The sequence below is a fragment of the Nitrospina gracilis 3/211 genome, assembly GCF_000341545.2.
GTDB classification, from domain to species: domain Bacteria; phylum Nitrospinota; class Nitrospinia; order Nitrospinales; family Nitrospinaceae; genus Nitrospina; species Nitrospina gracilis.
Window position 1 is genome coordinate 1,186,253 of record NZ_HG422173.1, and the last position, 51,642, is coordinate 1,237,894.

Here is a 51,642-nt window from a genome sequence, read left to right on the forward strand (position 1 = left end):
GGAGCAGTAGGCGGGGGGCCGCTTGATCTGGATGGGCAGGTCCAGTTCCGCAAATCGGCGGCGTTCGTTCAATACGGTTTCCAGCTTTCTATCCCGAAAAACCGATTTTTCAGCAAGGCGCGGACCCAAAATTTGGGCGATTTTATCGGAATCAAGGTTTCCATTCGCCGGAAACAGCGTCACGCCGTTTTCGTCCTGCTTGCCGACAATGACAGGCCGTCCCCTGTCGTTGTACAGAGCATTTTTGATGTGCGATTCATAGAACGACCGTTTTTCTTCGATGACAATCAGTTCCTTTTTGCCACGGGCGAATTCACGAAGTGATGTCATGTCGGCGGGCCAGGTGATGAGCGGTTTGAAAATCTCGACTTCGTTGTCGGAGATATTCAATTCCTTGAGTGCACCTAACAGATCGTAATAACTTTTTCCGGTGGCGATGATGCCGAAATCCGATTTCAACTCGCGGTTGTACCATTGGTCTAAACCGAAGAGGCGCGAAATTTCCGAGACCATCGGCAGTTTGGAGTACAGCAGTTCGGATTCATTGACCAGCACGCTGGGTGGCAATAACACGGGACTGAAATGCCGCGTGTAATCTTTATTCTTTTCCAGGAAGTCCAGGAACTTTTCGGCCAGTTCGAGGTCTTCGTCCGGGTTCAGCAAAAATTCCTGCGATCCGTCGCAGACGTAGGTTTCCAGTTTCAGGTTGATGGCGAGTCCCGAAAGCATGGATACGAGCATGATTCGCTTGCCGGCCTCCAGAATTTCACGGACGTTTCCGGGGTAGGCGGTCGGAATGTGGTTGGCGTAATGGATGAGGTCGGTCTGGTGCGGCGTGGTGCTGCTTTTGCTCGAGTGGTCATCGCCGCTGATGAAATACGCGGAACAGAACTTGTCGATCCCTGCCATCTGCATGTGATCCTGCACATCGGCGATTCGGCGAACGCCCGGTCCCTTGCCGTACCACGCGCCGATGACACCGTCTACCTTGGACGGTCCGAAAAGGCGGTGGATTTGGCTGCCCCACATCATGTTGGCCCCGGCTTCTTCGTTGCCCCCGGGTACGTGAAGAATGTGCCAGTCTTTAAGGAGCGAATAAACCTTCCGCAGATTGATGTCGAGCCCACCCAGGGGGCTGCCTTCGTAGCCGGAGATGAAGTAGGCGAACCGTTTTTCCGGATAAATTGTCTGGAGCAGGCGCAGGTTGTCGAAGTTCAACCGCACCAGGGCCTGAATTCCTGTCAGGTGAATTGGGCCTTCCGTTGTCAGGTAACGCTCTTCTTCAAGGGACAACTGTTTTCGCCGGGTTCGCCGGGTTCGATCCGTTTCGCCCAAGGGTTGGAAAGAATTCTCCTTGTTCCCGGATCTGGAACGAATCTTCATAACCTTCTCCTTTGAGGTCGACAAGTCGAACTTACCGCCACCCCATTCCCAAGGGGTGCCGGTCGCCACTGATGATAAGGCGGTGTCAGGCTACCTCCGAATCGGTGAACTCCTCATTCCCCTCAAAGAACTCGAACAGCGATAACTGCACTCATAATTAAAATTAGGCCTGGGAACAGCGATTCGCCAACCTTTTTAACCCGTCCCTTTAACTGAATTACCGCGAGTTAAATAGTTAAGGGAAAGGAAATTTTCAAAAATAGGGCCGAAACGCAATGTTTCCCAGGCACCCGGAAAGGTTTTATCAAACCCCCAACGCTTTATTCAAATTGAGATTCGGAAATTGGGTCTCCAGCCGTTTGGTTGCCCGGAGATTCAACAGCCATTTAAAGTGTGCGCAGTTTCGTTGAAAACTTTCTGGGTGGGCACCATATTAATTCAAGAATGTATGGAGGTACGACCATGGCCGGATCTTTACAGCGCAATGTGGTGCTCGTTTCCGGAGGCAAGGTGGATCATTTCGCCAAAGCCAACCCGGACCTGATGTTTTATGAAATGACCATGCAGGCGGTCCGGGAAGCCGTGACCGACCTCGGTCTCAAACCGAAAGAGTTCCGCTCCCTGCTCAAAGAACGCGGCGGGGTGGTGATCACTCACTTCGCCGATCACTTTGCCGGACAGTTGCTGGGCGAGGCCTTGACGCGCGACTACCTGGGTCTCAACCCGGTGGAGGCCTACCGCGTGGTGGGGGGCGGTGCGACGGGCGGGCTTGGCGTGCAGGCGGCGATCGAAAAGGTGGCTTCCGGACGCGCCGACATCGTGCTCGCCGTCGGGTACGAAAAGATGTCGGAGGTGGACACCTTTCAGGGGAACGAGTTCATCGCGCTGGCGTCGGACACGGTGACGGATTTCCCCAACGGTGGATTCTATCCGCTTTATTACGCGGCGATGGCACAGGCCTACCTCGACACCTTCGTCGGCAAAACCGTTTCGGCGAAAGACCTGCGTGCGGCGTTTTCCAAAATCGCGGTGCTGATGCGCAACAACGCACAGTACAACCGCCGGGCCCAGACTTCGCACGAAAACCCGTACGCGACGGCATCGACGAGCGGATTCATCACCGTCGATCAGGTGGAGCAGTCGGGCATCGTGGCCACCCCCTCTTACCGGCTGGATTGCTGTCTGATGACCGACGGGGCGTCGGCCATCATCGTTGCCACCGAGGAGTTGGCGAAAGAGTTCACCAGCAAACCGGTGCGCGTGACCGGATTGGGAAACGGCACCGACTGCATGCGTACCGGCGAGCGACCCCGTCTGCAGGGCGGGTTGGTGAAGGAAAACCTGCTTCTGCCGCACGAGTTGAACGACCCGGAACGCCGTGCCTATTACGAATCCCTGGTGTATCCCGGACTGCATTCGTTCCGGGCCGGGCGCTGGGCGGCGAAGAAGGCGTACGAGATGGCGGGCATCCACACCGATCCCCTGGAATACTTCGACCTCATCGAAATCCACGACGCGTTCGTCATCTCCGTGGTGCAGACGATGGAAGACCTGGGCATGGTGCCGTACGGCCACGCCTGCCACCTGTTCAACGAACTTCCGGTCAAAGACGGCAAGGTGCCGATCAACCCGAAGGTCGGCGGCGAACGCGGCCTTTATGTGAATCCGTCGGGTGGATTGATCGGGCAGTTGCACGGCGTCGGCGCAACCGGCAACACGCAGGCGGTGGATGTGCTCTGGCAGATGCAGGGCCGCATCGAAGAGAAGTACGGCCATGCGGAGACGCAGGTACCGAACGTGGAGCGGGCATTGTTTCACAGCCATGCCGGAACGGGAAGCGACATCACGGTGACGACCGTGGAGAAAGGATGGTAGCTCATGCCGGTCAACGACACGTATCTGGATCCGAAAGACAGGGCGTACAATCCTGCCAAAACCGAGGTGGTGATGGTGCGGCGGCAGGTGTTCATCGATTACAAGAAATCCTACGGCGGCATCTCGCCCTACATCAACGGCATCATGGGCGGCACACGGGCGCGCCTGCTGTTCACCTTTTGCGAGAACGCGGAAGGGCACGATTACGGAAAGGTCCTGCGCTTCCAGGTGCCTCGCGTCGATTGCCCGGAGTGTTACGGACGCACGGAGTGGGCGGCGCTTCCAGGTGAGACGCGTTTTTTCATCGACACCCTGTCCACGGCGGTGGAGCTGGCGGGCATCTCGTTCAAGGACCGCCTGCCGGTGACGGTGTCGTGGGTCCGCGCGCACCTGCCGGATCCGGAGTTCACGGAACTGGACACGCTGGTGGCGGGCATGGTGGACAGCGACGATTACAAAAAACTGAAGCGCGGTGACGAGCTGCGGCCGGTGTTCCGTGATGATCCCATCGCCAATTTCAGCGACGTCATGTGGGTGCGTGCGGGCACTCCTAAAAAAGCGTTTCCTGAAGGCTACGTCGCCAGCAAGCATTATCCGGTTTGAAACTATGAGATCGAAGCGATGATTCCGAAAATCGTGGGCGTGGTGGGAGCAGGGCAGATGGGAAGCGGCATCGCCCAGGTGCTGGCGGAGGCCGGCCTGGGCGTCCTGCTCTACGACTCGGTTCCGCGTCAGGTTGAAAAGGGGCTCGATGCCATCCGCTTGCGCCTGGAAAAAAAAGTGACGAAGGGCGACCTGACGGAGGCGCGCATGCAGGACGCCGTCCACCGGGTGGTCGGGGTGAAGACGTTGAAGGAATTACATGACGCGGAGTTCGTTATCGAAGCGGTGGTGGAGGATGCGCTGGAAAAGAAAAAGCTGTTCGAGTGGCTGGCGGAGGTGGTGGACCCGTCGGCCATCCTGGCATCGAACACGTCGTCCATCCCTATCACCGAGCTTGCGGCGGTGACGCGTCACCCGGAAAACGTGATCGGGTTCCATTTCATGAACCCGCCGTTTCTGATGCCGGGCATCGAGATCGTGCGCGGCCTGTTGACTTCCGATGCCACGTTCGACGCGGCGAGAGAACTGGCTGAGCACCTAGGCAAGCAGGCGGTGGTGTCGAAGGACCGCGCCGGGTTTGTGGTCAACCGCATAGTGATGCCGATGATCAACGAAGCCGTATTGCTCGTGGGCGAAGGCACGGCATCGATCGAGGATATAGACCGCGGAGGGGTGGCCTGTCTCAACCATCCGATGGGGCCGTTGGCCCTGTCGGATACCATCGGCAACGACACCACGCATCACATCCTTTCGGTGATGCAGAGGGAGCACGGCGACCGTTTTCGGCCGGCGCCGCTCCTCACGCGGATGGTGGAGGCGGGGATGTTCGGCAGAAAAACGTCTGCCGGATTTTACGAATGGCAGGGCAACACGATCCAGCGCGTCAATCCCGGAGTGCTGGAATTCCGGAATGCGGGGTGACCTATGAGCTACGCCGTCAGTGCGCAAAAAGATATCCTGACCATGATGTACGGGGACGAGACGCATCTCGAGATGCTCGACGCGTTCGCCAGGCTGGTCGAGGACCGGGTGCTTCCGGCGGAGATGGCGACGGAAGTGGCGCGCGCATCCAATCCCCTGCAGGAGTTCCGCTCGCAGTTGCTGGCCGAGGACACGCTCGATAAAAAAGCGGTGGAGGCGGTGTACGAGAAGGCGCGGTCCAAACGCAAGGTGCCGGACAACGTGTTCCAGCAGATCATGGAGTCCGGCCTCACGACCATGCCGTTTGCAGAAGAGCTCGGTGGACTCGACCTGCCGTTTCCGTTATTCATCGCGTTTCTGGAAACGCTGGGCAAGGCGTCCCCCAGCATCGGCGTGCGTTACGCCATTTCCAACACGGTAGCGGAAGGGCTGAAGTTTAACTACCATGCGGGACGCCTGTCCGATTACGGACGGAGCATCCTGGAAGCGCTGGTCACCGGCGAACACCTGGCGGCGTTCTGTCTGACCGAGGCGTCGGCGTCGGGCTCCAACATCATGCAGGAGATGGCGACGCGTGCGGTGATGAACGGTGACGGCAGTGAGTACACGCTGACAGGCAACAAGTTCTGGATCACCAACGCCGAGTCGGCGACGGTGTTCGGCGTGTTCGCGCGCACGTCGAAAGATCCGCGCCACGGCGTCAGCCTGTTCCTGGTCGAGCGTGCGCAGGAGGGGTGCCGCACGGGGCAGGTGTTCGAGAAGTACATAGTGGAAAATTCTTCGTTCGGCGAGATCGTGTTCAACGACGTCAAACTGCCGCTCGGTCACATGGTCGGGCAGGAAGGATTCGGCATGGATTACGCCATGCGCATGTTGAACTCCGGGCGCATCACCATCGCCGCGCTGGCGACGGGGCTGGCGCAACGCGCGTTCGAGGAATACCTGGAAGTGGCGGTGGAAGGCAAGAAGACCGCCGGGCGGCACTTGATCGAGTACGACCGCACGAAAGCAAAGATCGCCGAGCTCTCGACGGAGATCGACGCGGCGCGCGGCATGACCTACCGCGCGGCGTGGATGAAGGATCAGTACGATAAAAATGCCAGCGACGGCGACCTGCTTTCGCGTTACGTCATCGCCGCCAACAGCGCCAAGCTGAAAGCCGCGGCGGTGGCGCAGAAGGCGTGCCACTACCTCATCCAGATATGGGGGGCGAGCTCGGTGGTCAAGGAAAACCGGGCGATGAAACATTACCTCGATTCGTGGCTCTATTACTTCGGCGAAGCGGTGCCGGAAGTGCTGGAGAACACGCTGTCGCGCATGGAAGTGAAACGCTACAAGGCAAGGAAAGGATTGCAGGACTGATATGGGCACCCACGTGGAATCAATGACGATGAAGACCCGGCCGCTGGACGTAAAACTGCACACGTTCGGAATGGCGGCGGAAGACAGGCAGCTGGCGGAAATCGCCGGGCAGGTGGAGTCGGCGAACCCCGGCGACATCCTCCTGTTGCCCGAATACGCCGCGTACACGGCGGAAGGATCGGACATCGCCTACGAAGCATTTTGCCGCTGGGCGCGGGAGAAACAGATCACGCTCATCACCACATTGAACCGCGCGGCGGACGATTTGCCGTACAGCGAGGCGGGCGTGCGCGCGAACACCCTGTTCATTTTTTCAGCCAATGGCAAGGTGCACGCGCCGCAGGCGAAGGTGACGCCGCAGTCGTTCGAGATGCAGTGGATGGATGAAAAGTCGCCGATCATCAACGTCAAGCCGTACACGCACCTCAACCGCGTGGTGCTCCGTCACGAAGGGCAGGCGTACTCGGCCTTGTTCCTCATCTGCTCCGACCTGTACTTGCTGAAACTGTTCCCGCCGGAGGAGTTGCGGGAGGACGTGCTGTTCTGCCCGGCGAACTTCGGCAACGGCGCGGAGGGCGTTGCGGGCCAACTCATCGAAACCTGCGTGGAGCGCGGCGTGTTCGGTCAGGCATTTTACGCCAACTGTTACCAGAAACCGAAGAGCAAACACCTGCCGTTGACGGTGGCGGTGACGCAGAGTTTCGGGCAGGCGGAGGGCGCGGTGGCGAAGCTGGGCGCCGCCGACCTGGTGCGGCAGGTGGATGCCTCGCATCACCTGTACCATGACGACAGCCATCCCAATTTTCTGAGCATGCTGGATTTGACCCGCCGCGGCGGCTTCACCGTGCCGCATTCGCGCAGTGTGGAGTCCGGCCTCACCGTGTACACCGGCACCTACGACCGCGTGATCGAGATTTAAAGGTTCATCCAACCCATTCAACCCATTCCTGCCATTCAAGCCTCGATTTAAACCAGAATTGGTAAAAGCTTTTTTAAATTTGGAGAAAATTTGAATTATTCGATCCTAATAATTTGCTAGTTAAAAGAAGACCCCTTAACCTGAAAGATATGTCCAGAATGACTTTTGTAAGGAGAGAGGCCTTACCCAATAAAAGCTTAAAAGGGATAATCTCACAACCAAGTTGATCTAACTTTAAAATGAATAAAGAAAACTTATTTCAACTGATTTTATTTGTCGGCATTCTGGTGGTATCTGGTTGTGAAGAAAAGTTCATATTGGTCACTGGGCAAGAATTTAAGGAAAGATTGGAGGAGAGCAAAGTTCATTCGGCCGTGTCTTACTGGTATTTGGGGGATAAGGGGGAGTTTCATTTCTTTGTGGAAAAGTGGCCGACCCGGCAAGAGGGCTTCAAGGTATCTCAGGAACAGGTGGACTTGTTAATTCGCCATCAGCCGTTGAAAGAGGAACCGGAAGGATGGGTGAATTTAAAAGCTTCTCACGTGAAATTTAAATTTTAAGGTAGACATGGAACCAGAAATGCAGATGCTGGTTGGTCTTGGCTTTATGATGGTTGCTTTTATTGTTAGTTTGATTTACATGGGAATTCTTTACACAATAATCAGGTATCTAAAAAAGTACCACTTTAGAAAATGGAAAGATCTGGGTTCTCCATCATCACTTTTTGGAATGGGGTTTGAGGGCGGTTGGAGGCTCAAAAGTTTTATGTCCAGTGGTGATTATTTGTATCTGAGGGATGAAAGGTTAAGCGAAATCATTGCCAATCTAAAAAAAGTCGAAAAATTGTTCGCAGTAATCCTGATCATTTTGGTTGCTCTGGTTTTTTGCAAGATTTTTATATCTGCCTGATTTACAAAAAACCAAAATCGCCTTATAACCTTCCAGATTAGCTATGAAATTAAAAAGGGACCACGGTCTAAACCGTGATCCCTTTTCGTTTCTGGTCGGGGCGAGAGGATTTGAACCTCCGACCCTCTATTCGTGTCTCAATTGGATAAAGCTGTTTCCTTTTTAATTGCCTGAACGGATTTCAAATATTTTTCTTTCACATACGTGGCTGGAATTTCTTTGGGTTGCAAAGTGATAATGGCCCAGTTGTTCCACGGCTTCCAGGACTGTTGAAATTCCACGAAGGACATCGTCGCCTGGAATTCGTTTCCAGAACGCAATATCAATTTCTGTTCGTCCAAATTGTAACCGATCACTACGGCATAATGCCAAGTGAAGAAACCGGGGAATCCCAGCTTTTGCAAGACAATGACGGGGTGCCCCGCGACCACCTCGGTAATAATTGCTTCCATGGTATTAATGGGATAGGCGATACGGCCGTGTCGGCGGGTAGCTCCGACTATGTCCTGCGGCATGCTCCCTTCCCGCCCGGGAGTATATACCTGAGACGATAAATCCTGTGGTGTTACATCCAAGCCCGAATAACGCAGTGCCATAGCCAAGGAGGCGGGGCCACAATGTTTGTTACCCTGAGGGTAAAAAGGAACCTCTTTTAGCTCAACCTGCGTGGGCAGGCCATGGAGCTCTGGTATTAAAAGATGCTTTTCAAAGTTGGCGCACCCCAAAGTCAGGGCTATCCCATATAGCGTGATGCAAAATCCCAAAAACCTCCTTCGATTCAAAGAATTATTCATCGCAATCTCTGAGGTCTATTTGTTTTTGCATCTGACATTGTTCTTCTTGATGCTGATTTACAGTTCTCCCCATACAACTTACAAATTCTGAAAAAACTTTTCTATGGCAAATTTGATTCTGGGTAAGAGGGTCTTCGTGATAAACCCGATAATTTTCTATTACAAGACTTGTATCCGGTTCCTTCATTAAAAATGCTTTATGCAACCAAGTATGATTCCAATGATTTTCATAAAAATTATAGAAGTACCCATTTACAACGAAGGCCCATCCACCCAGATGGGAACAAGTAAAGGTAATTCCACAACCAATGGCCTTGGTAGTAATGACTAATGTATCCACTGCAATCCAATATGCTAAAAATGCATATACTGCGAATACGGCCATTATACCGCCTTGAATCTCGTAATACCCCCCTGCGGGCAATTGATCCAATTGCCCTGCGATTTTGGAAACTTCTTCGTCGGTAAGCGCGTCAATGCGTGCCAGGGCTTCCTCTTGGCTGAGGCCATATTTATGCAACTGTTTTTGAACCTCCTGCCTTTGAATCAGTTTTTTCAAATGTTGGTGGTGGGTTTCGGTTTTGGAAACTGTTTCAGTACGGACTGATCCTGAGAAAGGGGTTGCCCATGCGCATGTAGACATCCAGCACAGGTTCAGCATGGAAATCATGAGCAACACGCTGATTGGTTTCATGATTCGACTCAATAACATCATGCGCCCTCTTAATAAATTTCCCCTAGCACCTTCATCAAGTCTGTTCATAAATATAACCCTCTTGATGACAGTTTCTACCTTTTTAGATTTTGAAATGAGGAAAATATTCCAATTAAGGGTTCTTGGGACCGACAAAGAATAGGGCGAACCAAGGGAGCTTAACTATTTTGGGTGATTTCCAAGGGCTGTGTGGATACATTTTGAGCTAAGTGAGGGCTTTCCGTGAGAAACACCCAGTGGCACATGCGCGGGATTTGGGGATGAAACTTTGCAGGAAACAAGACAGGGTTAGAGAATGGACTCGACTGTGTTATGGGTGTGTTATGAAATGGGAGAAATAAAAAAGGGACCACGGGTTGTGCCGTGATCCCTTTTCGTTTCTGGTCGGGGCGAGAGGATTTGAACCTCCGACCCTCTGCTCCCAAAGCAGATGCGCTGCCAAGCTGCGTTTGGCGATAAATCAAATCGCCGTGTGCACAGTCACTCGACTACGCGGCTTCCCGATTCAATCGCAACAATGTTGTAGTTTGTAAATACCTTCAAGAAAGATTCTGGAGAGATTTTAAAGGGAGATTTGTATTTAAGTAATCATCCGAAATCAAGAATTTTGAAATTTAATAAAAAAATTGGATAACTTTAATTTTGCAATATTAAATATATAAAGAATTATTTTTAGTACTTGTTTTATTTTGCGTTACGTGAATTTTCTTGTGGGATTAAAATTTGACATCAGTAATACAACGAAAACCAAGCCTATTTCGCCAATAATGGTTCTGCAATTGAATGCGCTCTGAGGGCGGGAGCCAGGATTGTGAAAAGAGGAGTAGTATCTTTCGATAGCGATGCGTACGATGCTGCTTCTCATATTGCAGGAAATGCAGGGCACCCTGGATTAGCAAGAGATATGGCAAGGAGCATGAATAGTGGTTCAATTGAAGCTATACAGATTGGCCAGGAATTAATTTGGTTGGGAAAAGTGTTGCCATCTCTTGCAAGGGGTAATGCCCGACTTTTTCTAACAACTGGAACTCAACATCGAAGGCAATTGAGAGCTGTATGGCCGATTATGGAAATGATAATGCAAAACAACTCTGGCCCTTTTGATCCGGATTATAGGCAAATGTTTAGTTATCTAGGGCCAATTCTTGAGCATAAAGTGAGGATAATGATCACATTTTTTGGGCAAGAATAATAAGAATTATTTTTATTATGTAATCAAAATAGTTTTCTCATAATCTGATAGAAGATAATTGGAGAGGAGGGCTTCATATCAGTAGAAAAACTAAACAGAAAATTTATCTGTACAGCCCCGTATGGGCCCCTCTTTACACAGCCTTTTGTGTTGCTGGAAGCTTTCCATTTTTGTTGATTACTTTATTTATATTGAATGTCAGTGTTGCTTCGGATGCTGTGTTTGGATTTTTGGTAATAACGGGAGGGGTTTTAGGAGATTTTTTATTTCGCTTTTTATAAAAAACAAATGTTCCTTTTGCCTTGGATCAATTTTCCTGCTCTTTATGCGTGGCCAATTATTGGAATATTGGTGATTATATATCGTCCTTTCGAATAAGGTCAGATGGTTTGTATTAAACCGTAATCATGTTGTTAAAAAAATCTGGAAAAGGTTGCTTAAAGAAAAATTAAAAACAAAAGGGACCACGGCGTGTTGCCGTGATCCCTTTTCGTTTCTGGTCGGGGCGAGAGGATTTGAACCTCCGACCCTCTGCTCCCAAAGCAGATGCGCTGCCAGGCTGCGCTACGCCCCGTTAAATGTTTTGCAACGGTTTCGCGTCCGATGATGGATGCAACCAGCCGCGCGGTTGTACCAGAACGCGGCCTCCCGCGTCAACCGCCGTGGTGCAGGCCGCCGATCTTCTTGCGCTGTTCGTCGGTCAATACCTGAAGCAGAGCGATCTTCGCGTCGATCATCAACTGGATCGATGCGGCCTTCACCGTCTTCATGCGTTCGCCGACGTTGCGGATGGCACTTTCATCGAACTCACCGCTGTGTACCAGTTTCTCCAGTTCCATGTGCGCGATGCGGTGCTCGGCATGCAGTTGCACGCTTTTCTTCTGGTACTCGAACTGCTTGTCGCTGATGGTTTTCAGCTGATCCTCAGTGAGCCCCAGCGGCTTGGCGAACTTGAGCAGGTGCTTGAACGGATCGCGCGCGCCGTGGTGTCCGCCGCCATGACCGTACTTGCCGTGGCCTTTCTTGTGATGGCCTTTGTAGCTGTGGCCGTACCCTTTCGAACCGTGGCTGTAACCTTTGCCACTGCCTTCTTCCTTCCCGTGATGGCCGGAGTACCCGGAACCGTGCGGGGATTTGCCATGCGGCGAGCCGTGGGTGTAGCCGTGCGGCGATTTCGTGTGGCCTTCGGTTTTACTGCCTTCTTCCGGGCTGGCCGACGCGAGGGTGACCGTCCCGGTCAGCAACAGGGGCAAGGCGAATCCGTAAACGAGAACACGGGGAATGGATGAAACGAAATGGCGCATGGGATACTCCTTTCTCACTCACTTATGAGGCAGTCTGGACTGGGTCCGGAAAGTTGGAACCAAATTGGCACGCCCGGCAGGATTCGAACCTGCGACCTACGGATTCGAAGTCCGGTACTCTATCCAGCTGAGCTACGGGCGCAGAAAAAATGGGGTGAGCGACGGGATTTGAACCCGCGACCACTGGAGCCACAATCCAGTGCTCTACCAGCTGAGCTACGCCCACCATGATGTCTATGTAGGGTATTATATAAAAATAAGGAGTGCAGTTTAAACCATTCATTCCGCCCGCACAAGCAAATATTCCCCGCCAAATGCTTGAAAACGGGGGCCTACAGGCGGTCAGGCGGCATCCCACACGATTGCGGGGGCGTTCTCACTTGATGACGCGCAGATGCGAGCGGTCGCGTTTCGGTTTTTCGCCGCTTTCCTTGTCTTTTTCAGCGGATTTGGCGGCGGGGCGGGTTTGCGGCTGGATGGTGGTTTTCCGCGTGGTGTCCGGTTTTTTCGCCTTGCTCATTTCTTCCATCAAGTCGATGTCCTGCGGGATGCTTTCCTCCCACACCTGGCCTTCGTTGGTTTGGGGATCGTACATGGCCCACACGGAGGTGAAGGGGATAATGCACTTGTGCGGCCTGCCGCCGAACGAGAGGGTGGCGTAGATGCCGTTTTCATCCGCTTCGATGGGGCGGCGGAACCCCAGGTTGAGCACGAGGTTCAGCATGGGGTTGTGCTTGTGCTGTTTGGGCACGTCGACATCCGGCTGGCGCGCATCCAGACACACCATGGCGTCGCCCTGGCTGAGCAGGTGATTCAGCATTTCCTGTTTGGTCTGGGAAGGCGTCTCCATGGCCCCAAAGTTACCACAATTTTTTTTCGGCGAAAAGCGGATCATGATACCATTTGCGTTCACAACGAAAGTTCAATCAGATACAAAAGAAGGACAATCATGATCGCAAGCAAGTTAGGGAAACGAGCGGGTTGGGTGCTGGCAATCTGGCTGGCGTGGGCCGGCGTGGTGGAAGCGCAGGAAAAAACGATCGAAATCCTGCCGCACATCTGGACGGTTCATTCCGAAGGCGGACCGGATGCGAACGCGACGTTCATCATCACCGATCAGGGCGTGATGGTGATCAACACTCGCATGACCGCGGAAGGCGGACAGCACCTGCTGGGCGAGATCCGCAGTAAAACGGACAACCCCATCACGCACGTGGTCAACACGCACCATCACAAGGACAGTGTGCTCGGCAATTCGGCGTTCAAGGAGTGTCCTTCCATCATCGCGCACCTGAAAGCGCAGAAAAACATGGAAACCATGGCCGAGTTGGAGGGATTGAAAAACCTGACCTATCCCAATCTTGCGTTCGATACGAAGGTAGAGCTGACGCTGGGCGGGTACCTTCTGGAGTTGCGGCATCCGGGTCCGGGCCACACCGATGGCGATTTATATGTATACCTTCCCACCTGGCGCACCATCATCGCGGGCGGGTTGGTTTTCAACAAGGTCATTCCGGACACGCGTGACAGTTACATCGATCCGTGGATCGACGCTCTCCAGGAAATGGAAGACGTGGATGCGGAACTGATCGTGCCCGGTCACGGCCGTCCCGGCGGCAAGCAGATCATCATCCAGGCGAAGCACTACCTGATCCTGCTTCGCCAGTACGTCAACCGCGAACTCGACAAAGGATACGATCTCAATAAAACGGTCGAAAACGTGACCGCGCGGTTGATGGAAAAGTACAGCGATTGGGCGCACACCGAGAGGATCAGGGAGAACATCCGCCGCGCGTTCATCGAGTACACCGCGAAACGAGAAACCTGACAAGAACGGTTTGGGCCAAAAATAAAAACCCCTTTCCCGGATCGGGAAAGGGGTTTTGTTTTTTGTACGGGAACGCGGCTTAAACGTCGATGCCTTTTTTCTCCCAGTAATCGCGCAGGTTGGTATCGGTATCGAGAATGGTGTCGAGGTACGTGTGGCCACCCGGGATCATCGGGATAACATGCCCGTGGCTCTTGTCGTTGTAAGGATACTTGACGTCGAGCACGTAGGGTCCCTTATGTTTCATCATGCGTTTCAGCGCCGGTTCGACTTCCTCCGGCTTGCGGATGGACTCCCCCTTGATGCCGAAGGCATCGGCGATCTCCGCGAAGTCGGCGTCGCCGATGTAAGTGTGCCCGCGCAGGGATTTGTAAAAACGATCCTCCCACTGTGCCACCATGCCGAGGTGAGCGTTGTTGAGGACGACGCTTTTCACCGGAATGTTTTCGATCTTGCAGGTCTGCAATTCCTGGATGTTCATGAGGAACGATCCGTCGCCGTCGATGTTGATGACGGGCACATCCGGCCGCGCCACCGCTGCGCCCATCGCCGCGGGCAGGCCGAATCCCATCGCGCCGAGACCGGAAGAACACAGCCATTGGCGCGGTTGCTTGAACCGCCAGAACTGCGCCGTCCACATCTGGTGCTGGCCGACGCCGACGGACACGATCGCCTCGTCCCCGGCGATGCGCTGAAGCTCGGTGATGACGTGTTGCGGCACGATGTCCTTGTCGCTCATCTTGTACGTCAGCGGAAACTCCTGTTTCCATTCCTGGACCTGTTGCAGCCAGGGCCCCATGTCCTTTTTCTTCTCCGCCAGTTCGTTCATCATTTTGAGCGCCAGCTTGACGTCGCCCTGGATCGGCACATCGACGGTGATGTTCTTGTTGATCTCCGATGGGTCGATGTCCACGTGAATGAACTTCGCGTTGGGGCAGAACTCCGAGAGTTTGCCGGTAACGCGGTCGTCGAAGCGAACACCGAGGGCGATGACGAGATCGGCGTGGTTGATGGCGATGTTGGCGTACACCGCGCCGTGCATGCCGAGCATGTGGAGCGACAACGGGTCGTCCATCGGGAAACTGCCGAGACCCATGACCGTGTTGGTGATGGGAATGCCCGTCTTCTTGACGAACTTGCGCAGTTCCTCCGAGGCTTCCGCGGAGATGATGCCGCCCCCCGCATAAATGATGGGCCGCCGCGCTTCCTTGATCAGGTGCATGGCCTTTTTCACCTGTTGCGGCGCAGGTTTCAGGTTCGGGCGGTAACCCGGAACGTCCAGCCCGACCTTGAAATCGGGGATCGTTTCCTGTTGCTGGATGTTTTTGGGGATGTCTACGAGCACCGGACCCGGCCGTCCCGTGGAAGCGATGTGAAACGCTTCGTGAATGATCTGGGGAATATCGTTGATGTCCTGTACCAGGTAGCTGTGTTTGACCAGCGGGAACGAAGCGCCGACGATGTCGGTTTCCTGAAACGCGTCACTGCCGATCACCGGCGTCGGAACCTGGCCCGTGATGGCGACGAGCGGAATGGAATCCATCTTCGCGTCCATGATGCCGGTCAACAGGTTGGTGGCACCCGGACCGGAAGTGGCGATGCACACGCCCGGCCGGCCCGTCACACGCGCGTAACCGCCCGCGGCAAACGAACCCCCCTGCTCGTGGCGGGGCAGAACGTGGCGGATCTTCTTGGTAAGCGTCAGCGCCTGGTGGATTTCCATTGACGCGCCGCCGGGATAACCGAACACCGTGTCCACACCTTCGTTTTCCAGAGCTTTGACGAGGATGTCCCGTCCTTTCATCGGAGGGCTGGCGAGATCTTTTTTGCGGTCGATGTTGACGACTTTTTTTGCTGTGGACGGACGTGTGCGCGACATGGCTTATAACTTGTTAAAAATTAATAAGATAAGTTGAAACCTTAGCCTATAGGCCGGGGCTTGTCAACCCAATCTCCGGGCGCAAACCGGGCAGGAAAAGTGACCTGCTGAGCTGTGGATGGTGATGACGGGATTCGGCTCCGGATACTCTTTTATAACGTGTTCAACCGCAACCTATCAAATTTTTTTTGCCCCACCGCGTGGGGGAGGAAATTTTTATAACCCACAGGCCGGAATTCAGAGGATGTCCTCACTCAACCCGCCCCGGCCCGGTCGCGAAAGGCGTCGATCAGCACCCCTTCCCGCAGGCTGTATTCGCTGACGGTCAGGGTTTCGCATCCGAAAGCGCGCATGGTTTCAAGCAGGATGGCGGTGCCGGCGATGATGAGGTCCTCGCGTCCTTCCTCCAGCGTGCGGATTTGCCGGCGCTCTTCGATGGATTTCGCCTTCAGGTCGTCGTTCAGGCGTTCGACGTCTGAAAGTGGCAGGTGCATGCCGTGGATGCGTTCCGGATCGTACGGGTAGATGTCGTCGCGGATGGCAGCCAGGGTCGTCACCGTACCCGCGGTGCCCACCAGAACCTCGGGTTTGGGCGATCCCAGTTTTCGCGATACGTCAGCCAGCTCGTCAGCCAAAAAGGCGCGCAGGGGTTGGTATTCGGTTTCTGCGACAGGGTGCTGGGTGAGAAACCGTTCGGTGAGGCGGACGACACCGAGCGACGTGCCCGCTACCGCCTCCACCCTGCGACCCCGGGAATAGATGAATTCGGTGCTGCCGCCGCCAATGTCGAACGTCACCATCGGGCGGTCCTCTTCCGGCAGTTTCCAGAACACCCCGGCCAGGGTCAACCGCGCCTCTTCCTCCCATGGAATGACGTCGATCATGAGGCCCAGTTCGTCTTTCGCGCGGTTCACGAATTCATCCTTGTTTGTGGCTTCGCGTACGGCGCTGGTGGCGACGAGTTTCATTGGCACGTCGCCGTACTTCCGGCAACGCTCCTGAAACCCGCGCAGAGTGTCCAGGGCGAGGTCGATCCGGTGCGGCAGGAGCTTTTTTTCTGAGTGGATGCCTTCGCCCAGCCGCGTGATGGCACGCTCCGAGTCCACTTCATGAAACTCGCCCTGTCCGTTGACCTGCATGACGAGCAGGCGGATGGTGTTGGAACCGATGTCAATCGACGCAAAGTGATTCATGAAGGGTCTCTTTATATGGGAAGTACTTTTTCGCTGTCGAGCGTAAGCAGAAGGTAAAGTCCGACGGTGATGAACAGCAGGCACGGACCCCACGCCGCCAGGAGGGGAGAGAAGGTGCCTTTCTGCCCCAGCGAAATGGACGTGGCATAGAAAAAGAAAAACAGGAACCCGATGGCAAGACTGATGCCGATGCAGAATAGAAGCCCACCCCGCCTGCTGGAACGAATGGAAAGCGGAATACCAACCAACGCCAGCACCACGCTGATGAACGGATACGACAGCTTGTGGTGCAGGTCGACGCGGTTTCTGGCCGTATCGAATCCTTCCGATTCCTTGATCAGGATATTCTGGTACATCTCACGTGCACTCATCTCTTCCGGACGTTTCTGGACCTTGTTGAAATCTTCCGGTTTTTCCATGACAGGAAATACCTGTGTTTCAAAAAACTGGGTTTTGTCGAGACCACCCGGAGAGAAAAACCGCATCGCCCCCTTTTCGAATACCCACTGGTCCCCGGTCCACGAAACTTTTTGCGCGTCGATGCGCTGCCGCATAACGGGGTGTTCGCGATCATAGTAAAACAGGCTGACATCATACATCACGTTGTTAACCGGATCGAAGGTTTCCATGTTCCAGATGGAACCGTTGGGCGACCTCAACCATAAATTCTGGTGCGAAGCCTGGTGCAGGTTTTCGTGGCCGCGCACTTTCACGTAAAAAATATAATTCATGTTTTCGCTGGTTTTGGGGGTCACGAACTCGTTGAGGAAGACCAGCCCCAGCGCGATGATGAGTGAAGTGCTCAGGATCGGTTGTGTGATTCCTGTCAAGCTGATACCGCAGGCGCGCATGGCAGTCAGTTCGTTGTTACGGGCCAGTCCCACCAACGTCACCACCGTCGCCAGCAGGATCGCCTGGGGTGCCATGTAAGACAGGATGAATGGAATTTTGTAAAGGAAATAAAGAACAAAATCCCAGAACGTACCGTGCTTGGTGACGAATTCATCGAGCCGTTCGAAGGCGTCGATCACCAGAAACACGCCGACCATGGCGACGACCATCAACAGGTACGTCTTCAGGAACTGGGCCAGGATGTAATGTTTCAGGATTTTCATAAGGGTGCGGAAAGAGTCAGGCGGAAAGCTCCGGGATCGCCGACTCCAATGCGTGGCGCAGGCCCTTCAAATCGTCGTGGCGCTCAAGGGTGGTGCGGACGTAGTTCAGGGTCGGAGCAATACAAGGTTCATATCGGTCGTTGCCAACAACGTGTTTCTGGTAGGCGAAGGTGCCGATGGCTTTCAGGTTGCGTTGAATGGACACCAAATCGAAAACGCGCCGGTATTCGTCTGCATCCACATCCCCTTTTCCTTTTGTTTTTTCAGGCTGATGAAGCGGGTCACCATGTCGCTCACAAATTCCTCCGGCAGGATGTGGTACGAGTCGCGGAGAAGGGATGCGAGGTCGTACTGGCTGGGGCCCATGCGTGCATCTTGGAAATCGAGCATTACCAATCCTTCGTCGTACACCATCAGATTGCGGCTGTGAAAATCCCTGTGGGTGAAGTGCAGCGGTTGCCGGTCGAGTTCGGAGCACAGACGCTGCAGGTGGTGCTGCAATGCATTCCATACGGTGTCGTTCAATTTCAATCTCAACAGGCCTTCGATGTAGTGTTCGATCATGAAGTCCATCTCCGACATCAGTTTGGCTGTGTCGAAACGCAGGTGATACGCCGGACAGTCCGGCCGGATGCGTTGCGTCGCGCGGAACTGCATGTCGGCCAGCATGTCTACCGCCTGCCGGTACCAGGCGCGGCGCTCGCCTTCGTCGCTGTCTTGAAGCTGGTGCTCCAGCGTGATATCGCCACAGTCCTGTAAAAAGACGAATCCCTGTGCCACGTCATAATGGTAAAGATGCGGCACCGGCACGTTCAGGGCTTCCAGAAATTTCTGGACCAGGACGAAATCGTATTTTTCGCCGGGAAAGGGTTCCGGCAACTGCATCAGGATAAGTGAGTCCGGTCCGCGTCCGCGCGAACGGTAATGTGGATGCAGGCGAAAGTAACGGCGGGTGGATGCATCGCCCTGCAACGGTGTGGCCTCCACCCCGGCAACTGATTGCCCGAACAGGCCCCCCAGCGTTTTGGCCAGGTAGGGCAGGTTGAAACGCGGCTCGGCGGAAGGGCTGGTTGCGGTTTTGGAATTCATTGGATTGGTCGATTATGGCCTGTGAATACAGGTTCGGTTTGGAACTTTGCGCAATTATAGTATACTACCAGCCCGTTTGGCCGGAGACAATGAGGCCCCGGGGCGGGTAAAAGAGGGAAAGCCACCCTGCCCACGGTATTTTGGAAGATTTCCTTATAGAATTCCAAAACGAACCCTATCCAGTCGCATCATAAATGGGACCTGCGGGTCCCTTGAATTTTTTACGGAGGAGAACAATGCCGAAACCTGCATATCACATCCTGGTCTGTACGAACCAGCGCCCTCCGGGACATCCCCGGGGTTCCTGCGGCGAAAACGGAGCCATGGAAGTCTTTGAAAAAATCGGAATGGGCATCGAACAGAAAAATTTGTTTGGCAAAGCCATGCTCACCACCACGGGATGCATGGGACCCTGTTCCATGGGGCCGGTGGTGGTTGTGTACCCGGACGGAGTCTGGTACAAGGGCGTCAAGCCGGACGACGTGGACGAGATACTCGAATCCCACATCATGAACGGCAAAAAGATCGAGCGTCTGGAAATTCCCGACGAGATGTGGGGCTGATCCGCTTTCGTTGACGCTGGTATCAACAAGCAAATAAAAAGGGGAAGCTCACTCCTCGGCGGGTTGGGCTTCCTCTTTTTTTCTGCGGTTTGAAAAGTGGTTCCACAATTCCTTCCGGCCGTGGTTGTTCTTGCTGGAATACATGAGCACCGTGCGAACCCCGTCACCGCCAAATTCTTTTTTGATTTTGGCCATCTGCTGTTTTCTCTCCGTCTGCGACAGTTTGTCCGACTTGGTGGCGACCACAACGTAGTCCAGCCCCGCGTCCTCCAGCCAGTCCCGCATGACCAGGTCCAGCTCCGTCGGTTTCCGGCGAATGTCCACGATCAGCACCACGCTCTCCAGACGTTCGCGTTCCTGCAGGTAGTCCTCAATCAGCACCTGCCATTTCTTCTGCACCTGCGGCGGCACTTTGGCGAAGCCGTAACCCGGCAGGTCCGCCAGCATCCACACGTCGTTGATGTTGAAAAAGTTGATCATCTGCGTTTTTCCCGGCGTGGCGCTGGTCTTCACCAGTTTTTTGCGGTTGACCAGCGAATTGATGAGCGACGACTTGCCCACGTTGGACCGCCCGATGAACGCGATTTCGGGAAGCGGCTGGTTGGGAAACTGTTTGCGGGACACCGCCCCGGTGATGAATTCGGCCTTGACGATTTTCATGATTTGAAACGGTTGATCACCAATCCGGAGAGCAGTTTGGGATAGAAGTAAGTGGCTTTTTGGGGGAGCCGCACGCCTTGCTCGGCGAGGCTCCGCACCTGGTCGATGCGGGTTGCGTTCATGAAGAACGCGAGGTCGAACTCGCCTTTTTCCACGTTTTGAATCGATTCCTTCGCCCGGACATTGTAGGTGATGTACTGCTGATGTTCCGGACGTGTGCTGTCTATGCTCAAAAGGTGTTTCAGCACCAGGGTATGCAGTTGAAATACATCGAGCACTTTAAGCGGCTCCGCGTCATCAGCGTTCATGTATGGAACCACGGCATCGATATCCTTCAGTTTAAGTAATGCCGCATTGCCGTTACCCAAATACGCGCAGAAAGCGATCCCTTGATGCCCAACTTCTTCCAATGTAGCAATCATTACACTGGCAGAAGCATTTTTCGGGAAGGATTGAATGTGAAAATAGGGCTCCAGTTTTTTGAGGAAGGCATCGCGGTCAAACGGTTCCGGCGATTTGATCTGCCGATGGATGGGATAGATGGCGAGGGCGTCGTTTTCCATGTTGGTGAGGAACATCAACACGTGCGCCGAGTCGCTCCCGGGTCCGCCGTTTTCCTGATGGTAGGCGAGCGCGGTTTCATAACGGTGATGACCGTCCGCGATGTATACCTTTTTATTCTCGAACTGTTCCGCAATCAGGGCGAGCGTTGTGGGTTCGGTGAGCTTCCAGAACCGGTGCGTCACGCCGTCTTCCTCGATCACCGCCAGTGGTTCCGACTGCATGACCACTTCAAGTGAGCCGTCTACGGTGCGTTCGGGATCGGAATACAGGCCGAACACGGCGCTGAAATTGGCCTTGCAGGCGCGGATCAGTTTGGCGCGGTCTTCTTTTGCTTTAGCCAGCGTGAATTCGTGCGGGCAGATGTTGCCCTTGCTGAACTCTTCCAGAAGAACGCGTGCGAAAAATCCGTAGCGGTTGTACGGCCGGCCGTTGTAGGTGTACTCCTGGGAGTAAACGTAAAATCCCGGCCGGTCGTCTTCCCTCAAAATACCCCTTGCCTGCCAGTCGGCGAAGTCTTTGGCCGATCGGGTGTAGCGGTTATCGGTTTCGGTATCCTGACTGCATTGCTTGCCCAGAATCAGGCGGACCACATTGTACGGACTCCGGCGGTACAGATCGTCCTGCTGATCGGGAGTGATGACGTCATAGGGCGGCGCGACAAGATCGGCCAGCGGCCCGGCATTCCGTTCATCGTATAGCAGTCCGGTGAAGGGAGCGACATCAACCATAACGCGGTCCTGGAAATCGGGTTGAAAACAATATGGGTAGTCAGTTCGGGCAATATAATTTACGCCGAAGCGGGCGACGGAAACAAAACTCATTCTACGCTCTTTGCCGGAATGAGACAATTGCTACTTGGAAACGTGGAGTGGAGTTCGGGTTCAGGTCAGTCCTTCGCACTCGCACAACTCACGGATGTAGCTGACGAGGGAGTGGATCATCGCGTCATCGAAAGTGCTTCCCCATGCAGGCATGCACGGGGCCCGGCCGGTGGAAAGACCCCCATGCTTGATGGCGTGAAACAATTGTTCGTCGGAACGACTTTCCAGGTATACCGCTTTCGTGTGGTCACGCGGCGGCACCACAACATGGCGCGCATTGATGCCGTCGCCCTTTCCTTTCAGGCCGTGACACTGCGTGCAGTAATACTGGTACGTGGCACGGGTCTCTTCAGTGACGGGATAGGAGCGGACGGTTTTTGGTGGTTCCGGTTGCATCGCTGGAGGAGGGGTCTGAGCTACCGGCGGTTTGGGCTGGGATGATTCGGTCTTGGACGCATCGTCGCCGCAGGCGGAAAGCATGAACGCAATCACCAGTATGAGCACAAGGGGATGGGTGAATTGTCCACGCCTGGATCTGAAGAGCCGGTCACGCATCCTCATTCACCCTTCTTGTGAGACATAACGTAGCGCGTCATCAGTTTCAATTGGGTTTCGTCCAATTCATAAACCGGCATGCGGCTTTTCTCAGTGAATTGTTTGGGGTTTTTCAGCCAGCGGTAAACCCACCCGGGTTGCAGGCGGTTTCCCGCATTGATGAGTGACGGACCCGACACTCCCCCGCGCGGCTGCCTCGCCAGGTTGTAGCTTTCGTGGCAGGCGATGCAGCTGTGGTCCCTTTCGAACAGCATCTTGGCGCGCACCCGCTCACCGCGCGCCAGTGGCTTGAGATCGAGCGACAACGGCTCCAGCTTCTTCAGCCTCTGCGCGATAAGAAACGAGGCCAGCGATTCCGCCTCCTGCTTACTGACGGACATGTGCGGCCCTTTGAATTCCGGTTCGCCTTTCAGAAACCCCGGGTCGCGAGGATGCCCCATCTTACGGACGATCTCCGGGTTTTGCAGGTATTCGATGAGCCACGCATGTTGGTATTTGTCCCCGGCGTAAAACAGGTCGGGTGCGGGATGTGTTTCCGCTGGCTCGTCCGCCGAAAGTCGATGACAAGTGCCGCACTTTTTCTGTTCGAACAAAGCCTCATCGGCGAACGCAGGGCCGAGGGCGGTGAGCAGAAAAAGGATCGCCCCCATCCAGTACAACATACAGGTCTGCCAGCGGTGTCTATACATTATTTTCACTCGATCGGCGGCGGAATGACACGCAGCGGACTGGTTTCCGGTTCGGGCGTGAATTCCGGGGTCGGCTCCGAGCCGAAGGGGAAGGTGGGGAACGATTCCGCAGGCGGCGTCACTTCCTCCACCGCTTCCGGTCCCGGACCCGGCGGCGGGGTCTGCATGTCTTCCGGTGGCTGCATGCGTTCTTCGGATTTGACGCGATTCTCGTTCAGGTCGTAATACAGCACCAGGTCTTCATCCCCTGCGGGCTTTCCGAATTTTTTCTCATTCAGTTCATGACGGCTGTCGAAGGGATACACCTCGCGTACAAGCAGGCGTCCCAGCCCGCGCGATTTGAGGTCGGTGTAATACCAGCCGCGGTAGCGTTCAGTCATGCCGTTGAGTGAGTCGAGAAGTTTTTTGTCGAGGAAATTCGCATCGGGCACCACAGTTTGAAGCGCCCGGCCATTCGGAGTGACGGTCTGCTTGATCTGGAACTCTGGAAGGACGCGGTTTTCTTTTTTCAACGCCTGCATGAACCCGTTTGCGTCTTCCACCCTGTGCAGTTGCGGCTCACCCAGCCCGGTAGCGACGGAGTTCTGGTGGCAGGATTCGCAATTGCGCGCCGTGGAGCGGATGGTGTGAGGCGTGTGGGGGGTCCACACCAGGCCCGGTTTGCCGTCAGTGGTGATGGGCACCTCCGCCTGACTGCGCTGGTCGCCCTTCTCAAGAAGGTCGGTGATGAAATACTGGTAACGCGGTTGCACGACGATCACTCTTCCACGGCGGTCGGTGCCCAGCATGGGTTCGCTCCAGCCGGATTCGGTAACGAGGTTCACCCACACTCCTTCCTTCCAGGTGCCTTCAACGCCTTTCGACGTTTGCCTTGCCTTTGTCCAGTCGAGCATTCCGGGATCGGTTGAGGTCTCCTGCGGTTCTTCGGCCGCACCTGTTTTGAAATCTGGCGCGGTGAAGCGTTGTTGCAGAACCGGATCGGCAAAGTTCCATTCGTTCCATTTGCCCGGCTCCAGTCCCGGTTCGCGGATGGCATGCAGGCCCCACTCGTTTGCCGACCAGCGCGCGTGGCAGGCGGCACATTCGACCCGGGTCAGGTGTTCGGTGACGCGGTGCGCCAGTGGGACGGATTTCAATTCGTCGAGGACCGGGATGACGTGTTTCTTGCCGGTGACCTTGGAGAACAGCACCCATTTGCCGTCCTCCTGCTTGATGTGCGGCAGGGGATTCCCCTGTCCGTCCAGCATCACCACGTCGCCCATCTCGATCTTGGTCATGAGGTTGGGATTCAGCTGGTTGGACTTTAATAGTTTCTGTGCCTTTTCATCCGCTTCCACCAGTTTGTATCCTTCCGGCGGTTTGTGATGCACGCCGTGGCAGGTCTGGCAACGGATGGTGACGGCGCTGTGCATGGTCGGATTTGTCGTGGCATCGGCTTTCAGGTCGCCCGCACCGTGACAGTCGATGCAGTGCATGCCTTTTTCACGATGGATGTCGGGAATCAGGAACTCATGCTGGCGTCCGTGCAGGACGGGTTGGTCCGCCAGCACGTCGGCATGCGACGTTTTCGGCCGCGCAGGTTTGCCAAACAGACCTTCGAATTCGTTGCCGACGCCGTTGTTGTTGTGGCAATGCTCACACTGCACGCTGGGCACGGCGACGGTGAACTTGTGGACCAGGGGATAGCCCCGTCGGTTTTCGAGTGGGGTCGATCCGTACCGATAGGCAAACCGCGAACCATTTTTGCGGATGTCTTCCTTCTGCACCTTCTGGATGGCGCGATCGCGGCTCAAAGTCACGCCGTCGTTGGTGTAGATCATGTGGCAGGCGGCGCAGCCCGTCGCACGGTAATCCCCCGCGCGATGCGGTGCGGGCGACTGCAAATGACAGCGCATGCATTTTTTCTTGAGAAAGTCGTCGGCGCGGTGGCCTGTGTCTTCAAACGTCCATGGCTTGGGCTCTTTGCCGCCGCCTTTGGAGTCGTTGAACGGTGAATGACCCCAGGCATAGCGTGTGGTTTCCACCAGGCCCCGCGGATTCGCCATGATGGATTTGTTTACCTGTTCGACCTGTTCCGCGTGGCACTTGCCGCAGGCATTGGGCGCGTGCTCGAGGGAAGATGGGTTCGGGATCATGCCCGTGTGTGCCTGCTCCGGCGTCTGGCCGCGTTCGTTCCCGTTGTGGCAGGTGGTGCAGTCGAAGCGGTGATTCTCGCTGATCTCCTCAATACCCCGGTGGCAGGTGAGGCATCCCCCCTCGATATTGACAAGCTCGATCCGGCCGAAAACGTCACGCAGGCGGAAGTTGGAGTCGCGGTAAAAATTTTCAATGAACCCGTTACTCTCCGCATACGAGTTGAAACGGATGCCGTCCAGCGTGGTCCCCGGTTTCAGCACTTCCTGCGACGACTCGCGTTTGTTGCGGATAAGAAAAAATGGATCGCGGAAATCGTCGGCAGAGAGCGGGATGTCCGAGGCAAGGGGTGGAATGAGCACCATCTTTTTTTCAAACGTGACTGTGGGTTCCGGTTCCGTGCTGTGCGTTTCCGGTTCGGCTGTTTCGGTTTTGGGTTTGCCAAAAAACGGTCGCGGCTCGGGTTGCGGCTCCGGCGGGGTTTCCGGTTGCGTTGCAAAAGGGTTCCACGGGGTGGTCTCCTCCCCCGGTAAGAACGGTTCGCTGGACGCGGGCGGTGGCGGGGTCTGGGTCGGTTCCTGCGTCGGGGTTTCTTCCTGCGGCGGTTGAAATCCCTCGTCCGGGCCAAACAGGTGGCCGCCCGGCACGGCGGGAGAAAACCCGAGGTCCGGTTCCTCTTTCTTTTCTTTAGACGGTTCTGTGCCGAAAGGCGAAACCATCTGGGCCTGCAGGTTCGGGATCAACAGAAAGGCGGGCAGGGCCAGAAAGGCGGCGATCCAGACTGTTCGTTTGAAAAAAGTCATATCGGTTTCAGCGTTGGTTCAGAATCCGGTCGCGCAGTCGGCGGTGCTGGATCTTTTTTTCAAATTCATAACTTTTTCCCAGGTTCCGGTAAACCGGATCATCATACGCATCGTGACAGGGAATGCAATTGCCCACGCGCAGGGTGCGAAGGATCTCCGACTGGTTGAGCGGCCGGGCGTTGGGCTGGCCCGTCCCTGCTACCGGTTCCCCGCGGATGGTCACGGCGGCAGAGGGCCCCAAATGACTCTTCAATGTCTTGAGATCCGTCAACACAAGAAAGTTGTATGCGTCGTCCTCGCCAGAGGAATGGCCCTGGATTTTCAGTTCGCCTTCTCCCAGGCCGAGAGACTCCGGCGACAGGTGACAGCTTGAGCAGGAACGCACGGATTTCGTTACCGAATGCGGCTGCGCGGCGTACATCAGAGTGGACCCAGAGTATCCCAGTGGGTTCGTGAATTGCCACTCATTATATTCGCCTTCCTTGTCTCCTTCCTCATTAATGACGGGAAGGGGATGGCCCTGTCCGTCGAGCACGGTGAGCGAATGATGTGGCTGATCCATTGCGGGTGCGATCTTGCCACGGGGCCCTTTCATGAGGCGGGGCTGGGTCCAGCCGGTGGGGTGGGACGGACCCGATCCCCATGGATTCTTTCCTTTTTCATAGGCCGCCTGATCGTACGTGATGTGGCATCCCTGGCACTGTGGCACCCACGTGGCGTGGCAGGTGGTGCACTCCAACTTTCCCTCGTGTCCCGGCAGGGTGTGGGCGCTTCGTTTCCACGCCGCTTGCGGAATGGGGATCTGCTTGGCTGTGCGTTTGCTGAAAAAGACGAAACGCTTGCCGATTTTTTTCACGTTGGTCATTTTATTGCCGTGAGCGGTGAGCACCATCTCGTCGCCGACCTGGTTCTGGAATCCTTGGTAATGCCGGCTCAGGCGCAGGGCGGGGTCGTTTTCAGATTCGATTTTTGCGGTCTCCGGGTAGGCCGACTCCGTGCCGTGGCAGGTGGTGCACCGGATTTCCACAGCCTGGTGCTGGCGAGAATAAATGTTGCCGTCCCCCATCACATCGAACGCCGTATGGCAATCGATGCATTCCATGCCTGACTTGCGATGAACGTCTTCCACCGGCTGACCGGTTCCGGTGAAATGGAAGTGCCGGCGCTGGCCATTGAATCCGGTTTGGAAAGCCAAAGGCGCGTCTGTTTCAAACTGACTGTGGCACTGCGTGCACACCTGTTCCGTAGGCAATACGGTCATTGCATGCGAGGCCGGATGTCCCGGTTCGTCCTTCGGGATGGTGGGATCGTCACCCGCATACAATCCGGTTTCGTTATAACGGGAATGGCAGGCAGCGCAACCCTGTGAGCGGAACACCCCTTCCGGTGCCGGGGCATCCAGGTGGCACGAAAAACACCGGTCGCGCAGAAGCAGGTCGGCAAAGTGGTTGGACAGCAGCACCGCGTCGCCGGTTTCCTCGGTCGGAGGGTTGCGGCGCACGGTTTTTTTGGCGAAGTAGGGCAGGCGCAGGAGTTTTTCCACCGCGCCCCGATCGAGGGGCGTGTTGCCGTCCTCATCTTCCACTGCATAGATGCCGAATTTCGCCTCCTTGCCGGTTTGCCCCGACCATTGAAAGCGCAGACCGGCAATCATTCCGGCCAGTGTGCCCATCGGCGATTTTCTCACGTGATCCGCCCAGTTGCGGCTGTCGTCAGCAAACCCGGAGTGGCATTGTGCCTGGCCGCAACTCAAATGAACCACCTTCAGGGAGGAGGGGTTGCGTTTCCCCGTTCCCGCGTCCGGATCATAAACGAGTGTGGCGTGTGCGTTCTCTTTTGCTGTGGCTGTGGCATCGCCCCCATGACAGGCCGTGCAACCGAGTTTGAGTGGATGCGACCGACTTGCCGGCTCAATGCCGTTGTGGCATTGCAGGCAGGTTTCCTGGTTCGGTGCGATGGATTGCATGGGGTTCCAGGCCACCGGTTTCGCGTCCGTGGTGTTGGAAGCGGTACCGCTGGGTACGGGCAGAATTGCAGTGGTCAGGGCCATGGCCACAATCCAGATCCAGTTGCGAAGTGCAGTCACCAGCGTCCCCGTATATGAAGGTGGCGCCGGGCCAAGGGATGGCGAAGGACAGGCGGCTTTTTCAAAAAGGGAGGGAACCGCTTCATACGTATTCAATCTCCACGTTGTCGAGATACCGAACCATGCGTTCCAGAGTGGGTTTGATTTTTTCCGGTTCGTTGTCGGCGGCGGTCTCCAGCACCTCACCTAAATAACTCAACTCCTCAAATCCGTAGCTGGCACCCGATCCCTTGATCATGTGTGCGAGGTTCTTCAAGGTGGCGAAGTCGTTCTGCTCCAGGAATGCCCGCATTCGTTCCACATCCTGCCGACGGTCGTCAAGGTAACCGGGGATGAGGGGGCTCAACTCTTTAGGAATGAGGACCGGAATTTTCTCCGGCGATGGGTTGGGCTGGTTCATGAACTCACTTCCAAAACGTTGAAACACTTATCCTAATGAATTTCACGCGGGGTTTTCAACCGGTTCCACGGGAAAAAACTCAATTCCATTGCAATACGGCCAGCGTGTGTGCGGCAAGGGGATACAGGGTGTCTGCCGGATGCAAGGTTTGCAGACGGTTTTCAATGGTTTCGGTATTTAGAAGGACCTCCCAGTTTCCATCGAGGGGCAGGGAAGGCAGATTCCACAGGCACTCCTCCCGGTCCGCGTTCATGAGGAGCAGGATGGAACCCCGTGCCAGGAGCGTTTGATTCACATTGGGACAGGTGAAAAGGCAGGCGAGAGTCCGCATTTCCGGGTCGTGCCAGTCCGTTTCCTCCATTTCCGTACCATCCGGTTTCAGCCACGCGACGTCTTTGAGTCCCGAGTCAGGGTCGGTTTCCCCAGTCAAAAACCGGTCCCGCTGGAATATGGGAGAGGACTTGCGAAGCTGGATGAGCCTTCGGGTGAACTCCAGAAACTCCTGTTTGCCGTGGTCGAGATGCCAGTCATACCAGCTGGTGCTGTTGTCCTGACAATAGGCATTGTTGTTCCCGCGCTGGGTGCGGCGCAGTTCGTCGCCGCCGGAAATCATGGGCGTACCGAGCGAGAGAAGGAGGGTGGCCATCAGGTTTTTCATGTGGCGTGTCCGCCGTTTCAGGATTTCGGGTTTCCGGGTGGCTCCTTCGATACCGTGGTTGCAACTGGCGTTGTCGTTGTTGCCGTCCCGGTTGTGCTCGCCGTTGGCCTCGTTGTGTTTGCGTTGGTAGCTGACCAGGTCTTGAAGCGTGAAACCGTCGTGGCAGGTGATGTAATTGACGGAGGTTCGCGGCGGGCGGTTCTGCGGCTGGTAGAAATCGCCGCTGCCGGCCAGCCGCCGCGCCATGAGTCCCACGTGGTCCGGAGCGCCCAGCCAGAACCGGCGCGCGGTCTGGCGGTACTGGTCGTTCCACTCCGACCAGCCGTCGGGAAACCGCGCCACCTGGTAGCCTTCGTGACCCAGGTCCCACGGCTCGGCGATGAGCTTGACCTGCGAGAGCACCGGGTCGGCGTGCACCGCCTGGAAGAACGCCGCATCGGTAGAGAAGCCGTTTTCATCCCGGCCCAGCACCACCCCAAGGTCGAAACGGAAGCCATCGACGTGCATGTCGGTGACCCAGTAACGCAGGCTGTCGAGGGCGAGCTGGCGTACCTGCGCGTGAGAGAAGTTCATCGTGTTGCCGCAGCCGGTGATGTTTTCGTACTGCGCGGGATTTTCGGGGTCGAGCCGGTAGTAGGTGCGGTTGTCGATACCGCGGAAACAGAGCGTGGGGCCGCGGGCGTCACCTTCCACGGTGTGATTGTACACCACGTCGAGAATCACCTCCAGCCCGGCTTCATGCAGGCTAAGCACCATCTCCCTGAATTCGCGGATGGGGTCGCCGGTCGCGGCGAGACGCAGGTCCGGTGCGAAAAACAGAAGCGAGTTGTAGTTCCAGTAATTGGTGAGCTGGCTATGTACCAGCCGCTGTTCCTCCGCGCCCTGGTGAACGGGCAACAATTCGACGGCGGTGACGCCGAGGGATTTCAGGTGTGCGATGGCGGGTTCGCTGGCCAGTCCGGCGAAAGTGCCGCGCAGGGACGGCGGGATGTCCGGATGCTGGCGGGTGAACCCCTTAACGTGGGTCTCGTAGAGGATGGTTTCCGCCCACGGCGTGTTGGGCAGGCGGTCGCCCTGCCAGTCGAATTCCGGGTCCACCACACGGCAGAGCGGGGCGCAGTCGGCGTTATCCGCGCCGTCGGGCCTCATATTGGAAACGGATTCTTCTTTCAGTCCGGAAGACAGGCTGTGCCAGCGGCGGTTCCATTTGGGCATGCGTCCCAGCAGGCGACCGTAAGGGTCGGCTAGAACCTTGGAGGGGTTGAACCGGTGTCCCTGGTCCGGTGCGTAGGGACCGAACACCCGAAAACCATACAGGCAACCGGGCTTGAGATCTGGCACCCAACGGGTCCAGAGGTGGTCCGGTCCGCGGTCCATGTGAAGGCGGCGGGTTTCGGTGGCGGTTTTGTCCGATTCAAACAGGCACAATTCCACCTGCCTGGCGTGCTCCGAGAATAAAGCGAAGTGAACTCCCTCCGTGGAGGGCACGGCTCCCTGTGAGGGCGGGATGTGGGGTGAACCGGTCATGACGTGCTCCCGCCGAAGGTTCCGCACGGGCGACCCAGAGGTTCATCAGCGGGCCGCCCGTGCGGGATCTCCGTCAGTACACCGGATTGTGGAAATAATACAATGCGTCATCTCCCGGCACGATGGTGTAGTCCGGCAGGCTGGAACAGTGCTCATGCGTGATTTTCCACTGTCCGCTGTTCTTGTTGAATACGTAGGTGCAGACGCTGTGCTGGCGTTCGTCCGTGCTGAGTCGGGAAGTGACGCTGATCAGCTCGTCCACCAGCAGGAAACCGACCTTTTCGCCGGCGTTGCCAGCCAGCACGGTGCGGTTCTGTTCGCATTTCAGACCCTGCAGTTCCGAGATCATCACTTCGTAATCCTTGATCCGGTTTTCGGGCAGGATGCGCTTGTCATCGTTGATGATGACCATGTCCGCCGAATAGAAATTGAATATCTGCCGGGGCTGGGTGCATACCACCTGGTCCACCTTTTTGAGCACGTTGGTCAACGCATCGGTATCCGCCGCGAACGCCTGGCCGGCGGTCACGATCCAGAATACCCCGGTTACGAGCAGGGGAAGAAGGCGATTATATCGTTTCATGAGAAATGTCTCCCAAGTAGTCACTTTTTAAATTTATGAATGAATTGGATTCGTTATTCCGCGTTCCGCAATCCGGTTTCGATTGCGGTGGGCGTCACGGGAAGTTTTGGAAGTAGATGTTGACCTCTTCCCCCTCATATCCCCAGCCGAAGCTGCCGCGTCCTGCAAGAGTGGTGATGATGCCGTTGGTGTCCACCTTGCGGATGCGGTTGTTGCCCATGTCGGTGATGTACATGTTGCCCTTGGAATCGAAAGCAATGCATGCCGGTTGTTTGAGCATGGCTTCCGTCGCCTTGCCGCCGTCGCCAAACAATCCCTGAACCCCGGGCCGCCCGGCAACAAGCTCGACTTTGCCGTCGCGCGTTATCTTGCGGACCGTGTGATTGCCGGGTTCGACAACGTGCAGTTCACCTGAAGGACTGAAGACGATATCGCCTATCGACATGAAGCCGGCTTTCAATGCCGGACCGCCGTCGCCACTGTGCTCGTGGTTGCCGTTGCCGGCGTAAGTGGTGACGATGCCGTTTTTATCGATCTTGCGGATCACGTTGTTGGCGGTGTCTCCGATGTAGAGGTTGCCTTCCTTGTCCATGGTCAGTGACTGTGGATCCCGGAAGGATGCGTCCTTCGCCGGACCACCGTCGCCGGTGTAATCGGAACTGCCATTTCCGGCTATGGTGATGATTTTGCCTTCGGGTGTCACCTTGCGGATCTGGTGATTGATGCGGTCGGAAACGTACAGGTTTCCTTTCTTGTCAAACGCCAGACCGGAGAACTGGGTAATGATGGTGATCTCCGAATGCGACGACCGGCCCGTATATCCGGCGGTCATGACCGCCTCCTGGTAGTCCTGGTCGCCGGTGGAAATCAACAGGCTGATGATGCCGTTGTTATCGACCTTGCGGATGAGGCTGACGAAGCCGCTGGGACTCAAAAAGAAGATTTCATCCTTGTGGTTCAATTCCAGGATGGTGGGAAACACCGAAGCTTCCAGCGCCGGGCCGTTGTCCCCGATGTTGCCGCGGATGCCGTTGCCCACGACGGTGGTGATGATGCCTTCCGGATCGATCTGGCGGATGCGGTAATGCCCCTTATCCGCGAAGATGACATTGTCCTGCTTGTCCACCACGATCCCATGCGGGAACTCCAGGTTGGCACCGGTGGCGGGACCGTTGTCGCCCGCGAAGTTCTTCACACCGTTGCCGGCAATGGTCTCCACCCGGCTTCCCTTCTGGTGCATCTTGCGGATGCGGTAATGCGAGCGATCCACCACCAGCAGGTCGCCGTTGTTGTCGAGCGTGATGGCAAAGGGCAAATGCAAGTTGGTTTCACGCGCCACTTCCGCGTCGCCGTTGTAATCCTGCTGGCCCGTTCCCATGACGGTGCGGATCATGCCCAGCGTGTTGATTTTGCGGATGCGGTTGTTGTTGCGGTCGGCGACGTACACGTTTCCTTCATCGTCAACGGCCACGTCCGTCGGGCCCGCGATGCTCGCCCGATAGGCGGGGCCGTTGTCCCCGATGAAGAAAAAGCCGCCGTCGCCCCCGATGGTGCTCATCAGTCCGGACCCTGCGTCCACCTTGCGGATGCGGTTGTTACCGCGGTCGGCAATGTACAGGTTGCCGTGCTTGTCCACCGCCAGCCCGAAGGGTTTGTCCAGGTTGGTGCGGAGAGCGGGCATGTTGTCGCCGTTGTAGCCTTCATTGCCCGTTCCGGCGTAGGTGGTGATTGTGCCGCTGGGATCCACTTTCCGGATCACGTTGTTCGATCGGTCGGAAATGAACAGGTTGCCCTTGTGATCCACCGTCATATCCGATGGCAGGTTCAGTTTGGCCTGGGTGGCGGGACCCTTGTCCCCGCTGTAGCCTGCTTTTCCCGTTCCGGCAAAGGTGGTGATGATGCCGTTGGTGTCCACCTTGCGTACAACGTGGTTTTCGCGGTCGGCAACGTAGAGGTTGCCTTCCTTGTCGAAGGTGAGACCCGCCGGAACTTTCAGCGTCGCCTCTGTGGCCGGGCCGCCGTCGCCGCTGTAGCCGGATACGCCGGTTCCCACCACGTTGGTGAGCATTCCATTTTGATCGATCTTGCTCACGATGTTATGTGAGCGGCGGGAGATATAAACATCCCCGTTTGGTGCCACCGCGATTCCATCGACCAGCGAAATGGAAACGTTGGTGGCCTTCCGGGGCTTGCCGATTTTCGCCTCTCCCGCAGGAGGCATCAGAAAAACGGCTGCCAGCATACACAGGCCGGCATAAAAGGCGGTTCGGAGTGTTGGTGTCATGCAAAACCTCGTTTTGAAATTACGGACCCGAGGGGGTCCTTCTTTTTGAGTAATGACCCAGAGTATCACTTTCCCGGCGCCCGAGGGCACCCCTCAAATTCCTGTTTGGCCGACCGGTGAATGTTGCACCGGATTAAGAGATTCTCAAGATTAAAATGCCCGTCTGTTTTCTGGGGAGTGGCCCCCATCCAACCCGGGCGCAAATCCTGTAACTCTCTTGAATATTGGAATTTTAACGGATTATACGGAGCCGCCCCCTGATGTCAACGGAATTTGTGGGGTTTGCGCAGGCAGGGTCAGCGTAATCCTCACTGCGGATCAAAAGTTGCGGAAAGCATGGGATCGGTTCTGGAAAAATGATATGATGAATTTCACGCGAAACAAGGCATATCTGTATGAATATTTAAGGTAAGAAGAAAGCTTAACGTATTATGAAAGTACTTCTTATATTTCCACCGGACTGGCTTCCCTCGGAGCCGTACCTCAGCCTGCCCGCCCTGACATCCGTCCTGCGCCCGGCCGGGCATGAGGTTATCCAGCGCGACATCAATGTGGACATGTACGATCTCATGTTCAGTGAACGTTTCCTGCGACACGTGCAGAACCGCATCGATTTTGAACTCCGCCACCTGCAGGTGGTGGCCGACCAGCGCGGCCTGGACCAAGAGGAAGGGGAACTTCGCCGCCAGTTGGAGGTGTGGGACGAACCCAGCTTGCAGGCCCTCATTCGCGACGTGACCGAGGCCAAGCGTATTCTTCGGTGTGAGGATTTTTACGACATCGACAAGCTGGAATGGGCGACCCACATCCTGCATACGACGATGGCCTACATCAGCCTCGGCTATTATCCGGCTCAAATCTGCTTCCCGCCCATCGAAACGGAACTGGTTTACAAACCGTTCATGTCGTCGGAAATCCTGGAAGCGCTCGACGACACTCAAATCAATGTATATCGCGATGTGTACCGGTTCCTACTCGCTGATGTTATCGAGCAGGAAAAGCCGGACGTGGTGGGCATCTCCATCGTCCAGCAGAAGCAACTCATCTCCACGTTTACGTTCGCAAAGCTGATCAAGGAGCAGGCTCCCAACACGCACATCACCATCGGCGGCAACATCGTCACCCGGCTGCGCGACGCGCTCATGGAAAAGGGCGGCCTGTTCCAGTTCGTGGATACAGCGGTACTGTATGAAGGAGAAAGCGCGTTTCTGAAACTGGTCAATGCGCTGGAGGCGGGCGAAACCGACCTCACCCACCTGCCCAACCTCATCTGCCGCACCGAACACGGCCTGCAGAAAAACAAGGATGTGTTTGCGGAGGACATGGACAAGCTGCCGCCGCCGGATTTCGACGGCCTGCCGCTGGAGAAATACTTCGTGCCGCGACTCATCCTGCCGTACCTGGCCACACGCGGCTGTTACTGGGGCAAGTGCACTTTCTGCGATCACTTCCAGGGGTACGTCGAAGGCTATCGGACCAAGCAAATCGGTCAGATCACCGAGGAGATTCGATTTCTTCAGAACAAATACGGCAACCGACATTTCCATTTCACCGACGAATCGTACCCGCCAGCCCTGTTCCGCAAGTTGTCGAGGTCCCTCATAGATAACAAGATCGACATTGCGTGGACAACCCACATGCGCTTCGAGGAAACCCTGTTGGATGAGGAGGTGTGGCGGGTTGCGGCGGAATCCGGGTGCCGCTATCTGCATTTCGGCTACGAGTCCGGCAACAAGCGGGTCCTCGACCTCATGGACAAGGCGACGAACCTGGATGCCATCCGCACCAACCTGCGCATGTCGTCGAAGTTCGGCATCTGGAACCACATCATGGGCTTTTTCGGCTTTCCCGGAGAAAAACCCGAAGAGGCTGAGGACAGCAAGCGTTTCTGCCATGAAAACCGCGAGCACATCCACTCCCTGGGATTCATGACCTTTGTTCTGGGCCGGTTCAGTCCGGTGGCCATGGAGCCTGAAAAGTACGGCCTGACGGCATACAAGAATCCGGAATGGGATCTGGCTCTCGATTATTACTTCACTGTCGATGAGGGATTGAGCATCCAGGAGGCGCTGGAAGTGTTCGACGAGTTTGAACGCGACCACGATCCCAAATGGGATCTGCGCACGGCGGTGCGGGAGTACATCTTTTTGTACGTGGACCGCTTCGGAACCAACGAACTCACGCAACTGCACGTCCGCCCCGACCAGCGTCCCGCCGTTTACAACAACCCCGTCGGCATGGTATAGAACGGAACCTCACCGGGATCACCAACAACGTTCTCTATATTGAAAGAGGAAAGCGAGGGCACATGAGACACTGGATTTGTGCGGTTTTGTTTCTGGGAATGGTGGGATGCGCCACGGCGCCGGTCAACCCGGAAGACGTGGACAACTCAATGGGCGAAGCGCGGAAAATCAAAAATAAGTATGGAACCGGCTGCCTTTCCCTTGGTTGGCCTGAAGGATCGATTTCATATATCAACTGCGTGCTCAATTTTTACCAGCAGGAAAAACCGGACGTGGAGGACCGCCGGCCCGTGCTGGTGGAAGCGTTGAAGCGCGTCACGCAGAAAAACGACTGAGCGCGGGTCAGAAATAGAGTGTGGAACCCGGCCCCCCCAAGCCGGGTTCCATGCGGATTGCCCGACTCGGCAGGAGTCGGACGGTTCGCGAACGGGCGTCTGCCGGTTGTTTGATTCCTCCCCCGGCCGTGTGCTAAACTCCCCTTGCTCCCACCGGATTGAATCCTTCGTGGCAGTACCTGCATCCTAAATGAAACAATTCTTTTGCAAGGTTTCCCTATGAACATCCCCTTCACCAAAATGAGTGGAAGCGGCAACGACTTTGTCATTATAGACAACCGCGACGGCGTGGTGGCGGATACCATCAAGCGCGATTTTGTGGAAAAAGTCTGCCGCGTGAAGGACTCCGTCGGCGCAGACGGGGTGATCTTCATCGAAAACACGGACCGCGCCGACTACAAGTGGGATTTCTACAACAGCGATGGCTCGTCCGCGGAGATGTGCGGCAATGGTGGCCGCTGTGTGGCGCGTTACGCGTTTGAGAAAGGCATCGCCCCTCAATCGCACTCGTTCGAAACCGTGGCGGGAATCATCAGCGCGGAGGTCAACGGTCCGCTGGTGAAAGTCAAACTGACCCCGCCGGAGCATTTGCAGGAAGGGCTGGATATTGAATTTGAAGGGGTCCACTACAAGGTGGACAGCGTCAACACCGGTGTGCCGCACGCCATCGTTTTCTCCGAGGACGTGGAGAAAGAAGACGTGACCACGGTTGGCCGGAACATCCGGTACCACACCGTGTTCGCCCCGGCAGGCACCAACGTCGACCTGGTGCAAAGGCAGAACGGCGGGCTGAAGGTCCGCACCTACGAGCGTGGGGTCGAGGGGGAAACGCTCGCCTGCGGTACCGGGGTGGTGGCCTCCGCACTCATCGCATCCAAACGGTTCGAGATCCCGTCGCCCGTAGAGGTCGAGACCCGCGGGGGAGAAGTGTTGAAAGTGCATATCGAGCCCAATGACAATGGTTTGCCCACGGTGTTCCTGGAAGGCCTGACCAAGCTGACGTTCGAAGGAACCATCGTCGAACTCTGATCCAACCTCAACCCTACGGAATCCAACATGTTTGAAGGCTCCCTCGTCGCCATCGTCACGCCGTTCAGAAACGGCCGGGTGGATGAGCAGGCATTTGAGAAACTGCTCCAGTTCCATATCGACCGCGGAACCCAGGGCGTGGTGCCCTGCGGCACCACCGGCGAGTCCGCCACCCTGACCCACGAAGAGCACCATCAGGTGATCCGGCAGGCGGTCGAGGTGTGCAAGGGCAAAATCCCGGTGCTGGCGGGTACCGGTTCCAACTCCACCGCCGAGGCGATTGAGCTCACCCGGCACGCCGAGGAGATCGGTGCCGACGGATCGCTTCTCATCACCCCGTACTACAACAAGCCGTCGCAGGAAGGGCTGTACCAGCATTTCACCGCCGTGGCGAAAGAGACGAACCTGCCGATCATCCTCTACAATGTTCCGGGACGCACCTCCGTCAACATGCTTCCGCCGACGGTGGAGCGGCTGGCCAAGGAGAACAAAAACATCGTCGGCATCAAGGAAGCCTCCGGCGACCTGATGCAGATCAGCGAAGTGGTGGAGCGTTGCGGTGATGATTTCGTTGTGCTGTCCGGTGACGACGGCCTGCTGTGGCCGATCCTTGCGGTCGGCGGCAAGGGCGTGATTTCCGTCACCGCCAACGTGGTGCCGGAAAAGATGGCGGCGCTCTGCCAAAGCTCCGTGAACGCCGATATGAAAACCGCTCGGCAATTGCACTACGAACTCATGGCGCTCAACGACGCCCTGTTTATGGACACCAATCCGGTGCCGGTGAAGGCAGCGTTGTGGCTGATGGGCATGATCTCGGATGAGTTGCGCCCGCCTCTGGCGAAGCTGTCCAGCGAACACATGGAGCGGCTGAAAACCACCTTGAAGCAGTACTCCCTCCTTTAACAGCGCGTCCCTCGCATCTCCCGGATTCCGCTTGCAAAGGCGCGGGAGGTTGTTGTCCAATAGAATTGAAAACACGAACAGGAGAAAAACCTTGATCAAAGTGGGTGTGGTCGGCGCCGCCGGCCGGATGGGACGCAACATCATCGCCAGTATTGAAGACACCGAGGGCGTCGAGCTCGGCGGCGGCACGGAAGCGCCGGGCAATCCGGAGCTGGGCCGCGATGTGGGCGAGCTGGCCGGACTGAATAAAAAAATGTCGCATTGACCGACGATGTTGCTGCACTGGCGGAGGCGTGCGATGTGATCATCGATTTCACCCTGCCGGAAGTCAGCATGGGCACGTTGAAAGCGGTGGTGGCTAAAAAGAAAGCGGTGGTGTTCGGCACCACGGGATTCTCCGCCGAACAGAAACGCGAGATCGAACAGGCCGCGAAAAGCATCCGTTGCGTGCTTGCGCCCAACATGAGCATCGGCGTCAACGTGTTGTTCAAAATTGCCGGCGAAGTGGCGCGCGTGCTGGGCGACGCGTACGACGTGGAAATCGTCGAGGCGCACCACAGATTCAAAAAGGACGCGCCCAGCGGCACCGCCGTGCGCATCTCGGAGATCGTCGCCGAGGCGCTGGAGCGCAACCTCGATGAGGTCGGCGTGTACGGCCGCAAGGGATTCAGCGAGGGCCGAGGAGAAAAAGAAATCGGGGTGCACACCCTGAGAGCGGGCGACATCATCGGTGAGCACCGCGTGATGTTCGGCGGCATGGGCGAGACGCTGGAGTTGTCCCACCGGGCGCAAAGCCGCCAGACATTTGCGCGCGGTTCCGTGCGCGCGGCCGAGTGGGTGGTCAACCAGAAGCCGGGTCTGTACGACATGCAGGACGTTCTTGGCTTGCGCGATTGATTTAGGGAAAACACATCATGCCGGGCATGAATTTCAAACTGGACCGACGTGTGTTCCTGAAAGCGTTTTCGCTTTCGGCGCTGGCCGCCCTGTGGCCCAAACGGTCGGAAGGCACGGTGCAGTTCCAGAACGACGAACGGTTTCCCTCCCACTACATCCAGAACCGCGACGTGCCGGGATTTTTCATCCGCTCCGCCAACCCGTTTCCCGGCGTCAATATGAACGAATGGGCGCTGTCCGTCAGCGGTCTGGTGGAAAATCCCACTGCATTCCAGTACGAGGACCTGTTCGGCTTCAAGATGATCAGGCAGACGTCGCGCCTGAAGTGCGTCGAGTGCTGGTCCGCCAAGGCGGAGTGGGAAGGCTTCCACATGAGCGAGCTGATTGAGAAGGTGAAGCCGAAGCCGGAAGCGAAGTACGTGGCGTTCTCCTCGGCTGATTCGTATTACGAAAGTTACACCATCGACGAATTGTTGCGTGACCGCGTGCTGCTGGTCCTGCGCATGAACGGCTCCGCGCTTTCCCCCAACCACGGGTTTCCCCTTCGGCTCATCGCGCCGTACAAGTACGGGTACAAAAACATCAAGTACATCACCGGCATCGAGTTCACCGACGACCGCAAGCGCAACTACTGGGCCGATTTCGGACCGTACTCGGTGGACGGCACCATTCAGCCGGGCATCGACCATCCTCTCGACTTCAACAAAAAGCCTTTGCCCATCAACGGCGGCGAGGTGTTTCACTTCTTCGACAAGCGGCCCGATACTCGACGGAAAGGCTGATGACCCGGACGCGCGGCCTGCTTGCGGCTTTGGTGTGGTGCCTTGCGGCGGCCTGCTCCGACAACTCCGTCGAGCAGATCCAGGTCACCGTGCCGCCGGGCGTCACCGTTCCCGAAAACATGGTTTATATTCCCGAAGGCGAGTTCGTCTTCGGCGATCCCTCTGACCCGAAAACCGCACTCGGCAAGCGCGTGAAACTCCACGCCTACCTCATCGACCGCTATGAGGTGACCCGAGGTGAGTTCAGCCGATTCGATTCCGGTTACAAGGTGGATGCCAGCCGGGCGAAGTTTCCCAAGGTACTGGTGGATTACGATCGGGCCCGCGCGTTTTGCGAGTGGGCGGGGAAACGCCTGCCGACGGAACAGGAATGGGAAAAAGCCGCGCGCGGCACCGACCGCCGGAAATGGGCCTGGCTGAATTTCGAACCGCACCCGAACAACGGCTTCTCAGGGTTCTTACCCGAGCCGGTGGACAAACGTACCGAATGGATCAGTCCCTACGGTGTGTACGGCATGGGGCACAACGTGTGGGAATGGACGTCCACCGATTACGATTACAACGGCATGCCCGGGAAAGACCAGGGCCGTTTCAAGGTGATCCGCGGCGGCCTACTGCAAAGCCACCTCAAGATTGACTTCACTCCCACCTGGCACCGCAATTACATGGATCCGGAAGCGCGCTACAATTTCCTGGGATTTCGTTGTGCGAAGGATGTTTGAGGAACGAGCGGGAGGAATCAGGGTTTGAAGACCAGACGGCGCAGGGTGTAGTGCATGCGTTTGAGCGATTCGTCGGTTTTGTCGCGGATGACGTGAAGCAGGCCGGGCCGGTCCAGTCCCTTTAAATCCAATGTCCGGTGGAGGGATCCATCCTGTGAAGGAAGGAGGGTGAATTCCAGACTTTGTAAAACCCGGTCCGCCGCGGGATGGGGTGTCGCGGCGCTGATGGATTTAAGGGAGTCGCCCAGCGTTTCCAGCAGGTAGTACATGCCCATGAGCATCATCGAACGGCCGATGCCCATTCCACGAAAGCCATTGGCAACGATCACGAGGTCCAGTCGTGCGTTATAAAAGACGCGATTGAGTGTATCCATGCGAGGTAAATGGACGAGTGAAATGCAGCCCAGCGGATCGTTTTTGTATACGAGGACAAGTACCTTGTGGTGGTTTTCCAGGGCTGTCGGATTGGAGTCCAGCAGGCTCACCAGTCCCGGTTCCAGAAAGCGGAAGCGCTTGAAAGTGGTCATGTCTCCTTCCAGCACCTGCATTTGGGGATAAGTCGCCACCCGGTTTTCCACCGATTGACCTGCCTCGGAATTTAAGGTTTTGTCTTTCACGGTCCGTTCCTGCTCACATTTTTGGAATTATCTTCAGTATAAAGGCTCGGAATTGTTTGCCAACCGGGGTCAATCCGATATTTTCAAGAAGAGTTTTTAAGGAGGCAAATTACAATCAGTTTTCAACCTGAACCTGATCGAGAATTTTGAGGATGCCTTCCATGTCGTAGGTGTGGATGTACGATTTCAGGTGGGTGGCCAGTTCGCGGCTGTCGCCTTCCAGATCTTCGAGATATTTTTTAAGCTGAGTGATGTTATAGAACTCCGCCGCGTCCCGCAGGTTATTCAACAGTTCCTCCGGAACCACAAAATGCGAATAGTCGTCCGGTATTTTCTGCTCGACTTCGGGTTTTATTTCCTCGTGGTATTCAAAGGTGACATTCAGAAGCTTTTTCAGGGAATTGAACACTTCCTGCGTGCGGAACGGTTTCAGAATAATGTCGTGGCATCCAAGCTGGAGGAACCGCTCTATCTCATGTTCCAGCGCGGATGCGGTGATGACGACAATTTTGAAGCGGTCGTTTCCGAATTCCCGGATGATTTCCTGAATGGCGCGTGTGCCGTCCATTTTGGGCATGCGAATGTCCATGAAAATGATGTCGGGAAGGTGCTCGCGAGTTTTCTGTAAAGCCTCCAGTCCATCTTCCGCCTCGATTGTCGTGATGCCGATGCTTTTCAGGAACCGGCACAGGACTTCCCGGTTTTCCTCCACGTCATCGGCAACAAGTGCGGTGACGTGCTGGCCTTCCTGCAACCGGGAAACAAACCGAAACATATCCTGGGCGGGTTTCACCTCCTGAGCCGGGGTGGGCAGCTTGACCGTAAATTCAAAGCGGGTTCCTTTTCCTACCTCGGACTCCACCTTCAAGTCGGAACCCAGCAAAATCACCTGTTTGCGTGCGATGGCCAGACCCAGCCCCGTCCCTCCCGACTTGATACCCTGATCTCCCTGCCGGAAAGGCTCAAAAATCGATTGCAGGTCTTCGGGACGGATGCCCTGTCCGGTGTCCACCACTTCAAATTTATAAAAATGATTGTTCTCCGGTATGACAGAAATGCAGATGCTCCCCTTGTGGGTGAACTTAATGGCGTTGCTGATGAGATTGATGAGTACCTGTTTGAGTTTGGCCTCATCACCGAACACCACGGTCTTTTCCTGTGGAAGAGGAGTGACTTTCAACTCCAGTCCTTTTTGTTCGCTACGCAATTTGAACATGGAGATCAGGTGGTCGAGAAGCATATCCAGGCTGAAAGGAGCGGGTTGCAACTCCATTCGGCCTGCTTCGATTTTCGAGATGTCGAGGATGTCGCTGATGAGAGCCAGCAGATTGCTTCCGCTGGAGATGATGGTTTCCACCGCTTTCCGTTGTTCCGGATCGAGCCTTTGATCGCGTTGCAGGATCTGAGAGTAGCCCAGGATGGCGTTCAGTGGGGTGCGGATCTCATGACTCATGTTGGCGATGAAAGTGCTTTTCGCCATGTTGGCCGCCTCCGCGGCCGCTTTGGCCTGTTGCAGCTGGATTTCGAACTGTTTACGTTCGGTGATGTTGGTACACAAAGCACAAAGGCCGTAAATTTCGTTGTTTGAATCCCGAAGGGGAAACTTGACCGAAAGGTAGGTTTCGGTGGAGCCGTTTTGAATCACCAGCTCCTCGGTTTCCACGGATTGACCCGTCTGAAAAATGTCTTCCTCCTTGAGGAAAAACTGGTCCAGGACACCCCGATTAAAAATTTCTTCCGAGGTTTTTCCACGCACTTCGTCATTGGAAAGCCCGAACAGATTCACAAACTGATGGTTGACAAGGAGAAAGCGACGTTGCAGGTCTTTCATGTAAACAAGGGGCGTCGCGTAATCGAGAACGTTCTGCAGGCGTTGTTCGCTTTCGCGAAGGGCGTTCTCCGACTTTTCGCGTACTTCTATTTCATGTTGCAGGTCGCGGGTGCGTTCTTCAACCTTTGCTTCCAACTCCTCGTGCGCCCGCAGCAGGGCCTGGTCGCGTTCCTGAATCTGCCCCAGCATGACGTTGAACTGGTTGACGAGGAAACCCAATTCGTCTTCCCGGTCCCTTTCAACCCGAATGGAAAAATTCTGTTCCTTGGAAACGCGATTCACGATTTCCGCGAGATGAAGAATCGGTGCGGAAACGGTGCGTTGCACCCGGGCGGAAATGAGAAATGACACCAGCAGGGACAGTGCAAACACGATTCCCGATACAATGGCATAATTTCGAAGGCGCTCGGTGAGCAGGTTGGTGTCCGACTGGAGGTATAGCGTGCCGATTTGTTCTCCATTGGCCATCACGGGGCGAAACAAATCTATTGTGTCGTCATGGTGGAATTCTGCGGAACTTTCAGGGGGTGGGCGGGGGAATGCTTCAGGCCCCTTTCTCTGCCGATGGTAATGGGAAAACAGATTGCCCTGGTTGTCATACAAAGCGGCGGAGACAATGCGGGAATCCGTTTTGAGCGCCTGCAACAGTTCATGTCCGGTTTGTGCATCCTGAAACCGCAGGGAAGCGGTGCTGTGGGCGCCCAGGATCTGCGCCAGACTTGCCAGCTCCCGGGTTTGCGTGTTGCGGAAGGTCTGGATATCGTGGATGCTGAGACCGATGACCGCAAGCAACAGGGCCACGGTGCTGGTCAGCATGATGATGGCGATCAGTTTATGCCGGAGGGAAATGAGTTTCCAGAACTTCATAATCGCTCTTGTAATGAAAATTCGCGATGACTGCCTCCCATATTATTGTAAAGAGAAAATCCGAAAAACGAAGTGTTTATCTACCGTGGGCAAAAAGAAAGCCCCACCGGGGGGTGGGGCTTTCAGTCCTGTTGGAGAGTCTCCAGAAGAAACAACCGGTTGGGTCATTTCAAACCGGAGGCTCCCATTGTACAGTGACTAGACAATGGATCACCTCCTTTCATCCAGGGGGTGGATCATCGGCGCTCAGGGCTCCCTGGCTCCCATGTGCGCAACCCTTTCCAATCTCGATTGAATCATAAAATAGCAATCGAGAAAATAAAATTTGGAAAGGGTTTCACGCGGGCCTTTCAGTACCCGCGCAGATGCTGACGGATCTGCTTCGCCGCCATCTTGAACAGTTGATGTTCCGAGCCGCCCAACACCCCGCCGCTTACATGCGTGTGCACTTCCCACGCGCCAAGCATTCCCTGCTTTCCCATGAGCGCAAACTTGACGACCAGGTGCGCTTCCGCAGAATCGCTCAGTCCCAATGTGAATAACCGGCTCAAGCGGCTTCCCGCTGAATACCGGTCGATCATGAACTTCAACTCCCACCGGGCGTCTTCGGGTTCGAGAGCGACGATGTACAGGGAATTGCGAAACTCCTCCTCCAGTGCCAGTTTCAGCTTGAGGCCGGGCTCGGCGAAGGCGTTCCGGTTTTCCGTCAGGTGGTTCAGGAAGACGGTGTTGCGATGCTCGCTCCAACGCTTGTGTGTGGTGGACTCGACATGCGTGCACGCGTTCAAAAGCAAAGTCGTGATCAACGCAATCCATGTAAAAAATCGGGTCATCGGGTTGGGTACTCCAGAATGCGATCGGGTTTTCGTGTTAACGGGTTGAACGGGTACGGGTTCAGGCATGGTCACATAAAGTCAGGTCACGACAGCCATTCCACCACCTTTTCTTCGAAACCGCTGAACCAGATTTGCAGTTCGATCGGGATCATGCTGTTGAAGTAGGTCAGGTAGCCCGCGGCCAACGCGTAACCCAGGCCGATCAGCAGCAGGCCGCTGAACAGGTTGGTCGAGTGCAGATGAAAGGTGCGACTGCCCAATTGTATGTTCCAGCCCTTGCCGCGCAACATGCGCCAGAACCAACTGTCCTTGCTCAAGTGACTGCAAAACGCGGATAGGATGACCAGCGGCATCCCCAGCCCCACCGCGAAAAAGAACAACAGCGTCATGCCCTGCAGGATGGTTTTCTCCGATGCGGCGAGGATCAGGATACCGGAAAGGATGGGGCCCACGCAGGGCGTCCACCCCATGGCGAAGGTCGCGCCGAACAGAAAGTAGCCGATGAAGGTGGAAGCCGGTGCGTTCTGAAACGTCGCCCCGGAAAATCCCTTGCCGAAGAGGGTCATCACTCCGAAGATCAAAACCAGGATGCCACCCCAGGTGGTCAGCGAAAACAGGTAGTCACGAAGCAGGCTTCCGAGAAAACTGGCCGATGCCCCCATCAAGATGAACAACGACGCCAGTCCACAGAAAAACGCAAAGGAGTTGAGCGTCATGCGTGTCCGCGTGGTCTGCGCGGTGACGGCAAAGTACGCGGGCAGGATCGGCAGGGTGCACGGAGACAGAAAACTGAACAATCCCGCCAGCAGGGACAGAATGCTCAGCAGGAGGATGTTCGCCTTCGGCAGGGTGGATTCGGGTTGAAAAGGATTGGACGCGCTGGCGGAAAACAGACTGCCGCTTTCCGACGAAGCCTCGCCGGACCCACCAAAAGGCGCATCCCCACTGTTGCCGAACGGATTCGCATCGGAAGTGCCGGTGCCGGAAGGTGAATTGGAAAACGCGGCCTGCGTGGTTTCCTTGTAATGCTTGGGCGCGTGGTTGCTGGCACAGCGGAAACCGACATCCGGCCCCATTGAGTCAGGCGGGGTGTACTGGCGATAGCCCGCACGGGAGAACTCTTTCAGCACGATGTCGTAAAAACCACCGGGAAAGTGCCCGGTGTTGGCCGCGGAGTGGCCGCGGAGGACTTTTTGTCCCTGGCCGAATCCGGTCAATTGTTTGTCGTTGCCTTTGTATCCGTTGTAATCGTCCGCCACCCATTCCCACACATTGCCGACCAGATCGTGCACGCCTTCGGGGGTCGCGCCTTCCGGATGCGAGCCGACTTTGTGCAGTTTCAACTTTGTGCGCGAGTTTTTGGGCAGGTGGGCTTTTTGGGCGTCGAATTCATTGCCCCACGGGTATTCGCGTCCTTCCGTGCCCCGTGCGGCCCGTTCCCATTCTTTTTCCGTGGGCAGGCGTTTTCCCGCCCAGTCGCAGAAATTGGAAGCGTCGTACCACGATACCCAGACCACCGGCAGGTCGTCTTCGCCTGCGGGGTACATGCCGTTTTCCCAGTATTCCGGCGGCACCGCGCCGAGGGCGTCCACGTATTGCTTGTAGCGCCGGTTCGTCACTTCATGGCGGTCGATGTAAAACCCTTTGAGGAAGGGTTTCTGCTGGGGCTGTTCGTCTTTGTACAACGGTTTGGGCACCCCAACCGCCAGCAGGTCGCCGGTCTTGTCCACCTTGTCGGTGCCGAAGATGAACTGCCCGGCGGGAATGTGCACCATGTCGCCTTCCAGCGGCCGGTCCGGTTGGCCGCCGTCGTGCGCGAAGGCGGGCGCGGCGGTGAAGCACAGGAAGCAGATCAGATGTGTGATGAATGTGCGCACGGTCATATCCGGTAAGGGAACGGCATCAGGGTCCGGAAGTGGAGCTTTTCAGCGGAGCGCCCTGCTGAACATCCAGCAGATCCATGAAGTAGGCGATGGTTTCCGGCTTGGACCAGTCTTCCGCTCCGGCCAGCACTCCCAGAATCCGGCCTTCGGGATCGATCAGAAAAGAGGTTGGCAGGCTGTGCACGCCGTACTGTTTGCTGATTTCCTGCTTGGGGTCCAGCAGGACGGGAAACGTCAGGTTGTAGGCTTTCATGAACGGTTCGACCACCCGTTCGCCGAAGGGATCATTGGAGACGCCGAGCACGGTCAGGTTTTCCGATTGAAACCGGCGGTGCAGGGCTTCCAGCGAAGGCATTTCAATCTTGCACGGGCCGCACCACGTTGCCCAGAAGTTGAGGAGCAGGTAGCTCCCGCGGTAATCCTTGAGGGAACGGTCGCCGCCCTCCAGCGACTTCAGCGTAAAAGGAGGCGCAGGGATGGTGTCCGATTCCGCCACTGCGGGGGAGGAAACCAAAAGCACCGCTGTGAGCAGAACCGCCAGCAAAAAGAATACGTGCCTGAAATGAAAACGACCCGGCTGGCACAGCGGCCGGGTCGAAATTACCTGACGCATACGCAACGAAACGGGATGACCGGGGCAGGCCCGGCGTGTGTCCAATTACTCGACCGCCTCTATACAGCGTACCATGGGAATGGCTTTTTTCAAGGCGCGTTCGATGCCCATTTTCAGGGTCATCGTGGAACTGGAACAGGAACTGCAGGAGCCCACCAGGCGCAGTTTCACGATTCCATCTTCGATGTCCACCAACTCCACATTACCACCGTCCTGCATGAGCTGCGGTCGCAAGGTGTCGAGGACAGACTCGACTTCATCTTTCATTTCATCAGCCAAGGTTCCGGTTCCTTGTCGTTACGGTTGAGGTCCAGAGACTGGACCTGAGGATCAATCTTCGTCGCCGACGAGGGCTTTCTTCTTCTCGAGCAACTCTTCCTCGGTTTCCTCGTGTTCCGGATCCTTGGGAATGCAGTCCACCGGGCAGACTTCGACGCACTGGGGCTCTTCGTACCAGCCCACACACTCGGTGCACCGCTCCCAGTCGATGATGTAAATCTCGTCGCCTTCCGCTATGGCTTCATTCGGGCATTCGGGTTCACAGACTCCGCAGTTGACACAATCCTCGGTGATCATCAAAGCCATGGTGTTACTCCTCCGCCATTATGAGACAGGCTATTTGTGGATCGGGGTATCAAACCCGTTTTTCAAACGATTGGGAATCGGAGTCCCATTCAAAGAACGCCTGATCCCGTATTTCCCTATTATACACAGAAATCACCAGGTACCGGGCCTCGGGGTAGGTCGGTTGACCGTCAAACAAGGCCATTGCCTTATCTTCCTCCGAAAAGTACGCATCGTGTTCCGGATGGGAATGATAAAACAACTTGATCGCCAGTTTTTTCTGTTCCGCCTCGCGCAGGATCCCCATCAACTCCTTGGGATCGATGTAGAAGGCGGTGCGTGCGTCCCGCACAAATGTTTCGGGATCCTTTTCGTGCAACTTGTTCTGAATGTTGGTGCACCGGAAAAGGATGTCATCTTTATCCGAATCGGGCTTTCCAATGATGATCCCACAGCATTCGTATGGATACTCATCCAGCGCATGCTGGCGCGCTTCTTCCAGCTTGTCGGCTGCCAGTGAGATCATGATTTATTCCCTATTTTGGTTCCCGAAATCGGGGTTTGTCAATGAATTTCTGGGGCGTTTCCGGGGTCCGTAAATTGCCCTCACGGTTGTTTTAAGGCCTGCAGACTCAACCGCTTTCAAACGTGCGAGCGAACCACGAGATTGTCTTCCACCTTGATCTGGCAGGCCAGCCGAAGGTTGGGATTTTTGGTGAGCGCTTTTTTGAGGTTGTTCTCTTCCACCTCGTTACGCGGCGCCACGTTTCCCGATGTGATTTCCACCCGGCAGGAGGAACACAGGCCACGTCCACGGCAGTTGAGAATTTTAAAAATATGCTGGTAGATGCCGATTTTGTTGGCGATCGCGGCCTCCCGCAGATTGGTGCCCGGTTCCACTTCAATGGTGCGGTTCTGTTTTTCAAAATGAAGAGTCAGCATGCTTCCACCTGTACGAAATCACCCAGATGTCCTTTTCCCAGATACCCGTGAAAAGCGCTGCCTACAGTGGTGCAGGCAACGGTCATGTGCACGTACTGGCGTTCGCCGTTGTCGGCCTTCAGCACCCCGACCTGGGTGTACGGGGGGATTTTGCCGCCGCAATTGGCGCATTCCACGGAGTGGGTTTTGCAGATCGATAGCAGACAGGACCGGCACACAACGGGGTTGAACACGTGTACATCCTGACCTTCGTACTCGATGGCGGTCGGCAGGTTTTCCACTTGCGCGCCGCACTGGATGCAGGAATGGGTGTCCGTGGTATCCGGGGTCTGGTCAGTCATCAACGATCTCACCGTTTTTCAGCAGGTTCGAGGCCATTGTATACCAAACGGTGTTCAGTTGATGCAAACTTTTCTCAAATCACTAAATTGGTCAATGACCTTCCCCGCGCCTTTCACGATGCTGAGCAGGGGGTCTTCCGGCTGGTTGACCTTGAGGCTGGTGGTTTCTTCCAGCAGTTTGTCGAGGCCGCGGATCAGGGCGCCGCCGCCGGTCAGGTACAGGCCGTTGGTGTAGATGTCGCCGGAAAGCTCCGGCGGGGTTTTCTCCAATGCTCTCAGCACCGCGCCGGTGATGGCCCCCAGCGGTTCCTTCAATGCCTCGCGGATTTCCTCGTCGTTGACCAGGATGGAGGTCGGCACACCGGTCTTCACGTTCAGACCGCGTACCTGCGTGGTCAGCGGTTTGGGTTGGGGATACGCACTGCCGACCGCGATCTTGACGCGCTCGGCCTCGAAAATACCGACGTTGAGGTGATGCTGGAGGCGCATGTAGCGCTGAATGGCCTCGTCCATCTCGTCGCCGCCCAGGCGGATGGACTCGCCGTAGGCGATGGCGGAGAGGCACGTCACCGCCACATCGGAAGTGCCGCCGCCGATGTCGATCACCATGTTGCCCTCCGGCAGATGCACCGGAATACCGACACCGATGGCCGCGGCCATGGGCTCTTCCACCAGGTACACTTCGCGCACGCCGGAAAGAAGGGCGGCGTCGATGACGGCTTTCTTCTCCACCTGCGTGATGCAGGTCGGGATGCCGACCACCATACGTGGTTTCACCAACCGGTAATTTGTCAGCACTTTTTTGATGAAGTACGAAATCATCTTGTTGGTGACCTCGAAGTCGGCGATGACGCCGTCCTTCATCGGGCGGATGGCCTGCAATTTCGCGTGGGTCCGGCCGTACATGCGTTTGGCCTCCAGTCCCACCGCCTCCACGCGCTGCACGCCGACGCCGTTGTTGCTGACGGCGACGATGGACGGCTCGTTGAGCAGGATGCCCTGGTTGCGCACGTACACGAGCGTGTTGGCCGTGCCCAGGTCCATGGCGACGTCCGAAGTGAACAGATTGACGATGTGATTCCATAAACTAGGCATGCACGTTGTCTCCGGTGGGGGCGATGCGGGTGAGGGAAGACACCAGCAACGCGGTCAGGTGATCGCCGTCCTCGGGATAGGCGGATATTCCGAATTCCAGGTCCGGGCGGTATTGCGTGTCGCCGTAGGAAAAGGCGGGCTCTCCCAGTGCCTGCAGGATTTCCGGTTCAAGCGCCAGGGCCTGCTCCCCGGTCACGTTGACCAGAAGCACGGCCAGCGTGGTTTCGCCCGCCTTGAAGACCAACTTGGGTTGCGGCAGGACCGTGGCCAGACGCGTGGCGGCTTCGTTCAGTACGGTCTCACTCGCTTCAAACCCCTGTTTGCGTGCGAGGCCGTCGAGGTTGGTGAAATGAATGCTCAACACGCTGATCGTGCGGTCGGGGCTGAAGATTTCGTCTTCCACGCTGACCGACTGCACGGCGGCGAAATGCGGCGTGTGCAGATACCGCCGGGCCGGAGGCGCCTCCCTTTCCTGTGCACCCAGCGCCGGGGATTGCAGGGCGAAGGTGGTCATCCACAACAGACGTCCCAGGTCCACCGGTTGCAGGCCGCCCACACGCTGGGTGGCACAGAGGACCACGCCGGCGGGGTCGCGCCTGAAGTTTATCGGCACGGCGAGAATGGAGGAGAACGCACCGACGTTTTCGTTTTTGGCGAACAGCACGAAGGGACGGTTTCTGGTATCGCCGATCAAAACGGGGCTTCCGGACTTCGCCGTCTGCCCGCAGATGCCCGTGCCCAGCTCCAGAGGCAGATCCTTGAGGCCCGTACCCCAGCCACGCGACGCGGCGAGGCGTCCGTCGCCGTTTTCGTCGAACCACACCACGGCGAGGGCGTCCATCTGCATGATGTTTTTCGGGATATGCACGAAGCGCTCGCTCAACGCCCGCAGGTCCGGCGACTCCGCCAGAAAACGGCACCACTTGAGAAGCGCCGCGAAATCCGCAGGCTCGCCCGCAAACGAGACCGGGGCGGTCTCCTGTTCCAGGTGCCACAATAACTGGCTGATCAGCGGTGTCATCATCTTCTGCACCTTGGTGGGCACGCGGTACTGCTCCTTGGAGTCGATGTACAGGATTCCCTTCATGGCATCGTCATCCATCAACGGGATCACCCACAGGGACTTCAGGTCCTCTTTCCTGCGGTAAAGCTCCAGCTTCGGCGCGGTTTCCCGGGAGAAGTCTTTGACCAGCGGTTTCAGGTCGAATGCAACCCGGCCAAGCAGGCCCTGCCCGATCTTGAACGACGCGTCGATTTTAATCTGGGAGCTCAACGACTGGTGCACGCGGAGCGTCAGGGTTTCCGCATCCGGTTGCAGGACGAACAGCGCCGTGGTGTAGGCATCGGCAAGGTTGCAGATGATGTCCATCAGATTGTGCAGTGGATTGTCGGTGGCCATGACGCAGGTTTGTTCCCGGCGGCGCGGCGGGGCGCCGCCACGAAGTGTATTCGGATACTCGACACCGTTCACAGGTCCGGACCGCATTTCTCCAGAACCCAACGGCGTTAAAAAAACGGGTTTTCGGAAGGCGATCCGCAGTTTCAGGTGACCCTAAATTGCAATAACCCATTTAAAATAAATATTTTAAAGCCCACCCGGGAGGGTGTCAATCGTTTTGCAAAAATGGGGGGCGGGGAAGCGGGGAATGGGCGTTTGGTTTGCCGTGCAATTACCTTGACAGAAACTCAAGGGGTGAATATACTCCTAGCCTCTTGCCCGGATTTTTTGTTA

The 51,642-nt window shown here is 56.2% G+C and carries 48 protein-coding genes, 3 tRNA genes and 1 pseudogene (1 of these 52 running past the window's edge); 17 read left to right on the top strand and 35 right to left on the bottom strand.

What is annotated here, in order from left to right; all coding sequences use genetic code 11:
- A protein-coding gene (locus tag TX82_RS05660) for a hypothetical protein (protein ID WP_144079095.1) crosses the window boundary here: on the bottom strand, positions 1-1,335 show its 5' portion. Its footprint begins 591 nt before the window's first position; only the first 1,335 of its 1,926 coding nucleotides appear in the window; the start codon lies at positions 1,333-1,335; the stop codon falls past the left edge of the window.
- Positions 1,336-1,845: 510 nt separating this feature from the next.
- Here TX82_RS05660 and TX82_RS05665 point away from each other — a divergent pair.
- The 7 genes from TX82_RS05665 (at position 1,846) to TX82_RS05695 (ending at position 7,972) form a co-directional block, all read left to right on the top strand.
- A complete protein-coding gene (locus TX82_RS05665; protein ID WP_005007956.1) occupies positions 1,846-3,258 on the top strand; it encodes a thiolase C-terminal domain-containing protein in 1,413 nt (470 codons plus the stop codon).
- Between the two features lie 3 nt (positions 3,259-3,261).
- Positions 3,262-3,861 (top strand): PhlB family protein, encoded by a 600-nt coding sequence (locus TX82_RS05670; RefSeq protein ID WP_005007959.1) that lies wholly within the window; start codon positions 3,262-3,264, stop codon positions 3,859-3,861.
- An 18-nt stretch (positions 3,862-3,879) separates the two neighbouring features.
- Entirely contained in the window at positions 3,880-4,782 is a 903-nt protein-coding gene (locus TX82_RS05675) for a 3-hydroxyacyl-CoA dehydrogenase family protein (RefSeq protein ID WP_005007960.1), read from the top strand.
- A 3-nt stretch (positions 4,783-4,785) separates the two neighbouring features.
- Positions 4,786-6,144: an acyl-CoA dehydrogenase family protein gene (locus TX82_RS05680; RefSeq protein ID WP_005007961.1), complete on the top strand. Its 1,359-nt coding sequence runs from the start codon at positions 4,786-4,788 to the stop codon at positions 6,142-6,144.
- Between the two features lie 28 nt (positions 6,145-6,172).
- Positions 6,173-7,063, top strand: coding sequence for a hypothetical protein (locus tag TX82_RS05685; protein ID WP_187291918.1), 891 nt, complete (start codon positions 6,173-6,175; stop codon positions 7,061-7,063).
- Between the two features lie 239 nt (positions 7,064-7,302).
- On the top strand, positions 7,303-7,623 hold the full coding sequence (locus TX82_RS05690; protein WP_005007967.1) for a hypothetical protein: 321 nt from the start codon (positions 7,303-7,305) through the stop codon (positions 7,621-7,623).
- Positions 7,624-7,630: 7 nt separating this feature from the next.
- Complete coding sequence (locus tag TX82_RS05695) at positions 7,631-7,972, top strand: hypothetical protein (RefSeq protein WP_005007968.1); 342 nt, start codon at positions 7,631-7,633, stop codon at positions 7,970-7,972.
- A 137-nt stretch (positions 7,973-8,109) separates the two neighbouring features.
- Here the strand turns inward: TX82_RS05695 and TX82_RS05700 are convergent, their stop codons facing one another.
- Both TX82_RS05700 and TX82_RS15100 read right to left on the bottom strand, forming a co-directional pair.
- On the bottom strand, positions 8,110-8,766 hold the full coding sequence (locus TX82_RS05700) for a PA2778 family cysteine peptidase (protein ID WP_084603973.1): 657 nt from the start codon (positions 8,764-8,766) through the stop codon (positions 8,110-8,112).
- A complete protein-coding gene (locus TX82_RS15100) occupies positions 8,759-9,529 on the bottom strand; it encodes a PA2779 family protein (protein WP_005007975.1) in 771 nt (256 codons plus the stop codon). Before TX82_RS15100 ends, TX82_RS05700 begins: the two co-directional genes overlap by 8 nt.
- A gap of 763 nt (positions 9,530-10,292) precedes the next feature.
- Between TX82_RS15100 and TX82_RS05715 the strand changes: the two genes are divergently transcribed.
- Complete coding sequence (locus TX82_RS05715; RefSeq protein WP_144079097.1) at positions 10,293-10,673, top strand: hypothetical protein; 381 nt, start codon at positions 10,293-10,295, stop codon at positions 10,671-10,673.
- A gap of 497 nt (positions 10,674-11,170) precedes the next feature.
- On the opposite strand, the gene TX82_RS05720 is transcribed toward TX82_RS05715, so the two are convergent.
- The 5 genes from TX82_RS05720 to TX82_RS05740 form a co-directional block, all read right to left on the bottom strand.
- Positions 11,171-11,247: transfer RNA gene (locus TX82_RS05720), tRNA-Pro, on the bottom strand.
- Positions 11,248-11,326: 79 nt separating this feature from the next.
- Complete coding sequence (locus TX82_RS05725) at positions 11,327-11,977, bottom strand: Spy/CpxP family protein refolding chaperone (protein WP_005007979.1); 651 nt, start codon at positions 11,975-11,977, stop codon at positions 11,327-11,329.
- Positions 11,978-12,042: 65 nt separating this feature from the next.
- A tRNA-Arg gene (locus TX82_RS05730) sits at positions 12,043-12,119 on the bottom strand.
- A gap of 8 nt (positions 12,120-12,127) precedes the next feature.
- A tRNA-His gene (locus TX82_RS05735) sits at positions 12,128-12,203 on the bottom strand.
- Positions 12,204-12,353: 150 nt separating this feature from the next.
- Positions 12,354-12,827, bottom strand: a complete 474-nt coding sequence (locus TX82_RS05740) for a ClpXP protease specificity-enhancing factor SspB (protein ID WP_042251978.1) — start codon at positions 12,825-12,827, stop codon at positions 12,354-12,356.
- A gap of 99 nt (positions 12,828-12,926) precedes the next feature.
- Between TX82_RS05740 and TX82_RS05745 the strand changes: the two genes are divergently transcribed.
- On the top strand, positions 12,927-13,805 hold the full coding sequence (locus TX82_RS05745; protein WP_005007983.1) for an MBL fold metallo-hydrolase: 879 nt from the start codon (positions 12,927-12,929) through the stop codon (positions 13,803-13,805).
- A gap of 79 nt (positions 13,806-13,884) precedes the next feature.
- Here the strand turns inward: TX82_RS05745 and ilvB are convergent, their stop codons facing one another.
- The 5 genes from ilvB to TX82_RS05770 form a co-directional block, all read right to left on the bottom strand.
- Positions 13,885-15,684, bottom strand: a complete 1,800-nt coding sequence (ilvB, locus tag TX82_RS05750) for a biosynthetic-type acetolactate synthase large subunit (protein ID WP_005007985.1) — start codon at positions 15,682-15,684, stop codon at positions 13,885-13,887.
- A 254-nt stretch (positions 15,685-15,938) separates the two neighbouring features.
- Positions 15,939-16,877, bottom strand: coding sequence for a Ppx/GppA phosphatase family protein (locus TX82_RS05755; RefSeq protein ID WP_005007986.1), 939 nt, complete (start codon positions 16,875-16,877; stop codon positions 15,939-15,941).
- A gap of 11 nt (positions 16,878-16,888) precedes the next feature.
- Positions 16,889-17,992, bottom strand: a complete 1,104-nt coding sequence (gene lptG, locus TX82_RS05760) for an LPS export ABC transporter permease LptG (protein WP_005007987.1) — start codon at positions 17,990-17,992, stop codon at positions 16,889-16,891.
- Between the two features lie 16 nt (positions 17,993-18,008).
- Positions 18,009-18,233: a hypothetical protein gene (locus tag TX82_RS05765; protein ID WP_144079098.1), complete on the bottom strand. Its 225-nt coding sequence runs from the start codon at positions 18,231-18,233 to the stop codon at positions 18,009-18,011.
- Positions 18,176-19,081 (bottom strand): aminoglycoside phosphotransferase family protein, encoded by a 906-nt coding sequence (locus TX82_RS05770; protein ID WP_042250650.1) that lies wholly within the window; start codon positions 19,079-19,081, stop codon positions 18,176-18,178. The genes TX82_RS05765 and TX82_RS05770 overlap by 58 nt, the downstream gene beginning before the upstream one ends.
- A gap of 236 nt (positions 19,082-19,317) precedes the next feature.
- Between TX82_RS05770 and TX82_RS05775 the strand changes: the two genes are divergently transcribed.
- Complete coding sequence (locus tag TX82_RS05775) at positions 19,318-19,644, top strand: (2Fe-2S) ferredoxin domain-containing protein (RefSeq protein WP_005007988.1); 327 nt, start codon at positions 19,318-19,320, stop codon at positions 19,642-19,644.
- 48 nt (positions 19,645-19,692) lie between these two features.
- Here the strand turns inward: TX82_RS05775 and yihA are convergent, their stop codons facing one another.
- The 10 genes from yihA to TX82_RS05825 form a co-directional block, all read right to left on the bottom strand.
- Positions 19,693-20,304 carry a ribosome biogenesis GTP-binding protein YihA/YsxC gene (gene yihA, locus TX82_RS05780; protein ID WP_005007992.1) on the bottom strand — a complete coding sequence of 204 codons (612 nt, stop codon included), beginning with the start codon at positions 20,302-20,304 and terminating at the stop codon, positions 19,693-19,695.
- Complete coding sequence (locus tag TX82_RS05785; protein WP_005007995.1) at positions 20,301-21,596, bottom strand: DUF1015 domain-containing protein; 1,296 nt, start codon at positions 21,594-21,596, stop codon at positions 20,301-20,303. Before TX82_RS05785 ends, yihA begins: the two co-directional genes overlap by 4 nt.
- 153 nt (positions 21,597-21,749) lie before the next feature.
- A complete protein-coding gene (locus tag TX82_RS05790) occupies positions 21,750-22,169 on the bottom strand; it encodes a c-type cytochrome (RefSeq protein ID WP_144079099.1) in 420 nt (139 codons plus the stop codon).
- Between the two features lie 77 nt (positions 22,170-22,246).
- Positions 22,247-22,933, bottom strand: a complete 687-nt coding sequence (locus tag TX82_RS05795) for a c-type cytochrome (RefSeq protein WP_084603974.1) — start codon at positions 22,931-22,933, stop codon at positions 22,247-22,249.
- A gap of 5 nt (positions 22,934-22,938) precedes the next feature.
- Positions 22,939-25,869 carry a hypothetical protein gene (locus TX82_RS05800; protein ID WP_005008000.1) on the bottom strand — a complete coding sequence of 977 codons (2,931 nt, stop codon included), beginning with the start codon at positions 25,867-25,869 and terminating at the stop codon, positions 22,939-22,941.
- 7 nt (positions 25,870-25,876) lie between these two features.
- Positions 25,877-27,955, bottom strand: coding sequence for a hypothetical protein (locus TX82_RS05805; RefSeq protein ID WP_005008001.1), 2,079 nt, complete (start codon positions 27,953-27,955; stop codon positions 25,877-25,879).
- 82 nt (positions 27,956-28,037) lie between these two features.
- Positions 28,038-28,355, bottom strand: coding sequence for an Hpt domain-containing protein (locus TX82_RS05810; RefSeq protein WP_005008002.1), 318 nt, complete (start codon positions 28,353-28,355; stop codon positions 28,038-28,040).
- A 79-nt stretch (positions 28,356-28,434) separates the two neighbouring features.
- Positions 28,435-30,540, bottom strand: a complete 2,106-nt coding sequence (gene glgX, locus TX82_RS05815; RefSeq protein WP_005008003.1) for a glycogen debranching protein GlgX — start codon at positions 30,538-30,540, stop codon at positions 28,435-28,437.
- Between the two features lie 73 nt (positions 30,541-30,613).
- Positions 30,614-31,123 (bottom strand): nuclear transport factor 2 family protein, encoded by a 510-nt coding sequence (locus tag TX82_RS05820; protein ID WP_005008005.1) that lies wholly within the window; start codon positions 31,121-31,123, stop codon positions 30,614-30,616.
- Between the two features lie 94 nt (positions 31,124-31,217).
- Positions 31,218-33,407: an NHL domain-containing protein gene (locus TX82_RS05825; RefSeq protein ID WP_005008007.1), complete on the bottom strand. Its 2,190-nt coding sequence runs from the start codon at positions 33,405-33,407 to the stop codon at positions 31,218-31,220.
- A 431-nt stretch (positions 33,408-33,838) separates the two neighbouring features.
- On the opposite strand from TX82_RS05825, the gene TX82_RS05830 reads away from it, so the two are divergent.
- The 7 genes and pseudogenes from TX82_RS05830 (at position 33,839) to TX82_RS05860 (ending at position 40,321) form a co-directional block, all read left to right on the top strand.
- Entirely contained in the window at positions 33,839-35,653 is a 1,815-nt protein-coding gene (locus tag TX82_RS05830) for a B12-binding domain-containing radical SAM protein (RefSeq protein WP_005008009.1), read from the top strand.
- Between the two features lie 62 nt (positions 35,654-35,715).
- Complete coding sequence (locus TX82_RS05835; RefSeq protein WP_005008011.1) at positions 35,716-35,988, top strand: hypothetical protein; 273 nt, start codon at positions 35,716-35,718, stop codon at positions 35,986-35,988.
- 219 nt (positions 35,989-36,207) lie between these two features.
- Positions 36,208-37,017, top strand: a complete 810-nt coding sequence (dapF, locus tag TX82_RS05840) for a diaminopimelate epimerase (RefSeq protein ID WP_005008013.1) — start codon at positions 36,208-36,210, stop codon at positions 37,015-37,017.
- A 27-nt stretch (positions 37,018-37,044) separates the two neighbouring features.
- Complete coding sequence (gene dapA / locus TX82_RS05845; protein WP_005008016.1) at positions 37,045-37,920, top strand: 4-hydroxy-tetrahydrodipicolinate synthase; 876 nt, start codon at positions 37,045-37,047, stop codon at positions 37,918-37,920.
- Positions 37,921-38,011: 91 nt separating this feature from the next.
- Positions 38,012-38,817, top strand: a pseudogene (dapB, locus tag TX82_RS05850) (4-hydroxy-tetrahydrodipicolinate reductase).
- 17 nt (positions 38,818-38,834) lie between these two features.
- Positions 38,835-39,599 carry a molybdopterin-dependent oxidoreductase gene (locus tag TX82_RS05855; RefSeq protein ID WP_005008018.1) on the top strand — a complete coding sequence of 255 codons (765 nt, stop codon included), beginning with the start codon at positions 38,835-38,837 and terminating at the stop codon, positions 39,597-39,599.
- Positions 39,599-40,321, top strand: a complete 723-nt coding sequence (locus TX82_RS05860; protein WP_005008020.1) for a formylglycine-generating enzyme family protein — start codon at positions 39,599-39,601, stop codon at positions 40,319-40,321. The genes TX82_RS05855 and TX82_RS05860 overlap by 1 nt, the downstream gene beginning before the upstream one ends.
- 17 nt (positions 40,322-40,338) lie before the next feature.
- Here TX82_RS05860 and TX82_RS05865 read toward each other — a convergent pair whose 3' ends face one another.
- From TX82_RS05865 to TX82_RS05920, 12 genes are all read right to left on the bottom strand, one after another.
- Positions 40,339-40,938 (bottom strand): GNAT family N-acetyltransferase, encoded by a 600-nt coding sequence (locus tag TX82_RS05865; RefSeq protein WP_005008022.1) that lies wholly within the window; start codon positions 40,936-40,938, stop codon positions 40,339-40,341.
- Between the two features lie 115 nt (positions 40,939-41,053).
- Positions 41,054-43,636, bottom strand: a complete 2,583-nt coding sequence (locus tag TX82_RS15105; protein ID WP_005008027.1) for a sensor histidine kinase, YfiR-like protein-associated — start codon at positions 43,634-43,636, stop codon at positions 41,054-41,056.
- Positions 43,637-43,986: 350 nt separating this feature from the next.
- On the bottom strand, positions 43,987-44,469 hold the full coding sequence (locus tag TX82_RS05875) for a hypothetical protein (RefSeq protein WP_005008029.1): 483 nt from the start codon (positions 44,467-44,469) through the stop codon (positions 43,987-43,989).
- An 86-nt stretch (positions 44,470-44,555) separates the two neighbouring features.
- Complete coding sequence (locus tag TX82_RS05880; protein WP_005008031.1) at positions 44,556-46,355, bottom strand: SUMF1/EgtB/PvdO family nonheme iron enzyme; 1,800 nt, start codon at positions 46,353-46,355, stop codon at positions 44,556-44,558.
- A gap of 19 nt (positions 46,356-46,374) precedes the next feature.
- Positions 46,375-46,968, bottom strand: coding sequence for a TlpA disulfide reductase family protein (locus TX82_RS05885; RefSeq protein ID WP_144079100.1), 594 nt, complete (start codon positions 46,966-46,968; stop codon positions 46,375-46,377).
- 45 nt (positions 46,969-47,013) lie between these two features.
- Positions 47,014-47,235 (bottom strand): NifU family protein, encoded by a 222-nt coding sequence (locus TX82_RS05890; RefSeq protein WP_005008039.1) that lies wholly within the window; start codon positions 47,233-47,235, stop codon positions 47,014-47,016.
- 63 nt (positions 47,236-47,298) lie between these two features.
- Positions 47,299-47,553, bottom strand: a complete 255-nt coding sequence (locus TX82_RS05895; RefSeq protein WP_005008042.1) for a YfhL family 4Fe-4S dicluster ferredoxin — start codon at positions 47,551-47,553, stop codon at positions 47,299-47,301.
- 49 nt (positions 47,554-47,602) lie between these two features.
- Positions 47,603-48,058 carry a M67 family metallopeptidase gene (locus tag TX82_RS05900; protein ID WP_005008044.1) on the bottom strand — a complete coding sequence of 152 codons (456 nt, stop codon included), beginning with the start codon at positions 48,056-48,058 and terminating at the stop codon, positions 47,603-47,605.
- 116 nt (positions 48,059-48,174) lie between these two features.
- Positions 48,175-48,474 carry a 2Fe-2S iron-sulfur cluster-binding protein gene (locus tag TX82_RS05905; RefSeq protein ID WP_005008048.1) on the bottom strand — a complete coding sequence of 100 codons (300 nt, stop codon included), beginning with the start codon at positions 48,472-48,474 and terminating at the stop codon, positions 48,175-48,177.
- On the bottom strand, positions 48,468-48,815 hold the full coding sequence (locus TX82_RS05910; RefSeq protein ID WP_005008050.1) for a hypothetical protein: 348 nt from the start codon (positions 48,813-48,815) through the stop codon (positions 48,468-48,470). Before TX82_RS05910 ends, TX82_RS05905 begins: the two co-directional genes overlap by 7 nt.
- A 54-nt stretch (positions 48,816-48,869) precedes the next feature.
- Positions 48,870-49,910, bottom strand: coding sequence for a rod shape-determining protein (locus tag TX82_RS05915; protein ID WP_005008051.1), 1,041 nt, complete (start codon positions 49,908-49,910; stop codon positions 48,870-48,872).
- Positions 49,903-51,396 (bottom strand): sensor domain-containing diguanylate cyclase, encoded by a 1,494-nt coding sequence (locus TX82_RS05920; protein ID WP_005008053.1) that lies wholly within the window; start codon positions 51,394-51,396, stop codon positions 49,903-49,905. The genes TX82_RS05915 and TX82_RS05920 overlap by 8 nt, the downstream gene beginning before the upstream one ends.
- Positions 51,397-51,642 lie beyond the last annotated feature (246 nt).

Coding starts and splice junctions, on each gene's coding strand:
- yihA (WP_005007992.1), bottom strand. CDS start 20,304: ATGAAAATCGTCAAGGCCGAATTCATCACCGGGGCGGTGTCCCGCAAA.
- TX82_RS05745 (WP_005007983.1), top strand. CDS start 12,927: ATGATCGCAAGCAAGTTAGGGAAACGAGCGGGTTGGGTGCTGGCAATC.
- TX82_RS05835 (WP_005008011.1), top strand. CDS start 35,716: ATGAGACACTGGATTTGTGCGGTTTTGTTTCTGGGAATGGTGGGATGC.
- dapA (WP_005008016.1), top strand. CDS start 37,045: ATGTTTGAAGGCTCCCTCGTCGCCATCGTCACGCCGTTCAGAAACGGC.
- TX82_RS05740 (WP_042251978.1), bottom strand. CDS start 12,827: ATGGAGACGCCTTCCCAGACCAAACAGGAAATGCTGAATCACCTGCTC.
- TX82_RS05890 (WP_005008039.1), bottom strand. CDS start 47,235: ATGAAAGATGAAGTCGAGTCTGTCCTCGACACCTTGCGACCGCAGCTC.
- TX82_RS05860 (WP_005008020.1), top strand. CDS start 39,599: ATGACCCGGACGCGCGGCCTGCTTGCGGCTTTGGTGTGGTGCCTTGCG.
- TX82_RS05685 (WP_187291918.1), top strand. CDS start 6,173: ATGAAGACCCGGCCGCTGGACGTAAAACTGCACACGTTCGGAATGGCG.
- TX82_RS05830 (WP_005008009.1), top strand. CDS start 33,839: ATGAAAGTACTTCTTATATTTCCACCGGACTGGCTTCCCTCGGAGCCG.
- TX82_RS05800 (WP_005008000.1), bottom strand. CDS start 25,869: ATGACTTTTTTCAAACGAACAGTCTGGATCGCCGCCTTTCTGGCCCTG.
- TX82_RS05665 (WP_005007956.1), top strand. CDS start 1,846: ATGGCCGGATCTTTACAGCGCAATGTGGTGCTCGTTTCCGGAGGCAAG.
- TX82_RS05775 (WP_005007988.1), top strand. CDS start 19,318: ATGCCGAAACCTGCATATCACATCCTGGTCTGTACGAACCAGCGCCCT.
- TX82_RS05810 (WP_005008002.1), bottom strand. CDS start 28,355: ATGAACCAGCCCAACCCATCGCCGGAGAAAATTCCGGTCCTCATTCCT.
- TX82_RS05875 (WP_005008029.1), bottom strand. CDS start 44,469: ATGACCCGATTTTTTACATGGATTGCGTTGATCACGACTTTGCTTTTG.
- TX82_RS05920 (WP_005008053.1), bottom strand. CDS start 51,396: ATGCGGTCCGGACCTGTGAACGGTGTCGAGTATCCGAATACACTTCGT.
- lptG (WP_005007987.1), bottom strand. CDS start 17,992: ATGAAAATCCTGAAACATTACATCCTGGCCCAGTTCCTGAAGACGTAC.
- glgX (WP_005008003.1), bottom strand. CDS start 30,540: ATGACCGGTTCACCCCACATCCCGCCCTCACAGGGAGCCGTGCCCTCC.
- TX82_RS05905 (WP_005008048.1), bottom strand. CDS start 48,474: ATGCTGACTCTTCATTTTGAAAAACAGAACCGCACCATTGAAGTGGAA.
- TX82_RS15100 (WP_005007975.1), bottom strand. CDS start 9,529: ATGAACAGACTTGATGAAGGTGCTAGGGGAAATTTATTAAGAGGGCGC.
- TX82_RS05700 (WP_084603973.1), bottom strand. CDS start 8,766: ATGAATAATTCTTTGAATCGAAGGAGGTTTTTGGGATTTTGCATCACG.
- TX82_RS15105 (WP_005008027.1), bottom strand. CDS start 43,636: ATGAAGTTCTGGAAACTCATTTCCCTCCGGCATAAACTGATCGCCATC.
- TX82_RS05880 (WP_005008031.1), bottom strand. CDS start 46,355: ATGACCGTGCGCACATTCATCACACATCTGATCTGCTTCCTGTGCTTC.
- TX82_RS05915 (WP_005008051.1), bottom strand. CDS start 49,910: ATGCCTAGTTTATGGAATCACATCGTCAATCTGTTCACTTCGGACGTC.
- dapF (WP_005008013.1), top strand. CDS start 36,208: ATGAACATCCCCTTCACCAAAATGAGTGGAAGCGGCAACGACTTTGTC.
- TX82_RS05675 (WP_005007960.1), top strand. CDS start 3,880: ATGATTCCGAAAATCGTGGGCGTGGTGGGAGCAGGGCAGATGGGAAGC.
- TX82_RS05725 (WP_005007979.1), bottom strand. CDS start 11,977: ATGCGCCATTTCGTTTCATCCATTCCCCGTGTTCTCGTTTACGGATTC.
- TX82_RS05795 (WP_084603974.1), bottom strand. CDS start 22,933: ATGTATAGACACCGCTGGCAGACCTGTATGTTGTACTGGATGGGGGCG.
- TX82_RS05820 (WP_005008005.1), bottom strand. CDS start 31,123: ATGAAACGATATAATCGCCTTCTTCCCCTGCTCGTAACCGGGGTATTC.
- TX82_RS05755 (WP_005007986.1), bottom strand. CDS start 16,877: ATGAATCACTTTGCGTCGATTGACATCGGTTCCAACACCATCCGCCTG.
- TX82_RS05910 (WP_005008050.1), bottom strand. CDS start 48,815: ATGACTGACCAGACCCCGGATACCACGGACACCCATTCCTGCATCCAG.
- TX82_RS05680 (WP_005007961.1), top strand. CDS start 4,786: ATGAGCTACGCCGTCAGTGCGCAAAAAGATATCCTGACCATGATGTAC.
- ilvB (WP_005007985.1), bottom strand. CDS start 15,684: ATGTCGCGCACACGTCCGTCCACAGCAAAAAAAGTCGTCAACATCGAC.
- TX82_RS05695 (WP_005007968.1), top strand. CDS start 7,631: ATGGAACCAGAAATGCAGATGCTGGTTGGTCTTGGCTTTATGATGGTT.
- TX82_RS05790 (WP_144079099.1), bottom strand. CDS start 22,169: ATGCTTTCCGCCTGCGGCGACGATGCGTCCAAGACCGAATCATCCCAG.
- TX82_RS05785 (WP_005007995.1), bottom strand. CDS start 21,596: ATGGTTGATGTCGCTCCCTTCACCGGACTGCTATACGATGAACGGAAT.
- TX82_RS05855 (WP_005008018.1), top strand. CDS start 38,835: ATGCCGGGCATGAATTTCAAACTGGACCGACGTGTGTTCCTGAAAGCG.
- TX82_RS05770 (WP_042250650.1), bottom strand. CDS start 19,081: ATGAATTCCAAAACCGCAACCAGCCCTTCCGCCGAGCCGCGTTTCAAC.
- TX82_RS05825 (WP_005008007.1), bottom strand. CDS start 33,407: ATGACACCAACACTCCGAACCGCCTTTTATGCCGGCCTGTGTATGCTG.
- TX82_RS05670 (WP_005007959.1), top strand. CDS start 3,262: ATGCCGGTCAACGACACGTATCTGGATCCGAAAGACAGGGCGTACAAT.
- TX82_RS05885 (WP_144079100.1), bottom strand. CDS start 46,968: ATGCGTCAGGTAATTTCGACCCGGCCGCTGTGCCAGCCGGGTCGTTTT.
- TX82_RS05900 (WP_005008044.1), bottom strand. CDS start 48,058: ATGATCTCACTGGCAGCCGACAAGCTGGAAGAAGCGCGCCAGCATGCG.
- TX82_RS05895 (WP_005008042.1), bottom strand. CDS start 47,553: ATGGCTTTGATGATCACCGAGGATTGTGTCAACTGCGGAGTCTGTGAA.
- TX82_RS05690 (WP_005007967.1), top strand. CDS start 7,303: ATGAATAAAGAAAACTTATTTCAACTGATTTTATTTGTCGGCATTCTG.